59 protein-coding genes and 2 tRNA genes (2 of these 61 only partly in view) are annotated in these 54,191 nt (G+C 70.8%); 23 read left to right on the top strand and 38 right to left on the bottom strand.

The features are described from left to right. The 5 genes in view from ACFY1H_RS39270 to ACFY1H_RS39250 are tightly spaced (at most 47 nt apart) and all read right to left on the bottom strand, a layout consistent with a single transcriptional unit that may run on beyond the window. On the bottom strand, positions 1-586 hold the 5' end (the start) of the coding sequence (locus ACFY1H_RS39270; RefSeq protein WP_386955120.1) for a CaiB/BaiF CoA transferase family protein. 671 nt of this gene lie to the left of the window's left edge; the window shows 586 of its 1,257 coding nt (coding positions 1-586); its start codon is at positions 584-586; its stop codon lies beyond the left edge, outside the window. Next, positions 583-1,032, bottom strand: coding sequence for a MaoC/PaaZ C-terminal domain-containing protein (locus tag ACFY1H_RS39265; RefSeq protein ID WP_386955117.1), 450 nt, complete (start codon positions 1,030-1,032; stop codon positions 583-585). Before ACFY1H_RS39265 ends, ACFY1H_RS39270 begins: the two co-directional genes overlap by 4 nt. 47 nt (positions 1,033-1,079) lie before the next feature. Further along, positions 1,080-1,847, bottom strand: a complete 768-nt coding sequence (locus ACFY1H_RS39260; protein ID WP_386955114.1) for an SDR family NAD(P)-dependent oxidoreductase — start codon at positions 1,845-1,847, stop codon at positions 1,080-1,082. Continuing rightward, complete coding sequence (locus ACFY1H_RS39255) at positions 1,844-2,776, bottom strand: dihydrodipicolinate synthase family protein (RefSeq protein ID WP_386955110.1); 933 nt, start codon at positions 2,774-2,776, stop codon at positions 1,844-1,846. The genes ACFY1H_RS39260 and ACFY1H_RS39255 overlap by 4 nt, the downstream gene beginning before the upstream one ends. A 14-nt stretch (positions 2,777-2,790) precedes the next feature. Beyond that, positions 2,791-4,149 carry an MFS transporter gene (locus tag ACFY1H_RS39250; RefSeq protein WP_366579405.1) on the bottom strand — a complete coding sequence of 453 codons (1,359 nt, stop codon included), beginning with the start codon at positions 4,147-4,149 and terminating at the stop codon, positions 2,791-2,793. A 413-nt stretch (positions 4,150-4,562) separates the two neighbouring features. On the opposite strand from ACFY1H_RS39250, the gene ACFY1H_RS39245 reads away from it, so the two are divergent. Next, positions 4,563-5,252, top strand: a complete 690-nt coding sequence (locus tag ACFY1H_RS39245) for a GntR family transcriptional regulator (RefSeq protein ID WP_366579406.1) — start codon at positions 4,563-4,565, stop codon at positions 5,250-5,252. A gap of 68 nt (positions 5,253-5,320) precedes the next feature. Here ACFY1H_RS39245 and ACFY1H_RS39240 read toward each other — a convergent pair whose 3' ends face one another. Beyond that, positions 5,321-6,130 (bottom strand): polysaccharide lyase family 7 protein, encoded by an 810-nt coding sequence (locus tag ACFY1H_RS39240; protein WP_366579408.1) that lies wholly within the window; start codon positions 6,128-6,130, stop codon positions 5,321-5,323. 179 nt (positions 6,131-6,309) lie between these two features. Continuing rightward, positions 6,310-6,936 (bottom strand): FMN-dependent NADH-azoreductase, encoded by a 627-nt coding sequence (locus tag ACFY1H_RS39235; protein WP_386955105.1) that lies wholly within the window; start codon positions 6,934-6,936, stop codon positions 6,310-6,312. 134 nt (positions 6,937-7,070) lie between these two features. Here ACFY1H_RS39235 and ACFY1H_RS39230 point away from each other — a divergent pair, with 134 nt between their 5' ends. Further along, positions 7,071-7,679 (top strand): CGNR zinc finger domain-containing protein, encoded by a 609-nt coding sequence (locus ACFY1H_RS39230; protein ID WP_386955102.1) that lies wholly within the window; start codon positions 7,071-7,073, stop codon positions 7,677-7,679. A 29-nt stretch (positions 7,680-7,708) separates the two neighbouring features. On the opposite strand, the gene ACFY1H_RS39225 is transcribed toward ACFY1H_RS39230, so the two are convergent. Further along, positions 7,709-8,167 carry an Lrp/AsnC family transcriptional regulator gene (locus tag ACFY1H_RS39225; RefSeq protein WP_255638415.1) on the bottom strand — a complete coding sequence of 153 codons (459 nt, stop codon included), beginning with the start codon at positions 8,165-8,167 and terminating at the stop codon, positions 7,709-7,711. Between the two features lie 113 nt (positions 8,168-8,280). On the opposite strand from ACFY1H_RS39225, the gene ACFY1H_RS39220 reads away from it, so the two are divergent. Further along, positions 8,281-8,754: a DUF2000 domain-containing protein gene (locus ACFY1H_RS39220; protein ID WP_366579414.1), complete on the top strand. Its 474-nt coding sequence runs from the start codon at positions 8,281-8,283 to the stop codon at positions 8,752-8,754. Positions 8,755-8,758: 4 nt separating this feature from the next. On the opposite strand, the gene ACFY1H_RS39215 is transcribed toward ACFY1H_RS39220, so the two are convergent. Together ACFY1H_RS39215 and ACFY1H_RS39210 are read right to left on the bottom strand one after the other, a co-directional pair. Next, complete coding sequence (locus ACFY1H_RS39215) at positions 8,759-9,715, bottom strand: SDR family NAD(P)-dependent oxidoreductase (protein WP_386955098.1); 957 nt, start codon at positions 9,713-9,715, stop codon at positions 8,759-8,761. 55 nt (positions 9,716-9,770) lie between these two features. Continuing rightward, on the bottom strand, positions 9,771-10,253 hold the full coding sequence (locus tag ACFY1H_RS39210; protein ID WP_366579417.1) for a carboxymuconolactone decarboxylase family protein: 483 nt from the start codon (positions 10,251-10,253) through the stop codon (positions 9,771-9,773). A gap of 149 nt (positions 10,254-10,402) precedes the next feature. Between ACFY1H_RS39210 and ACFY1H_RS39205 the strand changes: the two genes are divergently transcribed. Beyond that, entirely contained in the window at positions 10,403-11,221 is an 819-nt protein-coding gene (locus tag ACFY1H_RS39205; protein ID WP_386955095.1) for an HAD family hydrolase, read from the top strand. Here ACFY1H_RS39205 and ACFY1H_RS39200 read toward each other — a convergent pair. Continuing rightward, on the bottom strand, positions 11,216-12,688 hold the full coding sequence (locus tag ACFY1H_RS39200) for a PLP-dependent aminotransferase family protein (protein ID WP_386955092.1): 1,473 nt from the start codon (positions 12,686-12,688) through the stop codon (positions 11,216-11,218). The two genes, ACFY1H_RS39205 and ACFY1H_RS39200, sit on opposite strands and share 6 nt — an antisense overlap. Positions 12,689-12,807: 119 nt before the next feature. Between ACFY1H_RS39200 and ACFY1H_RS39195 the strand changes: the two genes are divergently transcribed. Next, positions 12,808-14,034: an MFS transporter gene (locus ACFY1H_RS39195; protein WP_386955089.1), complete on the top strand. Its 1,227-nt coding sequence runs from the start codon at positions 12,808-12,810 to the stop codon at positions 14,032-14,034. 105 nt (positions 14,035-14,139) lie between these two features. Beyond that, complete coding sequence (locus ACFY1H_RS39190) at positions 14,140-14,721, top strand: NAD(P)H-binding protein (RefSeq protein WP_366579424.1); 582 nt, start codon at positions 14,140-14,142, stop codon at positions 14,719-14,721. A gap of 54 nt (positions 14,722-14,775) precedes the next feature. Here ACFY1H_RS39190 and ACFY1H_RS39185 read toward each other — a convergent pair whose 3' ends face one another. The 5 genes from ACFY1H_RS39185 to nthB form a co-directional block, all read right to left on the bottom strand. Then, complete coding sequence (locus tag ACFY1H_RS39185; protein ID WP_386955086.1) at positions 14,776-15,462, bottom strand: GntR family transcriptional regulator; 687 nt, start codon at positions 15,460-15,462, stop codon at positions 14,776-14,778. A 55-nt stretch (positions 15,463-15,517) separates the two neighbouring features. After that, positions 15,518-16,360: a fumarylacetoacetate hydrolase family protein gene (locus tag ACFY1H_RS39180; protein WP_386955084.1), complete on the bottom strand. Its 843-nt coding sequence runs from the start codon at positions 16,358-16,360 to the stop codon at positions 15,518-15,520. 146 nt (positions 16,361-16,506) lie between these two features. Further along, positions 16,507-16,842 carry a nitrile hydratase accessory protein gene (locus ACFY1H_RS39175; RefSeq protein ID WP_386955081.1) on the bottom strand — a complete coding sequence of 112 codons (336 nt, stop codon included), beginning with the start codon at positions 16,840-16,842 and terminating at the stop codon, positions 16,507-16,509. Further along, positions 16,839-17,435, bottom strand: a complete 597-nt coding sequence (nthA, locus tag ACFY1H_RS39170; protein ID WP_386955078.1) for a nitrile hydratase subunit alpha — start codon at positions 17,433-17,435, stop codon at positions 16,839-16,841. Before nthA ends, ACFY1H_RS39175 begins: the two co-directional genes overlap by 4 nt. Next, on the bottom strand, positions 17,432-18,097 hold the full coding sequence (nthB, locus tag ACFY1H_RS39165; RefSeq protein WP_386955076.1) for a nitrile hydratase subunit beta: 666 nt from the start codon (positions 18,095-18,097) through the stop codon (positions 17,432-17,434). The genes nthA and nthB overlap by 4 nt, the downstream gene beginning before the upstream one ends. A 79-nt stretch (positions 18,098-18,176) precedes the next feature. Between nthB and ACFY1H_RS39160 the strand changes: the two genes are divergently transcribed. Then, positions 18,177-18,614: a winged helix-turn-helix transcriptional regulator gene (locus ACFY1H_RS39160; protein WP_386955073.1), complete on the top strand. Its 438-nt coding sequence runs from the start codon at positions 18,177-18,179 to the stop codon at positions 18,612-18,614. 19 nt (positions 18,615-18,633) lie between these two features. Here ACFY1H_RS39160 and ACFY1H_RS39155 read toward each other — a convergent pair whose 3' ends face one another. After that, a complete protein-coding gene (locus ACFY1H_RS39155; RefSeq protein ID WP_255638418.1) occupies positions 18,634-18,954 on the bottom strand; it encodes a helix-turn-helix transcriptional regulator in 321 nt (106 codons plus the stop codon). A gap of 119 nt (positions 18,955-19,073) precedes the next feature. Here ACFY1H_RS39155 and ACFY1H_RS39150 point away from each other — a divergent pair, with 119 nt between their 5' ends. After that, positions 19,074-20,261, top strand: a complete 1,188-nt coding sequence (locus tag ACFY1H_RS39150) for an MFS transporter (RefSeq protein WP_386955069.1) — start codon at positions 19,074-19,076, stop codon at positions 20,259-20,261. 31 nt (positions 20,262-20,292) lie between these two features. Here ACFY1H_RS39150 and ACFY1H_RS39145 read toward each other — a convergent pair whose 3' ends face one another. Beyond that, positions 20,293-20,718 (bottom strand): helix-turn-helix domain-containing protein, encoded by a 426-nt coding sequence (locus ACFY1H_RS39145; protein WP_366579439.1) that lies wholly within the window; start codon positions 20,716-20,718, stop codon positions 20,293-20,295. 110 nt (positions 20,719-20,828) lie between these two features. Between ACFY1H_RS39145 and ACFY1H_RS39140 the strand changes: the two genes are divergently transcribed. The 4 genes from ACFY1H_RS39140 (at position 20,829) to ACFY1H_RS39125 (ending at position 22,460) form a co-directional block, all read left to right on the top strand. Further along, on the top strand, positions 20,829-21,521 hold the full coding sequence (locus ACFY1H_RS39140) for a DsbA family protein (RefSeq protein ID WP_386955065.1): 693 nt from the start codon (positions 20,829-20,831) through the stop codon (positions 21,519-21,521). Between the two features lie 23 nt (positions 21,522-21,544). Further along, complete coding sequence (locus tag ACFY1H_RS39135) at positions 21,545-22,195, top strand: FMN-dependent NADH-azoreductase (RefSeq protein ID WP_386955063.1); 651 nt, start codon at positions 21,545-21,547, stop codon at positions 22,193-22,195. Positions 22,196-22,287: 92 nt separating this feature from the next. Continuing rightward, positions 22,288-22,359: transfer RNA gene (locus ACFY1H_RS39130), tRNA-Val, on the top strand. A gap of 26 nt (positions 22,360-22,385) precedes the next feature. Then, positions 22,386-22,460: transfer RNA gene (locus ACFY1H_RS39125), tRNA-Val, on the top strand. Between the two features lie 16 nt (positions 22,461-22,476). On the opposite strand, the gene ACFY1H_RS39120 is transcribed toward ACFY1H_RS39125, so the two are convergent. Then, complete coding sequence (locus ACFY1H_RS39120) at positions 22,477-23,880, bottom strand: FAD-binding oxidoreductase (RefSeq protein ID WP_386955060.1); 1,404 nt, start codon at positions 23,878-23,880, stop codon at positions 22,477-22,479. Between the two features lie 347 nt (positions 23,881-24,227). Between ACFY1H_RS39120 and ACFY1H_RS39115 the strand changes: the two genes are divergently transcribed. Continuing rightward, on the top strand, positions 24,228-24,689 hold the full coding sequence (locus ACFY1H_RS39115) for a MarR family winged helix-turn-helix transcriptional regulator (protein WP_386955057.1): 462 nt from the start codon (positions 24,228-24,230) through the stop codon (positions 24,687-24,689). Positions 24,690-24,693: 4 nt separating this feature from the next. On the opposite strand, the gene ACFY1H_RS39110 is transcribed toward ACFY1H_RS39115, so the two are convergent. Both ACFY1H_RS39110 and ACFY1H_RS39105 read right to left on the bottom strand, forming a co-directional pair. Beyond that, entirely contained in the window at positions 24,694-25,725 is a 1,032-nt protein-coding gene (locus ACFY1H_RS39110) for a cupin domain-containing protein (RefSeq protein WP_386955054.1), read from the bottom strand. Continuing rightward, positions 25,722-26,939 (bottom strand): FAD-dependent monooxygenase, encoded by a 1,218-nt coding sequence (locus ACFY1H_RS39105; protein ID WP_386955051.1) that lies wholly within the window; start codon positions 26,937-26,939, stop codon positions 25,722-25,724. The genes ACFY1H_RS39110 and ACFY1H_RS39105 overlap by 4 nt, the downstream gene beginning before the upstream one ends. Positions 26,940-27,075: 136 nt before the next feature. Between ACFY1H_RS39105 and ACFY1H_RS39100 the strand changes: the two genes are divergently transcribed. Both ACFY1H_RS39100 and ACFY1H_RS39095 read left to right on the top strand, forming a co-directional pair. Continuing rightward, a complete protein-coding gene (locus ACFY1H_RS39100; protein WP_386955048.1) occupies positions 27,076-27,936 on the top strand; it encodes a fumarylacetoacetate hydrolase family protein in 861 nt (286 codons plus the stop codon). Between the two features lies 1 nt (position 27,937). Continuing rightward, the gene (locus tag ACFY1H_RS39095; RefSeq protein WP_386955045.1) at positions 27,938-29,101 is read left to right on the top strand and encodes a mandelate racemase/muconate lactonizing enzyme family protein; all 1,164 of its coding nucleotides are present in this window, start codon (positions 27,938-27,940) and stop codon (positions 29,099-29,101) included. On the opposite strand, the gene ACFY1H_RS39090 is transcribed toward ACFY1H_RS39095, so the two are convergent. The 5 genes from ACFY1H_RS39090 to ACFY1H_RS39070 all read right to left on the bottom strand — a co-directional run bounded on the left by ACFY1H_RS39090 (position 29,026) and on the right by ACFY1H_RS39070 (position 33,996). Then, positions 29,026-29,583 (bottom strand): DUF4232 domain-containing protein, encoded by a 558-nt coding sequence (locus ACFY1H_RS39090; RefSeq protein WP_386955042.1) that lies wholly within the window; start codon positions 29,581-29,583, stop codon positions 29,026-29,028. The two genes, ACFY1H_RS39095 and ACFY1H_RS39090, sit on opposite strands and share 76 nt — an antisense overlap. 69 nt (positions 29,584-29,652) lie before the next feature. Then, positions 29,653-30,213, bottom strand: coding sequence for a TetR/AcrR family transcriptional regulator (locus ACFY1H_RS39085; protein ID WP_386955039.1), 561 nt, complete (start codon positions 30,211-30,213; stop codon positions 29,653-29,655). Continuing rightward, positions 30,210-31,646 carry an MFS transporter gene (locus tag ACFY1H_RS39080; RefSeq protein WP_386955036.1) on the bottom strand — a complete coding sequence of 479 codons (1,437 nt, stop codon included), beginning with the start codon at positions 31,644-31,646 and terminating at the stop codon, positions 30,210-30,212. Before ACFY1H_RS39080 ends, ACFY1H_RS39085 begins: the two co-directional genes overlap by 4 nt. Before the next feature lie 644 nt (positions 31,647-32,290). Beyond that, on the bottom strand, positions 32,291-32,800 hold the full coding sequence (locus ACFY1H_RS39075) for an isochorismatase family protein (RefSeq protein WP_386955033.1): 510 nt from the start codon (positions 32,798-32,800) through the stop codon (positions 32,291-32,293). 47 nt (positions 32,801-32,847) lie between these two features. Continuing rightward, positions 32,848-33,996 carry a CaiB/BaiF CoA transferase family protein gene (locus ACFY1H_RS39070; RefSeq protein ID WP_386955030.1) on the bottom strand — a complete coding sequence of 383 codons (1,149 nt, stop codon included), beginning with the start codon at positions 33,994-33,996 and terminating at the stop codon, positions 32,848-32,850. Between the two features lie 123 nt (positions 33,997-34,119). Here ACFY1H_RS39070 and ACFY1H_RS39065 point away from each other — a divergent pair, with 123 nt between their 5' ends. Further along, positions 34,120-35,580, top strand: a complete 1,461-nt coding sequence (locus ACFY1H_RS39065; RefSeq protein ID WP_386955027.1) for an alpha/beta fold hydrolase — start codon at positions 34,120-34,122, stop codon at positions 35,578-35,580. Between the two features lie 471 nt (positions 35,581-36,051). Here the strand turns inward: ACFY1H_RS39065 and ACFY1H_RS39060 are convergent, their stop codons facing one another. Both ACFY1H_RS39060 and ACFY1H_RS39055 read right to left on the bottom strand, forming a co-directional pair. After that, complete coding sequence (locus tag ACFY1H_RS39060; RefSeq protein WP_386955024.1) at positions 36,052-36,603, bottom strand: hypothetical protein; 552 nt, start codon at positions 36,601-36,603, stop codon at positions 36,052-36,054. A gap of 101 nt (positions 36,604-36,704) precedes the next feature. Further along, positions 36,705-37,568, bottom strand: coding sequence for a hypothetical protein (locus tag ACFY1H_RS39055; RefSeq protein ID WP_386955021.1), 864 nt, complete (start codon positions 37,566-37,568; stop codon positions 36,705-36,707). A 257-nt stretch (positions 37,569-37,825) separates the two neighbouring features. On the opposite strand from ACFY1H_RS39055, the gene ACFY1H_RS39050 reads away from it, so the two are divergent. Together ACFY1H_RS39050 and ACFY1H_RS39045 are read left to right on the top strand one after the other, a co-directional pair. Beyond that, positions 37,826-38,320 (top strand): MarR family winged helix-turn-helix transcriptional regulator, encoded by a 495-nt coding sequence (locus tag ACFY1H_RS39050; RefSeq protein ID WP_386955018.1) that lies wholly within the window; start codon positions 37,826-37,828, stop codon positions 38,318-38,320. Further along, positions 38,311-39,534 carry an MFS transporter gene (locus ACFY1H_RS39045; RefSeq protein ID WP_386955187.1) on the top strand — a complete coding sequence of 408 codons (1,224 nt, stop codon included), beginning with the start codon at positions 38,311-38,313 and terminating at the stop codon, positions 39,532-39,534. Before ACFY1H_RS39050 ends, ACFY1H_RS39045 begins: the two co-directional genes overlap by 10 nt. Here ACFY1H_RS39045 and ACFY1H_RS39040 read toward each other — a convergent pair. Next, entirely contained in the window at positions 39,531-40,601 is a 1,071-nt protein-coding gene (locus ACFY1H_RS39040) for a glycoside hydrolase family 3 N-terminal domain-containing protein (RefSeq protein WP_386955015.1), read from the bottom strand. The two genes, ACFY1H_RS39045 and ACFY1H_RS39040, sit on opposite strands and share 4 nt — an antisense overlap. A 670-nt stretch (positions 40,602-41,271) precedes the next feature. On the opposite strand from ACFY1H_RS39040, the gene ACFY1H_RS39035 reads away from it, so the two are divergent. Then, positions 41,272-42,630, top strand: a complete 1,359-nt coding sequence (locus tag ACFY1H_RS39035) for a class I adenylate-forming enzyme family protein (protein ID WP_386955012.1) — start codon at positions 41,272-41,274, stop codon at positions 42,628-42,630. 64 nt (positions 42,631-42,694) lie between these two features. Here ACFY1H_RS39035 and ACFY1H_RS39030 read toward each other — a convergent pair whose 3' ends face one another. The 7 genes from ACFY1H_RS39030 to ACFY1H_RS39000 all read right to left on the bottom strand — a co-directional run bounded on the left by ACFY1H_RS39030 (position 42,695) and on the right by ACFY1H_RS39000 (position 49,213). Beyond that, complete coding sequence (locus ACFY1H_RS39030; protein WP_366579478.1) at positions 42,695-44,137, bottom strand: hypothetical protein; 1,443 nt, start codon at positions 44,135-44,137, stop codon at positions 42,695-42,697. Positions 44,138-44,344: 207 nt separating this feature from the next. Continuing rightward, entirely contained in the window at positions 44,345-45,055 is a 711-nt protein-coding gene (locus ACFY1H_RS39025; protein ID WP_366579480.1) for a zf-HC2 domain-containing protein, read from the bottom strand. Continuing rightward, positions 45,055-45,600 (bottom strand): sigma-70 family RNA polymerase sigma factor, encoded by a 546-nt coding sequence (locus ACFY1H_RS39020; RefSeq protein ID WP_366579482.1) that lies wholly within the window; start codon positions 45,598-45,600, stop codon positions 45,055-45,057. Before ACFY1H_RS39020 ends, ACFY1H_RS39025 begins: the two co-directional genes overlap by 1 nt. A 119-nt stretch (positions 45,601-45,719) precedes the next feature. Then, on the bottom strand, positions 45,720-46,703 hold the full coding sequence (locus ACFY1H_RS39015; protein WP_386955007.1) for a DUF1996 domain-containing protein: 984 nt from the start codon (positions 46,701-46,703) through the stop codon (positions 45,720-45,722). Positions 46,704-46,748: 45 nt separating this feature from the next. Next, positions 46,749-48,287 carry a chloride channel protein gene (locus ACFY1H_RS39010; protein WP_386955005.1) on the bottom strand — a complete coding sequence of 513 codons (1,539 nt, stop codon included), beginning with the start codon at positions 48,285-48,287 and terminating at the stop codon, positions 46,749-46,751. A gap of 50 nt (positions 48,288-48,337) precedes the next feature. Next, a complete protein-coding gene (locus ACFY1H_RS39005) occupies positions 48,338-48,793 on the bottom strand; it encodes a MarR family winged helix-turn-helix transcriptional regulator (protein ID WP_386955003.1) in 456 nt (151 codons plus the stop codon). Positions 48,794-48,826: 33 nt separating this feature from the next. Continuing rightward, positions 48,827-49,213, bottom strand: a complete 387-nt coding sequence (locus ACFY1H_RS39000; protein ID WP_386955000.1) for a GNAT family N-acetyltransferase — start codon at positions 49,211-49,213, stop codon at positions 48,827-48,829. A gap of 571 nt (positions 49,214-49,784) precedes the next feature. Here ACFY1H_RS39000 and ACFY1H_RS38995 point away from each other — a divergent pair. Both ACFY1H_RS38995 and ACFY1H_RS38990 read left to right on the top strand, forming a co-directional pair. Beyond that, positions 49,785-50,843, top strand: a complete 1,059-nt coding sequence (locus ACFY1H_RS38995; protein WP_386954997.1) for a reverse transcriptase family protein — start codon at positions 49,785-49,787, stop codon at positions 50,841-50,843. 2 nt (positions 50,844-50,845) lie between these two features. Next, positions 50,846-51,262: a cupin domain-containing protein gene (locus tag ACFY1H_RS38990; RefSeq protein WP_366579493.1), complete on the top strand. Its 417-nt coding sequence runs from the start codon at positions 50,846-50,848 to the stop codon at positions 51,260-51,262. Positions 51,263-51,269: 7 nt separating this feature from the next. Here ACFY1H_RS38990 and ACFY1H_RS38985 read toward each other — a convergent pair whose 3' ends face one another. Continuing rightward, entirely contained in the window at positions 51,270-51,758 is a 489-nt protein-coding gene (locus ACFY1H_RS38985; protein WP_366579495.1) for a hypothetical protein, read from the bottom strand. Between the two features lie 366 nt (positions 51,759-52,124). On the opposite strand from ACFY1H_RS38985, the gene ACFY1H_RS38980 reads away from it, so the two are divergent. Then, positions 52,125-53,774, top strand: a complete 1,650-nt coding sequence (locus tag ACFY1H_RS38980; RefSeq protein WP_386954993.1) for an amidohydrolase — start codon at positions 52,125-52,127, stop codon at positions 53,772-53,774. A gap of 137 nt (positions 53,775-53,911) precedes the next feature. Beyond that, positions 53,912-54,097 carry a hypothetical protein gene (locus ACFY1H_RS38975; protein ID WP_386954991.1) on the top strand — a complete coding sequence of 62 codons (186 nt, stop codon included), beginning with the start codon at positions 53,912-53,914 and terminating at the stop codon, positions 54,095-54,097. 2 nt (positions 54,098-54,099) lie between these two features. Here ACFY1H_RS38975 and ACFY1H_RS38970 read toward each other — a convergent pair whose 3' ends face one another. Then, positions 54,100-54,191 carry the end of a hypothetical protein gene (locus tag ACFY1H_RS38970; RefSeq protein ID WP_386954989.1) on the bottom strand. Its footprint extends 103 nt past the window's final position, so 92 of the gene's 195 nt are visible here — the last part of the coding sequence; the start codon falls outside the window, past its right edge — the gene reads right to left on this strand; it ends in the stop codon at positions 54,100-54,102.

The following is a 54,191-nucleotide window of genomic DNA, read 5'->3' as shown; positions in this document are numbered from 1 at the left end:
CCACCTGGCCGACGCCGTTCTGCTCGCGGGCGGCCAGCGCCGCCATGATCGCCTGCGCGAAGTGCATGGCCGCGATGTAGTCCACCACGTAGGTGCCGACCGGCCGCGGCGGGCCGTCGGCGTCGCCGGTGAGCGCCATGATCCCGCCGAGCGCCTGCGCGGCGAGGTCCTGGCCGCGCCGGTCGCGGTACGGGCCGTCCTGGCCGTAGCCCGAGGCCAGCGCGAGGATGATGCGCGGGTTGATCGCGGCGAGCTGCTCGTAACCGAAGCCGAGCCGTTCCATCACGCCGGGCCGGAAGTTGGCGGCCACGACGTCGGCGGTCTTCACCAGCTCGGTGAACACCCGCCGGCCCTCGGGCGATTTGAGGTCGAGGCTGAGGCTGCGCTTGTTGCGGTTGTTGGCCGCCCAGAACGAGCTGTAGCCACCGGCTTCGGCCGGCTTCATCCGCCGCCCGATCTCGCCGGCGCCCGGCCGCTCGATCTTGATGACGTCGGCGCCGAAGTCGGCGAGCACCTGCGTGCCCGACGGGCCCTGCTCCAGCTGGGTCAGGTCGAGGATGCGCACCCCGGCGTACGGTGGTTTCACTGCTGGGCTCCCGGGGCGTCGATGAACTGCAGGATGTGCACGGCGACCGCGCACACGTCGCCGTTCTGGTTGCGGATGGTGCTGTCGGCGAACGTCCTCTTGCGACTCTCGTCGACGACGGTGAGCACGTAGTCGGTGATCAGCGTGTCGCCGAAGAACGCCGGGCCGGTGAAGCGGATGCGGTCGTAGCCGGCCGAAACCGAGGGCGCCGGCGTGCGGTTCGACATCAGCGTGGACGCCGTGGAGGTGAAGCCGACGAGCAGCGAGCCGTGGGCGATGCGCCGCCCGTAGTGGGTGCTCTGCATGAACAGCTCGTCCACGTGGTTGGCGGCGAAGTCGCCGGTGATCCCGGCGTAGAGGTACACATCGGACTCGCTGATCGTCTTGCGGAACTCCACCCGGTCGCCGATCCGGAGCCCGGGTGCGAATGGGATGTCGTCGGTCACGTCGTTGCCCTTCGGTTCTGCTGGTACGGCTTTGCTCTCGGCGGGGGTCACTGCATGAAGGAGCCGCCGGTCAGGTGCAGGCACTCGCCGGTGACGAAGCCGTTGCCGGGATCGGCGAGGAACGCTACGGCACGCGCCACGTCCTCGGGCGTGCCCGCGCGCCCGATCGGGATCTGCTCGATCCGCGTGCGCTTCGCCTCACCGAGCGGCAGGCCCTCCTTGGCGGCGATCTGCGCGTCGAAGCCGTCCCACAGCTCGGTGTCCACAATGGCCGGTGCCACGCTGTTGACGCGGATGCGCCGCGAGGCCAGCCGCGCGGCGAACGTCATGGTCAGGCTCAGCACCGCCGCCTTCGAGGCCGCGTAGTGCGCCGAGGGCACGTACGGCCCGCGAGCGGTGGACGAGCTGACGTTGACGATCGCGCCGCCCTCCCCCATCGCCGCGCTCGCGGCCTGGAGTCCGAACAGGACACCCCGGGCGTTCACCGTCATGATCGCGTCCCACTGCTGTTCGGTGATCTCCAGCGGGTCGGACAGCTCGGTGTAGCCGGCGTTGTTCACGAACGTGGTCAGCGGCAAGGAGAACTCCGCGCGGCCGGCCTCGATGGCGCGCTCGACGTCGGCGCGAACCCGCACGTCGGTGGCCACGCCGAGCGCCCGGTGCCCGCGTTCGGCCAGGTCCTTGGCCGCGGTTTCGGCGGCGGCCCCGTCCAGGTCGGCCAGCACGACCGGCTGCCCGCCCTCGGCGAGCACGGCCGCGACCGCCCGGCCGATCCCGCCGGCGCCGCCGGTGACGACGGCGAACCCGGCGCTCACTTCGCGGCCCCGGTGGGCAGGCCCTTGATCACGTCGGCGATCACGGCGCGCTCCTCGGCGGTGATCGGCAGCAGCGGCGGGCGCACATGGGCCTCGTCGATCCGGCCGAGCATCGCGACCGCGACCTTCATCCGGTTGTGCTGGTCGAGCACCGGCTCGGCGTAGAACACCTCGGTGAGCGGGTGGATCCGTTCCACCACCTCGCGCGCGGCCTTGAGGTCACCGGCCTCGACATGGCGCAGCAGCTCCACCTGCAGGTCGGCGATCATCGAACCGTGCCCGCTGAGGATGCCGTCGCCGCCCAGCGCGAGCGAGGGCAGCAGCGCGCGGCTGAAGCTGGTCAGCATCGACACCCGCCGCGGCAACGCGCGAACGGCCCGCAGGTTGGCCTCGTACGCCAGGATGTCGACGCTCCAGTCCTTGATCCCCGTGATGTTCGGGACCCGCTCGCACAGCTCGGTGATCAGGGCGGCGTCCAAAGTGGTCGACGCGCCGGCGGCGTCGATGAAGAGCACCATCGGCAGCTCGACGGCCGCGCCGATCGCCGCGTAGTGCGCCACCGCGACCTCGCGGCGGTGGCGCATGCCGAGACCGAACACGCTGGACGGGAACACCAGCAGCCCGTCGGCGCCACCCTCCTGCGCCATCCGCGCCGTGTCGACGGCCCGGGCGGTGTCCGCGTCGGCGACGCCGCACAGGATGTCGACCCGGTCACCAACCTCGTCCACCGCGATCCGCAGGCTTTCCTCCTGTTCGGCCGGAGTCAGGCTGGAGACCTCGGCGGCGTGGCCGTTGATCGCGATGCCCGTGACCCCGTCGGTGTCCGCCAGGTCGCGCAGGTGCCTGCGGTAGTTGACCTCGTCGATCTCGAGGCCGGCGGTGAAGGGCATGAGCGACGCCGGGATGACGCCCGTGAACACCTTGTACATCTTCAGGTTCCCTTTCAGAGGATCGGGGCTGCTTCGCCCGTGGTCTTGCGCTGGTAGACGGACTTCGGCATGGCCAGCACACCCAGCAGGCCCAGCCCGGTGAGCACGACCAGGTAGGTCGCGATGTACCACGGCCGGCCGTCGCCGAGGGTGAGGAGCCCGACCGACACCAGCGGCGCGGTGCCACCGACGACGGCGGCGGGGATCTCGCGGCAGACGGTGATGCCCGACCAGCGGTACTCGGTCCGCAGTGCCCGCGTGACGATCACGCTCGACGCCGCCGAAGGCAGGCCCTGGCTCACCATCAGGCCGCAGATCACCACGATCGTCGTCAGCACCGGCGAGCCGGAGTTCATGCCGAAGAACACGGGGAACGCGAACACCGCACCGCCGGCACAGCCCCACAGCATCAGTTTCTTCGGTCCGAACCGGTCTACCAGTATTCCGCTGAACACCATGCCCGGCATCAGGACGACGTACCCGATCACCAGGCAGGTCAGCGCGACCTCCTTGGGCAGTTTCACCGTGGAGGTCAGGTAGGTCAGGCCGAAGGTCTGGATCGTGTACGACCACGGGATGATGAAGCAGTAGATCGCGGCCATGCACAGCAGTTCGCGCGGCTTCTCGCGGATCACGTTGCCCAGTGGCAGGCGCTTGATCACCTTGCGCTGCACGGCGCTCTGGAACGCGGCGGTCTCCTCGACCTTCGTCCGCACGTACACCGCGACCAGCACCACGACGATCGTGGCCAGGAACGGGATCCGCCACGCCCAGCCCTGGAGGACGTCATCGGGCAGCAGGCCCAGCAACGCGAACGTGACCGTCGCGATCGTGGTGCCCGCGTAGTTCGCGGCGGAGGCGAACCCGCTGGAGAACCCGCGTTTGGACTCCGGTGAGCTCTCGTTCAGCATCGTGACGGCGCCGGCGAACTCGGCCCCGACACCCAGCCCCTGGAGCACTCGCATCAGGACCAGGAGCCAGGCACCCAGCGCTCCCGCTTGCGCGGCCGTGGGCAACACGCCGATCAACGTGGTCGACAGGCCCATCACCAGCACGGTGGTCAGCATGATCGGCTTGCGGCCGACGCGGTCGCCGTAGTGCGCGAACAGCAGACCGCCCAGTGGCCGCACGGCCAGGCCGATGGCGAACGTGCCGAACGAGGCCAGTACCGAGCCGATCGGACCCGCGCCGGGGAAGAACTCGGGGCCGAAGATCAGCGACGAGGCGACGGCGTAGAGCGTGAAGTCGTACCACTCGATCACGGTGCCCGAAACGCTGGCGATGATCACGCGGCGGTGCTGCCGGCGGGAGAGCCGCGGGGTGGCGGCGCCGTCGGCCTTGAGAGCCGGGTCGGCGGGCTCAGTCTCTGTCATGGGTCGTTTCTCGCTTCCTTGCGATGGAACGCCGGGTGGGGCCGGGGACGGGGTGGGGGCGAGCGGCGGCGGAGGTCAGCCGCGAGGGGGTCGAGGGGTGCCGCGTTGGGGCGCCGTGCTCCGGTCGGTGGGACGCGGCCCGAATCGGGGTGCGGGTGGCGCGCGGCCACGGGAACCGGCAGCCGGGCGCGGACGCCCCAGGCCGGTTCGTGTCGTTGTCGCTGGTCAAACCCGGTCTCCTGATCGTCGCCGCCGGCGAGGCAGCTGCGTCGTCGGCCGTGGTGGCCGGGCTCGTGGCCCGGCTCGGTACATCCTGTCGGCATGTCGACAGTCCGTCAAGCAACAGTTTTCCGCTAGACTGCTACCGGCCGCCCGCGATCACACGTGGTGCCGGTCCGAACGGGGAGAGTGGCGTGTCCATCAACATCACGAGCAAGCCGATCAGGACCACGCTGCGCGAGTCGACCGTCGACCTGCTGCGCACGGCGATCTTCGGCGGGGACATTCCCGCGGGAACCCACCTGGCCGAGGTCAGCCTCAGCGCTTCGCTGGGGGTGAGCCGGGCAACGCTTCGCGAGGCGCTGCGGCAGCTCCAGCAGGAGGGGCTCGCCGTGCAGGACTCACGCGGCCGGGTGTCCGTGCGCGAGGTGTCACCCCAGGAGGTCGAAGACCTCTTCGAAGTCCGCCTCGGCCTGGAGACGATCGCCGCGCGGCGGCTGTGCGAGCGGCCCGACCGGTCGTCGGTCGTCACCGAGCTGACCGACCGCCTGGAGCGGCTCCGCCGGCCGGAGTCCCTCGCCGCGGACCTCGACGCCGACCTGGAGTTCCACGGCACCATGTGCCGGCTGTCCGGCAACCAGCTGCTGCTGCAGTCGTGGGAGGGCATCAGCAGCCTGGCGCGCATCACGATGCTCGCGGCGGGCCCGGACTCGGCCCGCGCCAACATGGCCTACGACCGCCACGCGCCCATCGTCGACCTCATCGCCCGCGGCGACTCCGCCGCGTGCAGCGAGTTCCTGGCCGACCACATGGCTTCCGCGCGGGACCGGCTCATCCGGAGCATCTCGACGTCGGCAGTGGACGAAGCCGAGGTTCGTTCGTAGCAAGGGAAACCACGACACGCAAAACGGCGCCGCCGGGTTCGCCCCGGCGGCGCCGTTTTCCGTGTCGGTCAGCTGTGCGAGATCGTCAGCCCGTAGAAGGCGACGCGAGCGCCCTTCGTCGTGCTGCTCGACGAGGACTGGTTGTACGAGCCGGCCTTGAAGTACTGCTTGTACGCCTTGAACGACGACGGGATGCTGTAGTGCGTCGTGCTGCCGTTCACCGTGAGGTCGATGGTGTTGCCGCCGGAGATCCCGATCGTGTAGGTCCAGGTCTTGCCCACCGCGACGTGGCCGACGGTGTGCAGGGTCTGGCCGCCGTCGGGCGAGTTCTCCGTGCCCAGCACGATGTCGCCGCTGGAGCGGTAGTACAGCTCCAGCAACGGTTTCGTCGACGAGCCGCCGGTGCCGAGGTGGACCTGGCCGACGCACACGTTCGACGTCACCGACACCACGCGCAGCGTCGCGTTGAGCTTGTGCGAGCCGCTCAGCGACCAGTTGGCAGCCGAACCGTCGCGGTTCATCTCCCGAAGCTCGGATCGGGCGTAGTTCGAATTGGGGGTGGTGACGCCCTTTTCCGGCGCCCAGAACGTCATCGCGCCGTCGCGCGTGTCGGTGTAGAAATAGCTGTCCTGGAACCCGTTGGGCCCTTGCAGCCGGGACGACGAGATGGTGGTCGGCGAGCCCGGTGAGCCGACCGGCTCCTGCAGCTGCCAGGTCGACAGGTCGAAGTTGCCGCCAGGAGCCACGGACGGGCTGCCCAGCACGGACTGTACGGTGGCCGGCGCTGCCTCCGCGGACAACGCGGTTGCAGCCACGAAAGCGGGAATCGCCAGCACGACAAGCGCGGCGCGCATGCGCATCGCAGTTTCCTTTCGCACGGTGGGGACCTCTGTGCCATTTATTCAGATATGTGAATTAATGTTGCGGAAACCCGGCGGCGAAAGGAAACGTTAAGGTTGTGATCGCATCAAGTCAAGGATTGACATGATGCCCGACGCACCTCGGCGATCCGCCCCCGCAAGGCGACGGACCGCCGGGTCCCGGTTACCGGAACACGCTAAAAGGCCTTGCCCGCGTCACGCGCGGCGATCAGGGCCGCGTCGCGGTCCTGGGCCGGGGTGCCCGTGAGGATGGTCGGCTGGAAGCGGACCTCGGTGACGTCCGTGACGCCGATGAAACGCAGCCAGTCCTTCACGTAGGTGGAGTGGAAGTCGGCGCCGAACTGGATCGGGACACCTTCGGAGTAGACGCCGCTGGTGTAGATCGTCGCGGCCTTCTTGCCGTGGACCAGACCCGAGTAACCGGCGGCCGGATCGAAACCGAAGACCATGCCGGGCTGGGTGATGATGTCCACCCACTGCTTGAAGACGTACGGCACGCCCGAGTTCCACATGGGAATGCTGAAGACGTAGGCGTCGGCCGAGGTGAACTCGTCGGCGAGCGCCTGCGCCTGCGCCCACACCTGCGCCTGCTCGCCTTCGGGTGCCCCGCCGGCGAACACGGCGAGCTTGGCGCTCGCGCCGGCCGGTCCGAACTGCGGCAGCGAGCCGTCCCAGAGGTCCAGCGTCTTCACGACCGTGCCGGGGTGGGCGTCCTGGTACGACTCCAGGAACGCCGCGGCCAGCGCACCCGAGTCCGACGCGGCACCTCGCGGACTGGCCGAGATGTGCAGAACGGTTGTCATGACAAGCCTTCCTGATGTGTTTGCCCACCGGTCCGGGGCGACGACTGTAACCGGTAAAAGAGCAGATCAACAGTTACAGCGGGCCCGGTAGCCTGTCAACGAAGGCGGAACGGACGGACAGGAAAGGAGGGCCGATGGAGCCGGAATTGCCCCTGCTCGGGTTGAGCGACCATCCGGCCCTCGCGTTCCTCAACACCGCCGCCACCGCCGAAAGCGCCGAGCTGATCCCCGACGGCGCGGGTTTCGTGCGGTGGCTTGAACTCACCGGCCTGATCGACGAACAGGACCGGGCCGCGGTGCTCAACCACTTCTCCGCCGACGAGCTCGACGCCGCGGCCCTCGAAGCCGTCGCCCTGCGCGAGCGGCTGCGCCCGGTGGTCCGGGCCTGGGCGGACGGCGACCCCACGGCACCGGACGAGCCGTTCCTGGCCGCGTTGAACGCCGTCTTCGCCACCAGCGGCCACAACCGCCAGGTCGTCGGCTCCGGCGCCGACCTCGACCTGGAGGACCGGTGGACGTGGACCACCCCGCAGTCGCTCCTCGCGCCCGCCGTGGAAGCCGCCGCCGACCTCTTCGTCCACGGCGATCGCTCCCTGGTCCGCAACTGCGAAGGCCCGGAGTGCCCCCTGTGGTTCTACGACCGCACCAAAGCCCACCGCCGCCGCTGGTGCTCCATGGCGACGTGCGGGAACCGGGCCAAAGTGCGTGACTTCCGGGCTCGGGCCACGAAGGACGTCCAGTAGGCGCGGATCACCGACGGGCGAACGGGTTTTCAGCGTTCCACCGGAGTGATGCGGGTGTTACGCAGGTGTTCGTAGACGATCGACGTGCGGACGTCGGCCACTTCGGGGCGCGCGGTGAGCTTGTCGATGACAAAGGCGTACAGGCTGGCGTTGTCGGGGACCGCGACGTGGAGGATGAAGTCCTCGGTGCCGGTGGTGACGTAGAGGCCGAGGATGTCGGGCAGCGTGGTGACCCAGTTGCGGAAGCCTTCGATGACGCGGCGCGACGGCGGGCGCACGCGGACCGCGACGAGGGCCTGCACCGAGCGGCCGATGGCGGGCAGGTTCACGTCGAGGGTCGCGCCCTGGATGATGCCGCGCTGGCGCAGCGCGCGGGTGCGGTCGAGGGCGGTGGTGGGCGAGACGCCGACGGCGGCGGCGACGTCGCGGTTGGTCTTCCGGACGTCTGACTGCAGTTCCCGCAGGATCGCCTTATCAAGTTCGTCCACGTCCGCCTCCAAGGGGCCCAGTCCGATACTTGTACAGATCGTAGGCGATTCCGCTGGTTGTTCGTCTAGCTTGCTGGAGAAACAGCAGTACGAACAGCCAGGGAGGTCCGGCTTTGACCGAGGAAAGTTCGCCGATCGGGTTCACTCCGGACGAGGTCGCGACCGTGTCGACGCGGGCGGCTCGCTTGAAGTGGGTGGTCGTGGTCGACGGAAGTCTGCCGCCGGGGCGCGCGGTGAACGCGGCGATCTGCGCGGCCGCGGCGACCGCGCCGAACATCACGGGACTGCTCGGCGAAGACGCCGTGGATGCCGACGGGCAGGCCCATCCCGGGCTGCCGTGGACGGGGTGCTCGGTGCTGGCCGCCGACGGGCCGACGCTGCGCACCATCCGTGCCAAGGCCGCGGCGTCGCCCGGGTGCTTCGTGGCGGACATGCCGGCGGTCGCGCAGCACACGCTGCTGTACGCGGATTACCTCGCCGGTGTGAAGGAAAGCACCGGCGAGGAGCTCGGCTACTACGCGGTGAGCATCGTCGGCCCGCGCAACCGCGTGGCCAAGATCGTCGGGAAGCTGCCGTTGCTCCCGTGACCCGCTAGCGCAGGGCAGCCGAGGCGTAGTCCCACAGGCGGTCCGCCGCGACGGGGTCCAGGGCCCACCGCGCGACGCCCGCCATCGAGTCGACGCCGGCGGCCGCGAGGTTCGCGCCGCCGTCGATGGCGGGTGCTTCCTGGTTGTCCTCGAAGTAGCGGCCGGCCACGCCGTTGAGCAGCGGCGACGCGGCGAGCAGCGTGGGCGTGGCGGCGCCCTGCTCGGGGGTCTTGAAGTACGCCGGGGTGATGGCGTTGCCGTCGTCGTCGAGAGCGCCGAGCAGGCGCAGGGCGTCCGGCGAGAGGTGGCGCATGAGGTTCGTGCGGATGACGCCCGGCGCGCACGCGTTGGCGTAGATGCCTTCGCCGCCCCAGCGCCGGCTGATCCCGACGGCGAGCAGCACACTCGCGGTCTTCGACTGGCCGTAGGCGACGAGCGGGTCGTAGGGCCGGTGCTCGAAGTGCGGGTCGGCGAAGGAGAAGTCCGTCAGCAGGTGCGCGCCCGAGCTGAGGACGACGACGCGGGCCCCGCCGCCGGCGCGCAACGCGTCCCACAGGCCGGTGACGAGCGCGAAGTGGCCCAGGAAGTTGATGCCCAGGTGCATTTCCCAGCCCTCGGCGGTGACCTCGCGCTCGGGCAGCGCCATCACGCCGGCGTTGGCGACCAGCGCGTCGACCGGCCCTTGCCACTGCGCGCAGAAGGCCCGCACCGAACCGAGGTCGGCGAGGTCGAGCGCCGCGACGTCGACGCGGGGGAACTCCTCGACGAGCTGCTTGGCGTGAGCCGGCGTGCGGGTGGCGATGGTGACGTGCGCGCCGGCCGCCGCGAGCGCGCGGACGGTCTCGGCGCCGAGTCCGGAAGCCCCTCCGGTGACGATCACGCGACGGCCGGTGAGGTCCACTCCGGCGAGGACCTCGGCGGCCGTGGCTCGCGCGCCGAACGGGGTGGTGATGGTGGTCATGGGGTCCTTCGCGGTACAGGTCCAGTGTGGACGGTGAGGGAAGCGGACCGGCGGGTCAGGACGCGCCGGGCGTGTAGTGACCCGGCACCATGCGGGTCGACACGCCGAAGCGGTTGAACGCGTTGATCGTCGTGATCGCCGCGATGAGGTGGGCGAGCTCGGTCTCGTCGAACTGCTGCGCCGCCTTCGCGTAGACCTCGTCGGGCACGAAGCCTTCGGTGAGCACGGTGACGGCCTCGGTCAGCTCGATCGCCGCGATCTCGCGCGCGGTGTAGAAGTGCTTCGACTCGGCCCACGCGGCCAGCTGCAGAATGCGTTCGGCCGACTCGCCGGCCGCCAGCGCGTCCTTGCTGTGCATGTCGAGGCAGAACGCGCAGTGGTTCAGCTGCGACGCGCGGATCTTGACCAGGTTCACCAGGCTCTCGTCGAGGTGCTTCTTCGCCGCGGTGTCCAGGCGCAGCATCGCCTTGAACACGTCGGGGGCGAGCTTCATCCAATCCAGGCGCGGGGTGTGCTCGGGCAGGCGTTCAGTCGTCATGGGATCCACGCTAAGCGCCGGTGCCCGCGCGCAAGTGGTCCAATTCCGGCCGCCGATCGTGGGCCAATCGCGGGTGGCGCAGTGCACAGTGGACAGCCCCGGAAACGTCCCTACAGTGGGAAGAACCGACTCCCCGGAGGATCCCCGTCATGACCGCACCGTCCTGGAAGGACACCGGACCGTGGCTCGTCGCGCTGGACATCGACGGCACCCTGATCCGCGAGGACGGTTCCCTTAGCGACGCCGTGGTCACCGAGGTCCGCCGGCTCGACGCCGCCGGGCACCACGTGGTGCTCACCACCGGCCGCTCCGCCGTGAGCACCGTCCCCGTCCTCGACCGCCTGGGCATCACGCCGCGGTTCCTGGTCTGCTCCAACGGCGCCGTCACCCTGCGCGAGTCCGGATCCGGCTTCCGGCGCCACCACGTGGAGTCGTTCGACCCGGCCGAGTCGCTGCTCGCCATCCGCACACACCTGCCGAGCGCCCGCTTCGCCGTCGAGGACGAGCTGGGCCGCTACCGCTGCACCGAACCGTTCCCCGACGGCACGACCGGCCTCGACGACGCGCAGGCCGCGGTGCCGTTCGAAGCGCTGCTGACCACGAAGGCAACCCGTGCCGTCGCGTTCGCGCCGGGGCACGACATGGCCGATTTTCTCGCCCTGGTCTCGAAAATGCGGTTGCGGAACGTGAGCTTTGCCCTCGCCTGCACCCCGTGGCTCGACCTCGCCGCCGAGGGCGTGAACAAGGCCGCGGCGGCCGAACGCGTCCGCGCCGAGCTCGCGGTCCCCCGGCACCGCGTGCTCGCCGTCGGCGACGGCCACAACGACATCGAGCTCCTCGCGTGGGCCGCCGAACGCGGGCGCGGGGTCGCGATGGGACAGTCCCCCGCCGAGCTGATCGCCGCCGCGGGCGAGCTCACCGGCACCGTGCTCGAAGACGGCCTCGCGCAGGTGCTCGCCACGCTATGACCGCGGCAGCACCGAGCACAACGCCGCCAACGCCCCCGACCACGCGCTGTCCGACGGCGTCGCGTACCCGACGACCAGCCCGTCGCGCCCGCTGTCGGCCTGCACCGACGGATGCGCGAAGTCGCCCAGCCCGTCGAGCGCCAGCCCCACCCGCGCACCCGCGGTGATCACCGAACGCTCGGTGCCCGGCGGAAGGTCGAGCACCGCGTGCAACCCCGCGGCGATCCCGGACACGCGGATTCCCGGCGCGTGCTCGGCGACGGCCGCCACCAGCTGGTCGCGCCGGCGGCGGTAGCGCAGCCGCATCGCGCGGACGTGCCGATCGTAGTCGCCGGAGGTGAGGAACTCGGCGAGCGTCAGCTGGTCGAACGAGCCCGGCGCCCAGTCGACGTGGCCCTTCGCGGCGATCACCTCGGGCGTCACCGAGCGCGGCAGCACGAGCCACCCGAGCCGCAGCCCCGGCGCCAGCGACTTGCTCGCCGTGCCGAAGTAGCAGACGCGCTCGGGATCGAGGCCCTGCAACGCACCGACGGGCTGGCGGTCGTACCGGAACTCCCCGTCGTAGTCGTCTTCGAGCACCAGCCCGCCCGTCGACCGAGCCCAGTCGACCGCGGCCGCGCGCCGGTCCGGACGCAGCGCGCCGCCGGTCGGGTACTGGTGCGCGGGGGTGAGCAGAACCGCGCCGGCGTCGAGCGAACGCAGCCCCTCGGTGCACGTGCCGTCCTCGTCCAGCGGCAACGCCGGGGTTTCCAGGCCGGTTTCGGTGAGCAGGTCGTAGTACTGCGGCACGCCGTAGGTCTCGACGGCGACCGTGCCGACCCCGCGCGCCCGCAGCACGCTGCCGATCAGCCGCAGCCCGTGCACGAATCCCGCGCAGATCACGATCCGTTCGGGCGACGCGTAAACGCCGCGGGCGCGCGCCAGGTAGTCGGCGAGCGCCGTGCGGAGTTCGACGCGGCCGCGAGGGTCGCCGTAGCCCAGGGCTTCGTGGGGCGCGGCCATGATCGCGCGCCGGGACGCCGCGAGCCACTGCGCGCGCGGGAAACTCGCCAGGTCCGGGTTGCCGGGCAGCAGGCTGAACCGCGTGTCCGACGTGCGGATCGGCGTCGGACGACGGAGCGCGACGCGGTCGGAGCCGGGCGTCGGCGTCCGGCGGGGCTCCGCCCGGCGGGCGACACGCGTGCCGGAACCCTGCCGTGCGGTGAGCCAGCCTTCGGCCACGAGCTCGGCGTACGCGTCGGCCACGGTGTTGCGCGCGATCGACAGGTCGGCGGCCAGCGTGCGTGACGAAGGCAGCTGCGCACCGGGCAGCAACCGGCCCGAGCGCACGGCTTCGCGCAACGCGTCCATCAGCGACGTCCGCAGGCCGTGGCGGCCGCGAAGGTCCAGGTGGTCGAGGTGCAGATCGGCGCCGAGGCCCTCGGCGGAGCGCCTGCCCTCGGGTGAAGTGGCCCGTGTTCCCGCCATGGAAATGGACCATACACCTGGCCCAATCGCACCCTAGCGTGGGTTTTGAGCCCAGCGCGCGGGCCACGAATCTGGTTGCTATTTACTACCACTATGGCCCGAAACCCCTTAGGAACGCCATGACCTCCGTCGACGTCCGGAAAACCCCCGGACCACCACGCCCCGGCATCAGCACCGGGTTCGCCGTCCTGCTCGCCGTCGTCTGCGGCATCGCGGTGGCGAACATCTACTACGCCCAGCCACTGCTGGAGGACATCGGCCGCGACCTCGGCGTCGGCGCGGCCGGGCTCGGCTTCGTGACGACCGTGACCCAGGTCGGTTACTTCGCCGGCCTGATCCTGCTGGTGCCACTGGGTGATCTGCTCAACCGCCGCGTGCTGATCCCCGTCGGTTCGGTGATCGCGGCGCTGGCGCTGCTCGGCGTGGCCGTGGCTCCGAACTCGGTGGTGTTCTTCATCGCCAGCGGCATCGTCGGCCTCGCGACGGTGGTGCAGCAGGTGATCATCGCCTACTCCGCCGTGCTGGCCAGCCCCGAATCACGCGGCCGCGTGCTCGGCATCGTGACCAGCGGCGTCGTGATCGGCATCCTGCTCGCGCGGACCGTGGCCGGCCTGCTCGCCGACGCGTTCGGCTGGCGCTCGGTGTTCGTCGTGTCGGCGGTGCTGATGCTCGGCGTCGCGGTCGTGCTCGGCCTGCGGCTGCCGCCGGAACTGCCGGACCGGCCGTCGGTCTCGTACCGCAAGCTGATCACGTCGATCGTCACGCTGACCGTGCGCGAGCGCGTGTTCCGCGTGCGGAGCCTGATCACGCTGTTCATGTTCGCCGGCTTCGGTGCGCTGTGGGGCTCGATGGCGCTGCCGCTTTCGGCCGAGCCGTGGAACTTGTCGACGTCGGCGGTCGGGCTGTTCGGCCTCGTCGGCGCCGCGGGCGCGTTCGGTGCCGCCCGCGCCGGCTCCCTGGCCGACCGCGGCCGGGCACAGTGGGTCACCGGCATCACGCTCGTGCTGTTCGCGGTGTCCTGGCTGCCGATCGCGTGGCTGCCGAAGTCGCTGATCCCCCTTGTCGTCGGGATCATCGTGGTCGACTTCGCCGGCCAGGCCATCCACGTGACCAACCAGCACCTCATCGTGGGCCTCGACCCGAACGCGAGCAGCCGCCTCATCGGCAGCAACATGGCCTACTACTCCGTGGGTTTCGGCGGCGGCGCCGTCGCGGCGACCACGGTGTACAGCGCGTGGGGCTGGACCGCGGTCTGCGTCCTCGGCGCCGGGTTCAGCCTGGTGGCCCTGCTGGTGTGGGGCGCCGACCGGCTGTCGGCGGCCCGCCTTGCTCCGGCAGTGGCGTAAGTGCCCGATTGGCCCACAGTTCTACGGTAGAAATGGACCACGGGCCCGTGCCAAATGACACGTAGCGTGGTTGATGCCAGACAATTCGCAGAACCAGGAGAGATGATGAAGATTTTCCTCGCCGGCGCTTCCGGTGTGCTCGGACAGCGGCTGATCCCGCGGCTGGTCGAGGCCGGGCACCAGGTCGGCGCGATGACGCGGTCGGCCGCCAAGATGGAATCGTTGATCGACCTCGGCGCCGTCGCGATCCTGTGCGACGTGTTCGACCGCGACGCGCTCGTGCAGGCCGTCCGCGACTTCAAGCCGGACGTGGTACTCAACGAGCTGACCGACTTGCCCGACGACTTCGCGAAGATCGCCGACCACACCGAGCGCAACGCCCGCATCCGCACCGAGGGCAACCGCAACCTGATCGCGGCCGCGCGCGCGGCCGGCACGCCGAAGATCCTCGCGCAGAGCGTGGCGTGGCAGCTGCCCGACGGCCCCGACGCCGTCGCGGTGAAGGACCTCGAGCAGTCGGTGCTGGCCGAAGGCGGTGTGGTGCTGAGCTACGGCCAGTTCTACGGCCCCGGCACCTACAACGAGGGTGCACTGCCCGCCGAGCCTCGCGTGAGCCTCGACCGCGCGGCCGAGCTCACGGTCGAAGCGCTCGACGCGCCGACGGGTGTGGTGAAGATCGTCGACTGACTCGGGAAATCGATCCGAGAACGCGCCGGCCGGGTCAGCCCGGCCGGCGCGTTGTCAGGCGAACGTCGAGTCCGACCCGTTCTCCTGCGCGTACGCGATCAACGCCCGCGGCGCGCGTTCGATGTGGGCCGCCAGGAGCTCCACGGCCGGCTCGGCGTCGCGGTTCAGCGCGAAGTCCTTGAGGCGGCGGTGTTCGCCGGCGACGTCACGCTGGTGGTCGTCGGTGAGCGCCCAGTACCAACGGCGGTAGAGCTCGGCGCTGTCACGCAACGACGTGGCGATCGCCTCGAGCCGCGGGCTGCCGCTGCCGGCCAGCAACGCGCGGTGGAAGTCGCGGTGGGCCAGCGTCCAGCTTTCGTTGTAGGAACCGTCTTCGAGAGTCACCGGCGTGCGGTCGAGCGCGTGGTGCGTGCCGAGCACCGACGTCTCCCAGCCGATGTCGCCGAGTTCGAACGACTGCCGCAGCGCCAGGGACTCGATCTGCACGCGGACCTTCGTGAGGTCCGCCAGATCGCCGACGGACAGCGGGCGCACGGTGAACCCGCGCTGCGGCGTGGAAACCAGCAGTCCCTGTTCCGCCAGCCGCGTCAGCGCTTCGCGCACCACGGACATGCTCACGCCGAAGCGCGTGCTCAGCTCCTGGGACTTCATGCGCTGCGCCGGCTCGAAGCGGCCGCCGAGGAGGTCGGCCCGCAGCGTCTCGAAGACTTCCCCGGTCCGGCTCGGAGCAGGTTTCGTCACCACTCGGACAGTCCAGTTCGGAATCGATATTCCACGGCCACAACGGAAGTCCGCGTCAGTCGGCGACCAGGTCGTTGCGCAGCCGGCCGATGCCCTCGATCTCACTGACCAGCGTGGTACCGGGGATCAAGTAGCGCTTGGGGTCCCGGCCCATCCCGACGCCGGCCGGCGTGCCCGTGAAGATCACGTCACCCGGCAGCAGCGGCAGGACCGACGACAGGTACGAAACCAGCGCCGGCACCGAGAAGATGAGGTCGCCGGTGCGGCCGTCCTGCAGCACCTCGTCACCGACGGAGCAGCTCAGCGCGAGGTCGTCGCGGTCGGCCGGCTCGTCGGGTGTCACGATCGCGGGACCGAGGGGGCTGAAGCCGGGGTAGGACTTGCCGAGCGAGAACTGCGGCACCGCCCCGGCGAGCTGAACGTCGCGTTCGGACAGATCCTGCCCGATCGTGAGGCCCGCGACGTGGTCCCAGCCCTGCTCCTCGGTGACGCCCTCGGCTCGCTTGCCGATCACCACCACGAGCTCCACCTCCCAGTCGACCGACGCGCTGGGCAGCCGCACCGCGTCGTACGGGCCGGTGATGCTCGTGACGAACTTCGTGAACACCGGGGGCGCGGTCGCCGAGGCCGGCATGCCCGCTTCGGACGCGTGCGCGGCGTAGTTCAGGCCGATGGCGAAGATCTGCGCCGGGCGCAGCACCGGCGGGCCGACCTCGGCGTCGGTGAACGGCACCGCGTCCTCGAAGGACTGCCCGCGCGCCCACGCGGCGAACCCGTCCCAGTTCTCGTAGACGCCGTCGGGGTCCGGGCCGAACAACCCGTCGCTGGCCTTCTCGACGTCGAGGGCGAGGTCGCCGGAGATCAGGGCGACCCGGCCGTTGATGTTTCCGTAGCGCATGGCGATTTTCCTTGTCTGCCAAGAAAGTCAGCGGGGCTGTGCGCACCGGTCACGAGCGACCCCATCGGCAGAGTAGCAAAATATCGATACTTTGCCAGTCTATCGTCGGAGCTGGTGATCCACGACACCGTCAGAAAAACCACCGGTCAGGAGTGCGGGTGGTCGTGGCCGGACGGACGCAGTGCGAGCGCCTCGGCGCGCGAGGCGACCTCGCCGCCGGGCACCGCACCGGTGTCGACGAGGACGTCTTCCAGCGCGGCGAGCCAGTGGTGGTAGTAGCTCCAGTCGCCGGCCCGGTCCGCTTCCCACGCACCGATGCGCGCGATGAGCGCCGCCTGGAAGCGCGGCCACTCGAACGCGCCGGCTTCGTACAGCGACACCGCCAGCCCGAACGCGCGGCTCTCCCACGGGGCCGCGAACAGCAGCTCGCCGTTGGCCCGCGGCGGCGCGGCAACGCCGTCGACGCTCAACGGCGCGCTCACGGGGCCGCCACTTTGGCCACGCCGACCATCGCGTCGCGCGTGACGAGCTCGACGAGTTCTTCCTCGGTCAGGTTTTCCGTGCCGGCCGGGCGTTCCGGCAGCACCAGCCAGCGCACCTCACTGCTGGAGTCCCGGACGGTGATGCGCACGTCCGCGTCGAGCTCCAATCCCATCTCCGACAGCACCTTCCGCGGCTCGCGGACCACCCGCGCACGGTAGGCCGGGTCCTTGTACCAGCTCGGCGGCAAGCCCAGCAGCGGCCACGGGTAGCAGGAGCACAGCGTGCACACGACGACGTTGTGGTCCTTCGCGGAGTTCTCGACCACCACGATGTGCTCGCCCTGCGGCCCGCCGAACCCGAGTTCCTTCGTGGCGGCCGTGCCGTCGGCCAGGAGGCGTTCGCGGTACGCCGGATCGGTCCACGCCTTCGCGACGACTTTGGCTCCGTTGAGCGGACCGATGTTCGTCTCGTACGTCGTGATGAGCCGGTCGACCACAGCCGGGTCGATCAGGCCGCGTTCGACGAGCAGTTGTTCGAGCGCCTCCGTGCGCAGCGCGGCCGACGGCCGTCCGGCGGTTTCTTCAGCAGTCACGCGATTTTCTCCAGGTACGAGGCGAACAGGTCCACGGTGACGTCAAAGGGCTCACTGTCCGCGCCCCAGAGCTCGCGCGAAGCGAAGCGCACCGTGTAGACGTACTGCGGGTTCTCCGCGACGAAGTGGGCGTTGGTGTCGGGCAGCACCGAAGCCGGCTGCACGACCTCGACGACGCCGACGTGCCCGCGCACGTACGCGGCCAGCCGGGCGTGCCCGGGCGGCGCCGTCGTTTTCGTGCGGACGCGGTCACCGGCCGCCAACTCCGGCGGAACATCGAGGACCCGCAGGGAACCCTCGGCCGTCGGCGCGTAGCCGGGCTTGTGCGGCACGGGAAGCGGGGGCTCTTCGACGTGGTCACCGGCCAGGTTGCGGGCCCGGGCGTCGACGGCTCCGGGTGCGAGCAGCGCGCTGTCGAGCAGCACGAGCTCACCGGCGTTGAGCCAGCGGCCCCAGTAGCCTTCGCCGAGGTAGGCGTCGCGGTCCTGGCGTTCGAGGCCGTGGCGGAAGGCGTCGAGGTTGGCGCCGGCCGCGCGCCAGGCCAGCGCGCCCAACGCGAAAGCCCGGGCGTTCCAGCGTTCGGGGAACACCGGCTCGTCGCGCCGCGGCGGAGGCACGGGGCCCCAGCCCTCGGTGCCGCCGAGGTCGGCGATCCCGTCCAAGACACCACCTCTCCAACTGGTAGTAAACTGCAACCAGACTAACCAGGGTGGTTTCAAACAGCAACCGGAGGTGGCCGCGGTGAGCGAGCGCACGTGGACGAGCCCGCGGTGCCCCGTCGCGCGGACGGTGGACCTCGTCGGGGACAAGTGGTCGCTGCTGATCATCCGCGACGCGTTCGACGGCATCCGCCGGTTCGGGCAGTTCCAGCGCAACCTCGGGGTGGCCAAGAACATCCTCGCCGACCGGTTGCGCAGCCTCGTCGACGCCGGCGTGCTGTCCGTCGAGCCGGCCTCGGACGGCAGCGCCTACCGCGAGTACGTGCTGACGAAGCGCGGCGAAGACCTGTTCGACCTCGTGGTCAGCCTGCGGCAATGGGGCCAGGACCACGCGTACGAACCCGGCGAGGACCACGTGCTGCTGGTGGACCGCGAGACGGAAGAGCCGATTCCGCGGCTCACCTACGTGACACCCGAGGGCACGCCGATCCACGCCGACGACACCCGCGTGCTCAAGTAAACCGTCCACTTCGGACGGATCAGTACACCTCGGCCAGACCGGCGAGCACGGCGTCGAGGAACCCCGGGAACCGCGCGTCGAGGTCTTCGCGGCGCAGGCACACGAAGTAGTTGCGGCCTTCGAGCTTCGTCCGCGTCAGCCCGGCCTCGCGCAGCACCTTCTTGTGGTGCGACAACGTCGACTTGTGCAGCGCGGCCAGCAGGCCTTCCGGCCCGCACGGGTGGAACTCGCCGTCGGCGAGCGTGACTAATACACGCATTCGCGCGTCGTCGGCGATCGCGTTGAGCACGTCGTCGAACCGGATGTCGGCGACAGCCGGTTCCTCCAGGTAGCGAGCCACAGCACCTCCTCGGCGACCTCAGTCACAACGGTACCAGATTCATCAAACCATCCTTGACGAGAGCCGTTTCGCCTTCTTATGGTTTGACGTACATCAAACCTTCCTCGAAGGGATCCCCCGTGTACCGACGCCTGCTCGTTCTCGCCCTGGGGACGTTCGCCGTGGGAACGGACGGCTTCGTGATCGCGGGCATCCTGCCCGAGATCTCGCGCTCGTTGCACACGAACGCCGCCGCGACCGGCCTCCTGGTGACGATGTTCGCCTTCACCTACGCGGTGTCGTCGCCGATCATCGCCGCCACCACCGCACACTGGCCGCGCAAACGGCTCCTGATCGCCGGGCTGCTGATCCTCGCGGTCGGCAACGTCCTCACCGCCACCCTGCCCCTCTACGGGCTGGTGCTCGCCAGCCGCGTGATCGCCGGCCTCGGCGCCGGGATGTTCACGCCCACCGCCAGCGCGACGGCGGCGTCGCTGGTGGAACCCCACCAACGCGGGCGCGCGCTCGCCGTCGTCATGGCCGGCCTCAGCTCCGCGACCGCGCTGGGCGCGCCGATCGGCACCGTGATCGGTTCGCAGACCAACTGGCAGACGACGTTGTGGTTCGTCGCCGCGCTCGCCGTGCTGGGTGCCGTGGGCGTCACCGTGCTGCTCCCCGCCGTCCCCGCCGCGCACGTCGCCGGGCTGCGCGAGCGGCTGGCGACGATGAAGGACGCGCGCATCGGCTTCACGCTGCTCACGACGTTGCTGGTGTTCACCGGCCTGTTCACCGACTACACGTTCGTCGGCGAATCGTTCGACCGCGCCACCGGCGGCAACGGCATCGCGCTCGCCATCCTGCTGTTCCTCTGGGGCGCGGGCGCCACCGTCGGCAGCATCACGGCCGGGCACCTCACCGACCGCATCTCCGGCCAGCGCATCATCGCCGTGGCGGTCGTGGTCGTGGGCATCGACTTCGCGCTGCTTCCCTTCAGCAGCCGCACCTTCGCCACGGCGGCCGTCGCGCTGTTCGTCTGGGGCGTCTGCGGCTGGGCGACGCTGGTGCCGCTGCAGCACCGGCTCATCGAGGTCTCGCCCGAGCACGCGCCGGTGAGCATCGGCCTCAACGCCTCCGCCACCTACCTCGCGACGGCCGCTTCGGGCCTCACGGGCGCGGCCGGGATCGCGGCGTTCGGCGCGTACAACCTCGGTCCGTTCGGCTTGATCTTCCTCGCACTGGGCCTGGTCGCGTCGATCGTGTCGACCCGGTTCGTCCACACCCGCCGGCCGGCTCCGGCCGCCCCGGTTCCCGCCGCGCCCGAGCACTGAGAAGTCCGAGTGACCCCGTCGCCGTCCGGGGTCACTCGGGCGGCCGCGACTCCCCCGCGTCGAATGCCGCCTGGTTCCCGCGGACCTGCGCCTGGTGCTCGGTCGACCACGCGCCGAGCGCCAGCACCGCCGACAGCAGCGACGAACCCAGCTCCGTGAGCGTGTACTCCACGCGCGGCGGCACCTCCGGGTGCGAGGTCCGGTCGACGAACCCGGCGCGCTGCAGCTGCTTCAGCGTCAAGGTCAGCATCCGCTGCGAAATCGCCGGCACGGCGGCGATCAGGTCCGAGTAGCGCAACGGGCCGCTCGCCAGCGTGCCGAGCAGCAGCACGCTCCACTTGTCCCCGACGAGGTCGAGCACCTCGCGCACGAAGTCCGCGTCGCGGTTCGCCCAGTGCGCACACGGCTCGGGCACTTGTGCGACCCTCAGCCGCACGTCGGTTCCCACGGTTCTCACCCCTCCACAGTAGCTCTTCGCCCGGCCCGGGCACGCACATCGATGTGCCTTTTGTAAGCCCCTCGGATCTGTTGCACCATCGGTGGAAAGCGGATCTCGAAGGGACCACAGTGGACGCCGAATTCTGGTCGGACGTCGTCTGCCCGTACTGCGGGCTGATGAACCACCGGCTGCACCTCGCACTCGAGCGGTTCGAGCACGGCGCCGAGGTGCGCCTGGTGCACCGTTCGTTCCAGCTGCACCCGGATCTGCCGCGCGAAGGCGTCAGCCAGCGGCAGCTGCTCGTCGAGCACGGCGTTCCGCAGGTCGAGCACGACGTCCTGCGGCCGTTGGAGCTCCTCGCGCAGGCCGAGGGCCTCACGCCGTACCACGTCCTCGACCGCACGCTCGGGCCGACGGACCTGGCGCACGAGCTGCTCGCGTTCGCCACCGAACAGGGGCGCGGCGACGAGATCTGGACCGCGATGTTCCAGGCCCACTTCGGCCACGCCCGCAAGCTGTGGACCCGCGCGGAAGTCCTGGACTTCGCCGCCGAGGCCGGCCTGGACGTCGACGCCGCCGCGGACGCGCTGGACAGCCACCGCTACCGCGCCCGCGTACTGGCCGACCAGGACATGGCCCAGCGCCTCGGCGCACGCGGCACACCGTTCCTCGTCCTCGGCGGCACCCACGCTCTCGCCGGCGCCGTCTCCACCGACGACCTCGTGTCGGCCCTGCAGACGGCCTGGGACGCCCGCCGGCCCGCCGCGCTCGGCGCGGGTGACGTGTGCACACCCGACGGCTGCACCTCCCCTTCCGCCTGACCCCTCAACTTCCGGAGAGACCCATGTCGTACCTCTTGCGCGTCAACGCTTCGGCCACCCCGGAGACGTCGTACTCCCGGCGCGTGGCCGACACCTTCACCGAGACCTGGACCGGTGAGGTCGTCACCCGCGATCTCGCCCGCAGCCCGGTCGCCCACCTCGACGCCGCCGGCATCACGGCGCGCGCCGTCGCGCCCGGCGACCGCACGGCCGAGCAGGCCACCGCCGCGGCGCTGCAGGACGAGCTCGTCGGCGAGTTCCTCGACGCGAGCGCGTACCTGTTCGCGGTGCCGATGTACAACTACTCGATCCCGTCGGTGTTCAAGGCCTGGCTGGACCAGGTCATGGTCCCCGGCCGCACGATCGGCCTCGGCCCGGGCGCCGCCCCCACGGCCGGGCGCCCCGCGGTCGTCGTCTCCGCCCGCGGCGGGGGCTACGGCCCGGGCGCTCCCCAGCACGGCAAGGACCACCTGGTGCCCGCCCTGCACACCATCCTCAGCGACACCGTCCTCTTCGGACTCGACGTGCACTTCATCACGCCGGAGCTGACCTTCGCCCCCACCGTCGACCAACTGCGCCCACTGCTGCACCTGCACGAGGAGTCCCTCGCCGAATCCCACGACCTCGCCCGCCGGCACGCCGAGAAGCTCAACGAGCTCGTTCGTCACGGTTAGTGATGTTCATGCTTCCGTTCGTAACCGTCGGCCGGAAGGGTGGCCCCGGTGGAAGGCTGCGTGGAAGGTTCGCTAAGCTGGCTTCCCGCAGCGCGCGATTAGCTCAGCGGGAGAGCGCTTCCCTGACACGGAAGAGGTCACTGGTTCAATCCCAGTATCGCGCACGTAGTCCGATGTGGACTCACCTGGAGGGCGATTAGCTCAGGGGGAGAGCGCTTCGTTCACACCGAAGAGGTCACTGGTTCGATCCCAGTATCGCCCACCACCACGATGGCCCCGGATCACTCGATCCGGGGCCATCGTGCTGTCCAGGGCACGGACGGGCCGGCCGCCGGCGCGATGTTGTGGTTGACGCGAAAGAGGTTCTGCGGGTCGTGGCGCCGTTTGAGCCGCGCGAGCCGCTCGTAGCGCGTTGAGCCGTACGCGGCGCGAACCTCGGCGGGGGTTGTGGCCTGGGACAGCAGGTTGGCGTTCCGCTCGTCCTGCGTCCACGGCGCGAGCGTCTCGACCAGGACGTCCAGCTGAACCTCCGCCGCGCCGGCCCCGACGAGGGCCCACGGCGCACCGCGACCGGCGACGGCGTTCCGCACGGCGGGCTCGTCGGCCAGCGCCCCGCCCAGCGCCCGCAGCTCCACGGAACGCAGCGAGGTGCCGGAATCCGGACCCGCAACGGCGAGGAGCGCGTCGGCCGCCTCGGCCGGGAACGACCGCAGGGCCGCCGCGCGCTGCAGCCACCCGACGGGCGCCGACGGGTCCAGGTGCAGGCGGTGACCGTCGCGGTACGCGGTCTCGGCGACGGTGTCGCGCACGGCCGGGGCGACGGCCCGCAGCGGCGCCAGCGCGGCTTGGGCCTCAACGGGTGGGCGCAGGGACGAGAAGCGCACGTGGACCACCAACTCCGCCGCCGGCGAGCGGCGCCGGAAGGCGATCGACGACGACACCTCCCGCGGCAGCGCCGTCACCCACTCCCGCCAGGCGTGCAGGACCGTCAAGGCGTGCTCTCCGGCGAAGAACAAGCCGCCGCCGTAGAAGGACCGCACGGGGAACAGCGAGAACTCCATCGACGTGACCACGCCGAAGTTCCCCTTGCCACCCCGCAGGCCCCAGAACAGCTCGGGCTCGGCGTCCGCGGTCACCTCGCGCACGGCACCGTCGGCCGTGACGAGCCGAAACGCGCGCACGTGGTCGGCGGCGTATCCGTGCGTCCGCCCCAGAATCGGGCTGTGCCCGCCACCGAGGTGGTAGCCGACGACCCCCACCGTGGGTGACGCGGCGCTCACGCCCGCCAGCCCGCTCTCGCCGGCCCGTTCGGTGACCTGGCTCCAGCGCGCGCCGCCCTGCACCCGCGCGATCCCGGCCACCGGGTCTACCTCCACGGCGTCCATTCGCGACAGTGTGACCAGCACCGCGCCGCGCGCCCGGCTCACGACCTGGTGCCCGGTGGTGAGCACGGCGATCGGCAGCGCCCGGTCGGCCGCGAACCGCACCGCCTCCCGCACATCGGCCACGGTGACCGCCCCGATGGCCACGGCGGGCCGCAGCGGCGTGGCCAGGTTGAAGGTCGCGCACTCGGCCTCGAACCCCGCGTCGCCGGGCAGCACGACGGGACCGGTGAGCCGCCTCGACAGCCCGGCGACCTCGGCCGGGGCCAGCGACTCCGACGCCGCCGTCTCGTAAGGGCTCATCGGCTTCGCCTCTCGCGCTCGACGGCCCCAGCCTCACCGGGCCCGTGAAACGCGAATCAGACTTGCGACGCAGGTCACCGTCGCGAAGGGACGATGGGGCACCTCACGGGGCCGGGGCATCCCCGTCGGGGGCCGGCGGTCGCGACGACCCAGCCCGTGATTCCCCGCAACACTCCGGAGTTCCGCACCTCCAGCGCATCGAAGTGCCGCGTCCACGGCCGCACCGCGGCTTCATCCGCGACGGCCGGCCTCAGCGCGGCGTCCGCCGGCCGAGCAGGCGGCTTGTATCCTTCACCCCGAGTTCGTCCGTATCCGGACGACCGGTCCGCGGGCGGAGGTGTTCGGCGATGGCGAAGTCCGATCCGGTCGAGTTCGACCTCTACGGGATGATCGGGCACCTGCTGCGCACCACGCAGCAGCTGCACGTCGCCATCTGGTCCGACGTGTTCCCCGGCGGCCTCACCTCGCCGCAGTTCGCGGTGCTGCACGCGCTGGCCCACGAGGGCCCGCTGACCCAGACGACGCTGCGCTCCCGCGCCCGCCTCGACCGCTCGACGGCCGCGGACGTGATCCGCCGGCTCGTCGCCCGGCGGCTGGTCAGCCAGGTGAAGGACCCCGAAGACGCCCGCCGCCGCGTCGTGCGGCTGACGAGCGCCGGGCGCGCCCTGTACGCCGAGGCGACCGAGCGCGCGGTGGAGGTCAACGACCGGATGCTCGAAGGCCTCGACACCACCGAACGCAAGCAGCTCGTCGACAGCCTTAAGTCGCTGCTGGAACACCACCGCGGCCTGCTGGACTACCAGGACTGAGCGCTCACAGCAGCTCTTCGCGATACAGGCCGAGCGCCCGCACCACCGGCTCGTTGGAGTAGGAGAACAGCACCGCGTCTTGCGACTTCGACGAGTTCACGTGCTGGTAGGTCGCCCACGACGGCACCACGAAGATGTCCTTCTCCCCCCACGTGAGCTCGTGGCCGTCGACGATCGTGGTGCCCTCGCCGCGCACGGCGTGCAGGATCGTGCCGGCCGTGTGGCGGCGGGCTTCGCCGCGGAAGCCGGGGACGAGCCGCTGGATGCGGCACGACACCGTCGGCATCACCGGACCGCCGGTCCAGGGATTCGTGTACTCCAGCACCACGCCGTCGACGTCGCTGCCGTCGGCGTTGTCCGCGATCGCCTCGAACGCGCGCGAGGTCTCGGCCCACGGGTAGTTGCCGATCGGCGAGTTCGCACTGCGCTCGGCGATCCACGCGGGGTTCAGGCGGCCGTGGATGAACTGCGCCGAGGAAAGCCCGTCGGGCACGGAAACCTTCTGCGCGGTCTCGGAGTGGAGCTCGAAGAACTGGGTGTCGAGCGAGTTGACGAGCGGGAAGTCGAGGCCGTCGAGCCACATCATCGGGCCCTCGCCCTCGTGGTAGTGGTCGTGCCAGTGCCAGCCGGGCGTCAGCAGCAGGTCGCCAGGGTGCATGTGGACGCGTTCGCCGGACACGGTCGTGTAAGCGCCGGAACCCTCGATGATGAAGCGGAACGCGTTGGCGGAGTGGCGGTGCGCCTGCGCCTGCTCGCCGGGCAGGATGATCTGGATCCCGGCGTAGAGACCGGTCACCGTCGCGGATTCCTGCCGCAGCCCCGGGTTGATCAGCATCAGCACGCGTCGCTGGGCTTCCTCGATCGACAGCGCGTCGGCGAAGTGCAGCATGTATGGGCGCAGGCCGCGGTAGTCCCAGCGGAACGGCACCGCGCGCCTGGGCGGTTCGGCCGGGAACAGGTCGCCGAGGTGGCGCCAGAGCGTGCCGACGCTCTGCGCGGCCAGCTGCTCGTAGGCCTCGCCGGTGGTCACGGTCATGAGGTCCTCCTTCGAGCCGCCGCGAGGGCGGGCTGGGTGCTGGTGGGGTCGAATCCGTAGAGCCAGTCGACGATCTCGAAGTCGTCGGCGGCGCGGGGTTTGAGCGCATGGGCGCGCAGCAACGCGCCGACGCCGTCGAGGTGCAGAAGGTCACCCCAGGTGCGGGCGGTGGTCTGCACGCGGGCGGTTCGCGGGGCGCGGATGCGCTCGTAGGCAAGGAAAGCCGTCTCGACGTCGTCGTGCGCGGCGAGGCTGTCGGCGAGCGCGACGGAGTCCTCGATCGCCTGGCACGCGCCCTGCGCGAGGTACTGCAGCATCGGATGCGCGGCGTCGCCGACGAGCGTCACGCGGCCCTGGCTCCAGCCCGTCGCGGGTGGCCGGTCGAGCATCGCCCAGCGCCGCGAGCGGTCGATCAGCGCGATGCCGCGGGCGACCTCGGGGCAGGTGCCGCGGAAAGCGTCGTCGAGCTGGCGGCTCAGATCACCGTGCTGCGCGGGGTATCGGCGGGTGTCGAAGGTGGCGACCTGGTTGCACAGCTTGCCGCTGCGCACGGGGTACTGCACGAGGTGCAGGCCGGGGCCGACCCAGATCACCATGCTGTCGGGCTCGGTGAGGCCGCCGGTGACCTCCTCGACGGGCACGGTGCCGCGGTGGGCGACGTAACCGCAGTCCTCCGGTTCGCCGTCGCCGATGAGCAGGGCGCGGGTCGGTGAGTGCAGACCGTCGGCGCCGACGAGCGCTTCGGCTTCGTAGCGGGAGCCGTCGGCGCAGTCCACGGTGGCGTCGGGTCGCACGGTGACGACGTGCTTGCCCGCCAGGAGCTCGACTTTTCCGGTGGCCAGGCAGGCGTCCAGGAGAGCCCGGTGCAGGTCCGCGCGGTGCGTCACGAAGTACCGGTGCCGGAAACGGCCTTCGAACGACGCTTCGGTCTCGAGCGAGGTGATGCGTTCGCCGGTCATCGCGTCGCGCAGCACCAGGCTGCGGGGGAAGAACGCGTCGCGCGTCACCGCTTCCAGCACGCCCAGGCGGTCGAGCACACGGGACGCGTTGGGGCCGACCTGCAGGCCGGCGCCGATCTCGGCGAACTCGGGTGCCTGCTCCAGCACCCGCACCGCGTGGCCGTCGCGGGCCAGGGCGAGCGCGGCGGCCAAGCCCCCGATGCCACCACCCAGCACCAGCAGCCCGCCGCGTCGCGAGGAACTTTTCGTCAGCATGCTGACGAATGTCGCAGACGGCTTCCGTGCCTGTCAATGGCTTGACTCCTGCCTGGCCGGGTCATACCGTCCGTGTACAGATGGAATTTTCAGCGGGCGGCTTCTCGGGCCGCCCCCGGCCACGGGACGGACACGCATGCGACTGGTGACCTACGACGGCGGGCGGGTCGGCTACCTCGCCGACGACCGGGTGGTCGATCTCGGCGATCTGGCCGGCGGGTACGGCGAGCCGGGCGCGATGCGCCGGTTGCTCGCCCGGTGGGCCGAGGTCCGTGACTCACTGCCCGCGCCCTCTGCGACGAACAGCGTGGCGCTGGCGGAAGTTTCACTGGACGCACCGGTGCCCGACCCGTCGAAAATCGTCGCGGCGCCGGTGAACTACCGCGACCACAAGTCCGAAATGGAGCTGAAGGTCGACATCAGCGACCTCGCGGTGTTCCTCAAGGCTCCGTCGTCGATCATCGCACACGGCGGTGTGGTCCGGCTGCCCTACGCCGACCGGCGCGTGGACCAGGAAGGCGAACTGGCGGCGGTGATCGGCAAGCGGGCGCGGAACGTGAGCGAAGCCGAGGCGCTCGACCACGTCGTCGCGTACACCGGCCTGCTGGACATCACCATGCGGGGCGGGGAGGACCGGTCGACGCGCAAGTCGTTCGACACGTTCACCCCGCTCGGCCCGTGGCTGGTCACCACCGACGAGGCGGACGCGGCCGACGCGATCGACCTCGACTGCACGGTCGCCGGTGTGCACCGGCAGTCTTCGAACACCCGCCACCTGATCTGGGGCGTCGCGAAGCTGGTTTCCTACATCTCGACGGTGATGACGCTGGAGGTTGGCGACGTGATCGCCACCGGCACGCCTTCGGGGGTCGGGCCGTTGAGCGCGGGCGACGAGGTTTCCGTGACGCTGTCGAGCATCGGCACGCTCACCGTGACCGTGGCCGGTTCCGACGGCACGGTTTCGCCCACCGGGACCCGTCCGTCCGGAAAGGACTGACATGCCCTCGATCACCGACGTCACCACGGCGTGGTCGCGGATTCCGCTCGGTGCCGGCCGCGGCGGTTCCGGCGCGACCAAGGTCGACCTCCTGCTCGTCACCGTCACCGACGACGAGGGCGCGACCGGCACCGGGTTCACCTACGCGCTCACCGGCGGCGCCGACGGAGTGCACGCACTGCTCACCGGCACGGTCCGCAACCACGTCGTCGGCGCCGATCTCGACCACTGGCCACAGGTGTGGCAACGCGTGCGCGACGACACGCACCGGCTCGGCCGCGGGCTCGCGCTGCCCGCACTGTCCGCAGTGGACATCGCGGTGTGGGACCTGCGTGCCCGCCGCGCAGGCCTGCCGTTGTTCCGCTTCCTCGGCGCGCACCACGACGACGTCGAGATCTACGGCAGCGGCCGGGCCACACACGCGATGTCGGTGCAGCAGCTGGTGGACGGCACGCGCGCGTACCTCGACGAGGGCTACCACGCCGTGAAGCTGCGTGTCGGCGCTCGGCGGGCGGAAGAAGACGTGGCCCGCGTGCGCGCGGTGCGCGAGGCCGTGGGCGACGGCGTGCGGATCATGATCGACGCCAACGAACGCCTCGACCTGCCGACCGCGTTGTGGACCGCGGCCCGGCTGGCGGGCCTCGGCGTTTACTGGCTGGAGGAGCCACTTTCGTCCGACGACGTCACCGGCCACGCGACGCTGGCCGCCGCCGTGCCGGTGCCCGTCGCCGTCGGCGAGCACCTGCACGGGCGGTTCGAGTTCGCGGCGTACCTGCATGCGCGCGCCGCTTCGGTGCTACAGCCGGACGTGCCGCTGACGGGTGGCGTGACCGAATGGATGCGGATCTCGGCCGTCGCGGAGGCGTTCGGCGCGACGCTGAGCCCGCACTTCCTGCCGGAACTGCACGTCCATCTGGCGGCAGCCGTGCCGAACTGCCCGTACGTGGAACACTTCCCGCTGATCGACGACGTACTGCAGGAGACCTTGGCCGTCCACAACGGACGCGTGTCCCCGCCGGATCGTCCGGGTCACGGGATGCGGTGGAATCTGTCTGCTTTTGGACGATCTGCGCGTCCGGTGAGGCGTGGTCAGAAGACGAGTACGCCCTGGGCGCTGGGCTGCAGTGTGCCGACCTTGACGGAGGTGACGTCGAACTCGGGGTAGCCGACCTTCTTGCCGTCCGTGCCGATCACGTCGACGACCGTCGCGCTCGTGCCGTGGGGCGGGGTGAGCTTGAGGGTGGTCGCGACGAACGTGTCAGGGCTGCCTTTGTCACCCGTCTCCCACTTGACGCCGGCGAACGCGTTGGTGCCCGGGCGCAGCGTGATGGACGGGCCCGCACCGGGGATGTCGACGTTCTTCGTGGGCACCTTGAGCGGCGAGTCGTCGGCGGCGAGGAACTGCAGCGCCGGCCAGCCCTGGATCGTCACGGGGTCCTTGCCGGTGTTCTCGAGGGCGAGCAGGCCGAGGCCCTGGTCCTGGATGGTGAGCTCGGCGTGGAAGGACTGGTGGGTTTCGTGCTGGACGGCGGGTTTGTCCGCGTTCACCGGCGCGGTGTGGGCCGGCGGCGGTGGTGGTGTGGTGCTCGAACAGGCCGTCAGTGTGAACACCACCGCGATACCCGCGGCGATCGTCTTACCCCGCATGTGCACTCCCCTTCGTGGACGGCTCCTCACTACCCAGGACGGCCGAGGCCGAAACAGGTTCCGGTGCGTTCACTCCATAGAGGACACGAGCCGCGTCACCAAGGCCGCGAGGCTCTCCTCGTCGAGCTCCGCGAGCTCCGGCAGCACACCCGACGTCCGCCCGATGAGCACCCCGGCGAACGCCGCCGTCAGCAACTCCGCGCGCGCCTGTGCCTGCTCGACACCTTCGGCGGCCAGCCGGCGCGCGAGCGGTGTCACGATCCGTCGATGCAGCTCTTCCCGGGAGAACTCGTTGGCCTTCACGTCGTCGTGCGGGTGGAGCGCAACTTGGTACAACGGCCCCGGCCCCTGCCGCACCGCGCGCCCGACCAGCCCGCGCAACCGCTCGGTGTCCCCGAGATCGGCCAGCTCCTCGTCGCCGGTCTCCTCCTGCAACACGGCGACGTACAGCTGCGCCTTCCCCCCGAAGTACCGCGCGATCATGGCCGGATCGACGCCCGCGCGCTCGCCGATGTCGCGGATCGTGGCCTGCGCGTACCCGCGCTCCGCGAACAACTCCGCCGCGGCCGCCAGCAGCGCGGCCCGCGTTCTCCCGGCATCCCGTCGCCGCGGGGTGGGTCGGTCCGTCATCGGCGCGCTCCTTCGGTCGTTTTTCCGGGCAGCAGCATGCCGAACGCCGCGGCCAGGACCCACACCGCCACCCCGGCGAAGGCCGCGACCGTGTAGCCGACGGCGTTCGGGAAGTGCTGCCCGTCCGGCGTGTGCGCGACGAGGATCGCGGCGCTGAGGGCGCTGCCGGTGGAGTAGCCGACGTAGCGCAGCACCTGGTTGAAGCTCATCGCACTGCCCGTCTCGTGCGGAGGCGCCCCGCGCGTGATCATGCCGGGCAGCACGGCGAACACCGTGCCGACGGCGAGCCCCGTGGCCGCCATGACGACGGTGAGCACCACGTAGTCGTGCCGCACGAAGCCGAACGCGCCGACACTCACGAGCCCGACCAGCGCAGCCCTGGGAATCAGCACGCGCCCCCACCCCCGCCGGATCACCGGCGCCGCGATCCGGCTGGCGAGCAGGCTCCCGATCGAGAACGGCAGCAACACCAGCCCCGCCACCACCACCGACCCGCCGAGCCCGCCGTCGGCCGGCGGCGTCTGGACGAACTGCACCATCAACGACGTCAGCAGATACATCCCCGTGCCCGACAGCAATGCCGCGACGTCCGCCGCCAGCACCCCCGGCAGCCGCAGCAACCGCAACTCGACGAGCGGGTGGCCACTGCGTCCCTCATGCCACACCCACGCGACGAGCGCGCCCACCGCGACGACCACCGAACCGATCGACGCCGCCGAACCCCAGCCCCACTCCTCACCCTTGCTGATCCACAGCAGCAACGCGCCAAGCCCCACGCCCAGCAAAATCGCCCCCGGCACGTCCAGCCGCTTCGCCTGGGCGTTCCCGGCGTGGGGCAAGACCCTGATCGCCGCCACCAACGCAACCGCGGCCACCACGGCCCCGAACCAGTACGCCGCCTGCAGCCCACCCAGCTCCGTGATCAGCCCGGTCACCGGATACCCGAGCCCGACCCCCGCGACCGTCGTGATCGACAGGACCGCCATCGTCGGCCTCGCCCTCGCGGGCACCAACGCTTCCCGCGCCACCACGATCGTCAGCGGCGTCAGCCCCAGCCCCGCTCCCTGCAACCCCCGCCCCACCAGCAACGCCACGAACCCGAAGGGCAACGCCGCCAGCACACACCCCACCACCACGAGCCCCAGCCCGGCCAGCATCACGCGCCGCCGCGCGGGCCCGTCCCCCAGCCGCCCCATCACGGGCGTCACCATCGCCCCGACCACCAACGTCACCGTCAACGACCACTGCGCATCCCCCAACGACACCCGGTGCACCACAGCCACCGCCGGAATCAGCGGCGCCCCCAGACTGCTGATCACCGCCACGACGAGCCCGAGGAACACCAGCGTGGGCACCAACCCCCGCGCGGCTCGCTGTGCCGCGCCGCTCTCGGCCACGTCGGTCGCCGCGCGGCCGGCCCGCGCGCCGGGCACCTCACGAACACGGCTGCCCTGCACCGACGCCGACGCCGGTTCCGGACCACGCGCCGATTCCTCAGCGCTGCTGCGCCCGGCGGCCTCTCCCTCGGCACCCGGGGCCCGCCCACCTGACACACCAAACGCCGGCCCGCCCCATCCCCGGCCGCGCACTTGCCACTCAGCCCCGGCAGGTTCCGCCGCCTCGCGCTCGGCCCGCCTTCTGTCCGGGCCGAGCGCCGAGCTGCCCAACTCCGGCGCCGCGCCCGGGCCGCGCACCTGCGAATCGGCGGCGCTCGCGGGGCGCCGTGGTGCGTCATCGGCCGCGGGCACACCGCACTCCGACACCTCGCCCGAGCCGCGTACGGGCGGCTTCTGCCGGCCGCTCACGACAAACCCGCAGCGCACACACAGGCTGCCCGCGTCCGCCAAGTCGCCGAGACCGCATCCGGATCGCCCCGGCAACCACCGCCCACCAGGCAAAAGCCCGCGCGGCATCACCTCACCGGCCCACCCCGGCAGCGCGCACGAAGCGAGCCGCCTGGGTGTTCCACGCATCTCGCCCATGTCGGACATCGCGCCACACCTCAGTCATCAGTTGATGTCATCACCCGATGACTTACCCTACCTTGCGATGACCAACCCGGCAGCTGCGATCCCCCTCAGCCGAAGTGGACCACCTCACTCGAGGTCAGCGACGCGCCCGCGGCGGCCAGCTCGGCGGCGACCGCGGCGGAGGCCTCGGCGGCGGGAACGGAGCCGTCGTAGGTGGCGTGGGCGTCGGTGACCAAGGTGACCGGGTGGCCGCGCCGGAGGGCTTCGAGGGTGGTTGCGCGGACGCAGAAGTCGCTTTGCATGCCGGCGACGACGAGGGGTGCGCCGGTGGGCACGAGCGTGGACAGAGGGGTGTCGGCGAAGGAGTCGGGGGTGGTCTTGTCCACCACGTGTTCGCCCGGGAGCACGTCGTGGACCAGGGCCCAGCCCGGCGTTCCGGGTACGTCGGGATCGTCGTCGGTGCCGTTGTTGCGCACGTGCACCACCGGCGCGCCGGCGGCACGCGCGCGGGAAAGCACTGTTTCGATCGCCGGGGCGACGGTGGCCGCGGAAGGCACCGGTTCGGGCGGGAGGAGCATGTTGTTCTGGACGTCGATCAAGATCAGCACGGGGACCATGCCGGAAGCATCGCACCCGCCCCCGACAAAAACGCCGGCAAAAACCGTCAGTCCGGCATACCCCCGGAAAAACCCAGCTCCGCCAGCAACGCCGAAGTGTGCTCCCCCACGTCCGGGATCGGGTCGAACCGCGGCTCCCGCCCCGCCACCGTCACCGGCGGAACCAATGCCCGCAACGGCCCCACCGGCGAATCCACTGTGCCCCAACGCTCGCGCTCGGCCAGCTGCGGATGCTCGGCCAGCTGCGAGATCGTCCGCAGCCGTGCGTTGGCGATCGACGCCGCATCCAGGCGGGCGAGCACCGTCGCCGAGTCCAGCGGCGCGAAGGCGTCCTCGATCACCACCCGCAGCTCGTCGCGCCGGGCCGAGCGTTCGTCGTTGGTGGCGAAGGAATCCGCGACGTCGGCCCGACCCAGCACGTCGGCGCACAGCCGCCGCCACTCGCGGTCGTTCTGCACGGCGAGGAAGATCGTCTCGCCGTCGCCGCACACGTACGGCCCATACGGGGCGATGGCCGCGTGCGAAAGTCCCGTTCGCGCCGGTTGGGTGCCGCCGTAAACCGTGTAGTACAGCGGAAACCCGACCCACTCGGTGAGCGCGTCGAACAGCGACACCTCGAACGCCTGCCCGCGACCGGTCCGTTCGCGCTGGTACAGCGCCGAAAGGATCCCGCTGTACGCGTACATCCCGCCGGCCAGATCCGCGACCGGGATGCCCGTCTTCGCGGGTTCGTCGGGCGATCCGGTGAGCGCGGGGACGCCGGTTTCGCACTGCACCAACAGGTCGTAGGCCTTCTTGTCGCGATACGGGCCGTCGGTGCCGTAGCCGGAGATGCCGCAGACGATCAGCCGTGGGTGCCGCGCCAGCAGCTCCTCCGGCCCGAGCCCGAGCCGCGAAGCCGCGCCCGGCGCAAGGTTCTGCACGAACACGTCCGCGCGCTCCAGCAACGCGTCGAGCACCCGCCGTTGCCCCGGCTGCTTGAGGTCCAGCGCGATCGACTCCTTGTTGCGGTTGAGCCACACGAAATGGCTCGACAGCCCGCGCACGGTGGCGTCGTACGACCGCGCGAAATCGCCCGAACCCGGCCGCTCGACCTTGATCACGCGCGCGCCGAGGTCGGCCAGCTGCCGCGTCGCGAACGGCGCCGCCACGGCCTGTTCGAGGGAAACCACCGTGACTTCGGACAGGGGCAGCATCGAAATCCTTTCGCCGGCGACCGTCGCGCCAGGCTACCTCCGGACCGCACATCAGCCGATCGGCCGGGTTTGTGACCCGATCGCCCGAGGCAGCCCGCCGCGCGCACCGCGATGATGATCATCATGAAGAAGCTCGTCCCCTTGCTGGCGATCGTCGTCGCGCTGCCGGCGGTCGTCGCGGCCACGCCCGCGGCACTCGCCTGGACCCCGTGCCGCACCCTGATCAAGGAGTGGGACCAGACCGACGCGCGCACCGAGTGCGCGAAGGTCTCCGTCCCGCTCGACTACGCCCACCCCGACGGCCGCCGCCTCGATCTGATGGTCAGCCGGTTGAAAGCGACGGCACCGGAGAAGCGCCAGGGCGTGATCGTGGTGAACCCCGGCGGGCCGGGCAACTCCGGACTCGACATGCCGGTCACCCTGAGCCACACGACCGTGGCGGGCATGGGCGTGGACCACGACATCGTCGGCTTCGACCCACGCGGCGTCGGCTTCAGCGACGGCAAGGAATGCGACATCGCGCCCGAAGACGGCCCGAACCCCGACCCGAGCGCGCCGCCCGCCGAGCAGTACCGGCAGGGCTACGAGCAGACAGCCAAGCAGAACGCCCGCTGCACCGCGTACGACCCGGAGTTCATCGCGAGCCTCTCCACCGACGTCGTCGCGCGCGACCTCGACCAGATCCGGATCGCCTTGGGCGAGCAGAAGATCAGCTTCTTCGGGGTTTCGTGGGGCACCGCTCTCGGCGCCGTGTACCGCAGCCGCTACGACCAGCACGTCGACCGCATGCTGCTCGACTCCGTCATGCCGCCCGACTTCAGCCTCCGCACGATGAACGACGGCCAGGTCGACGCCGCCGAAGCCAACTTCTCCCGATTCGCCGCCTGGCTCGCCGCGCGCGACGGCCAGTACCACCTGGGCACCGACGCCGCGAAGATCCGCGCGGACGTCACCGCCCTCGCCGCCGGCCTCGACGCCCACCCGCGCCAGGTCACCGCCGACGGCAAACCGCTCACCTTCGGCGGCGGCAACCTCCGCACCGTGCTGACGTACCAGCAATCCCACTGGCCTGCCATGGCCGACACCCTCACCGCCCTGCGCGACGGCACGAACCCGCCGCTCGTCGGGAACGAACCGGAGTTCACCGGCTTCGGCCTCGAGGACAGCCACTTCGCGGGCTTGCTCATGCAGGTTTCCGTGCTGTGCAACGACCAGGGCGCCGACCCGAGCGAACCCGCGATGTGGCGCGAGGAACAGCAGCGGCAGGCGTCGTCACCGCTGTTCCACGGCATGGCCGGCTACCAGCACTGGTGCGCGGGATGGCCGCTGCCTCAACAGCCCTGGCACCTCACCCGCGGCTCGAGCCCGCTCCAACTGGTGGGCCACCGCACCGAGACGACCACCCCGGCCTCCTGGGCTCGGGACATGCGCCGCACGATCGGCGGCTCCCTCCTCACCGTCGACAACGGCGCGCACGGCTCCCTCGACCTCGTGGCGTGCGGCTCGAAGGCGGTGGAGTTCTTCAGCACCGGTCGGACGGCCACGGGCACGTGCCCGGGCGAGCCGGCAGTTCCGTCCACGTAGGACAGGAGCAGGGCCGGGCCTCGCAGTCGAGGCCCGGCCCGCGCCCGCCGCCGCAGAGGTGGGGGGAGGGACCACAGCGGCGGGCTGCCTCTTACGTACCCGGCCGCGGCTCCCGTCAACCGTCCGGGTGACCGCGATCTCCGAGAGCACCGGTTTTGATCTCGGTCGACCGTCAACACGACGCCACCGGCCGGCCGCTGAACAGCGAGCGATTCCGTTCCCGCCGCCGGGATCTCGGTGCGCTGGCCCGGAGACTCGCCATCAATCACGGAAACGGCAGACAGCTCCCCGGCCGTGTTCCGAAGCCAGGTTCGCGGCAGTCGACGTTCCCAAGCCAGGCCGCCGCGGCCGGGTCAATCGTCGAAGCGGTGACGATCCCACCGACACCCTCGCCAACACGGATCACCGGAGCTGCACACAGCTCGACGGCCCCGCTCCGAAGCCAGGTTCGCCGCAGCCGGGAAACCGACGTCAATCGGCAGGGCGGTTGCGGTCCCGGCGATTCGGCCGGGTGCGCGGTTCCCGGTCCCGTCCGGGCGGATCGGGAGCCGCCGGGCGGGGCCGGGAGACCGGGGGCCCCGGCCAGGCCGGGTCGGGGATGATCTTGCCGGGGCGGGTGCGGCGGCGGGTCGGCGGGGTGGGGCGCGGGGGTGCGGCCGCGGGCCAGTTACGTGAGTCGGTGTCGCGGGTGCGGGGCTGCGGGAGCGCGAAGGGTTGCGTCGGCGTCGAGGCCGGGCCGGTGGGGCGCTGGGCGACGGCGTTGGGAACCGGGCGCTGCCGTGCCACGGGGTAGCGCGCCAGGGGGTCGGCCTCGAGCCGAGAGCGGGTGGCCGGTTCCAGGCGGTGGCGGGCGCGGCCGCGCTGGGCGGCGACAACAGGCGGTTCAGGAGACAGCAGCCGCCGGGGCGAAGGCGCCGCGGCCGGCTGCCCGGTGCCGCGCGGCAGGGCCGAGCGGCGGAGGTGCACCAGGGCGAGCGCCGCGAACACCGCGGCGACCGTCGCGAGGGGCCACCAGGCGTGCATGCGAGCTGCTCCCGTCGTGGAGGGTCCGCAGCAAGAGTGCCCGTTCCGCCCGGCGCCGAGCGGAGGACCACACGCGTGGGTGTCACCCGGATCGGGGGCGCTTACTCATACACGACGTACGCGGGTTTCGGCGTGAGCGCGAGTACCTCGGACGGGGTCATCAGCGCGGCGCCGTGGCGGGTGTCCTCCTCGTAGAACAGCTTGAAACCGGCCAGCACGTGCTCCGGTTTGGCCGCCATGAGCGTGCGCCAGGTCGCCTTCTTCGCGGCCGCGCTGCCGATGCCGTCGACGACCTTCACGACCGACACGCCCGGGTGCGGGCGCAGCGCCGCCTCGTCGCGGACGATCGAAGCCGCGACCTGGTGGTACGCCATGATCTTGTCCGGCAGCCGACGGTCGTGCGCGAGCTGCGCGAGGTAGGTCGCGACGCCGTCGAGTTCGGCGCCCGTCGTCCGCCCGAACCTCTCGCCCGGCACCACACCCGGCTCGACGGCCCACTCCGGGTCGAGCGCGACGCCGACGTCCGGCTCGGCCAGCCACCGCTCGTACGCCCGCACCTCGGGCAGGAAATCCGCCCGGCCGGGCTGGATGTCGAGCAGCAGCACACCCTTGAGCGCCCGTGCTTCGGCGAGGTAGTCGGCGATCGTGCTGTCGGACGCGCGGGTGCGGTACCTGCCGTCGGGCCCGGGTGTGCGGTGGGCGGCCGTCGCGATCAGCTCGACGACGGGCGTCACCGCCGTCCGATACGCGCCAGCCTGCCCGACGAGCTCGCGCCCGGCCGCCGCGAGATCACCGGTCATCTCGCCGAGGGCTTTCGCGTGCGGCGCGCCGCAGAAGCCGACGAGCAAGCTCGTGGCCAGCGCATTCGGCGGAGGTGGCGGAGGTGGCGGCGGCGAAGAAGACGGCTGCGGTGGCGCCCCCGCCGGCACCCGCCGCGACACCGCCCCGCACGCACTCACGGCCATCCCCGCGAACGCCGCTGTGAATACCGCCCGACGGGTGAACCTCGGCTCAAGACGCATGCATCCTCCAGGCCGGCCACGGTGGGGAATCCTTTGCCGGCGAAGGGAAATTACCCGCGTGATCGACTTCCGAACCGGCCTCGCGGCACGAGTTTTCCCTTGTGCCACATCAGATCAGCCGACTTCCCAGTCACCGGAACACTTTCCTTCGAACGGCCCAGATGTAACAGCACTTATATAAGCTCTGTTACACTCCCCACATGCCCGAGTTCACCGACCCCACCGAGCAGAGCCTCTGGCGCCCCATGCGCCTGCTCCAGAACGCCATGGACGACGACATCGGCCGCCTCTACACCGAGCGTGGCATCGAGGGCCTCAAACCGAGCTTCGTCATGGAGCTCCTGCGCCTGCACGCGCGCGGGCCGATGACGATCACCGAGCTGGCGGCGTCGGTCGAGCGGACGCACTCGGCGTTGAGCCAGAAGGTGGCCGCCATGCGCAAGGCCGGCCTGGTCACCACCACCACGGGCGACGACGCGCGCAGCAAGAAGGTGGTGCTCACCCCCAAGGCCGAGGCGATCGTCGACCGGCTCGCGGCGGAGTGGCGCGCGACCGAGGCGGCACTGGTCGACCTCGAGGCCGAGATCCCGTACCCGCTGAGCAAGGTGGTCGTGGACGTCGAGAAAGCGTTGGCGCGCAAGAGCTTCCACGACCGCATCGCCGAGAAGCTCGAAGGCGACGAGGCCTGGCAATGAGAGCGCAGCTGCTCGACGTGACGCCGTTGCGCACGTCGCCGCAGTTCCGGCGCCTGTGGATCGGGCGCACGTGCTCGGTGCTCGGCGCGCAGCTGACGCTCGTGGCCGTGCTGTTCCAGGTCTGGGAACGCACGGGCAGCACGGTGTGGACGGGCGCCGTCGGGCTCGCGCAGGCGGTCCCGATCGTCGTGTTCGGGTTGTTCGCGGGCTCGCTCGTGGACCGCGTCGACCGGCGGCGGTTCTACCTGGTGACGACGGTGGCGCAGGCCGCGTGCTCGGTGTTGCTGGTCGCGCAGAGCGCCGTGCCGGGGTTCCCCGTCGGCGGGGTGCTGGCGATCCTCGCGGTGCAGTCGTGTTTCGTCGCGGGCGCCGGGCCGGCGTCGCGCACGTTCATCCCCCGGCTGCTACCTCGCGAACAGGTCGCCGCCGGGCTCGCGCTCAACCGGATCTCCTTCCAGGGCTGCATGTTGCTGGGCCCGGCGATCGGCGGCGTGCTCATCGGCTGGGCCGGCGTGACCGGCTGCTACGCGGTCGACGCGGTGACGTTCGGCTGCGCGTTCTACGGCGCCTTCGGCCTGCCCGCGATGCAACCCGGCGACTCCGCGCGCCCCGGCCTGCGCGGCATCGCCGACGGTCTCGCGTTCCTCGTCCGCACGCCCGCCGTCCGCGGTGCGCTGCTCACGGACCTCGCCGCGATGGTCTTGTCCATGCCGATGACCCTCTTCCCGCTCGTCAACGCCGAACGCTTCGGCGGCAACCCGCGCACCCTCGGTCTGTTCCTGACCGCGATCGCCGTCGGCGGCGTCGCGGCGTCGGTGTTCTCCGGCGTCTTCACCCGCCTGCCGCGGCCGGGGGTGGTGATGCTGGCCGGGTCGGCCGCTTGGGGGCTCGCGCTGACGCTGTTCGGGCTCACCACGAATCCGTGGCTGGGCCTGGGTTTCCTGGCGCTGGCAGGTGCGGCGGACACGGTGTCGGTGGTTTCGCGGAGCACGGTGGTTCAGCTGCACACCCCCGACGAGCTGCTCGGCCGCGTCGCTGCCGCGGAGCAGATCGTCGGACAGGCGGGGCCGGATCTCGGCAACCTGCGCGCCGGGTTGGTGGCGGCGCCGACGTCGGCGTTGGCGTCACTCGTCAGCGGCGGGTTGCTGTGCGTGGCCGCGGTCGCGGCCGTCGCCGTGACGACGCCGGGCCTGCGACGGTTCGCCGTACGCTAGGACAATCCCTTGCGCAGAGCCGAAATCCGCTCCACCGACGCCGTGAAGTCCGGAATCCCGCCGAGGTTCCTGGCCAGGGCGTCGGCCGCCGCGTCACCTTGGTTGACGTCACGCCCGGAGGCGAGGATCAGGTCGACGCCCGCCTTCGCCGCCAGTACCGCGCGGTTGCCCGTGTCACCGTAGGCCTGGAGGGCGCCGGCCTCGAGGGCGTCGGTGATGGTGACGCCGCGGAACCCGTCGCGCTGGCGCAGTTCGTTCTGCACCACCGTCGGCGAGAGGCCCGCCGGGTGACTTGCGTCGAGCGCCGGATACACGGCCCACGACAGCATCACGAGCTTCGCCGCCGTCCCCGCGTACGGCGCTTCGTCCTTCGTACGCAGCTCCGGAAGTGGCACGTTCAACGTCAACGGCGCGACGTCCGTGTTGCTCCCCGCCGGCGCCGCCCCCAGCCCGGGAAAGTGCTTCGCCGTCGACGCGACGCCCGTGGCCTGCTCCGCGGCGACGAAGTCGCGGCCCAGCTTGCCCGCCGTGGTGGCGTCGCTCGAGTACGAGCGGCCGTACTCGTCGATGAAATTCCCGGCCTGCCGGTAGACGTCGAGCACCGGCGAGAGGTTGACGTTCATCCCCACGCCCGCGAGGTTCTTGCCGGCGCCCGTCCCGGCCGCCTTCGCCGCCGCCTCCGGGTTCGCCGACTGCCCCACCTGCTTCTCCGACAGCGTCGGCTCACCCGGCAGCCGCCGGACCTGCCCGCCTTCCTGGTCGGTCATCAACAGCAACGGCTCGTGCACCGGGCTCTGCGCCGCCGCGTCGCGAAGCTGCTTCACCACGCCCGCGATCTGGCCGCTCGACGAGATGTTCTCGCCGAAGAAGATCACCCCACCCGCTTCGCCCGCACGAATCCGCTGCAGCAGTTGATCCGGCGGCGTCAACCCGGCGTACGAGTAGATGACCCGCTGCCCCGCCAACTGCCTCGGCGTCAGCTCCCGAGCCCCCGCGGCCCCGGGCACGGCCCCCACCGTCACGACCGCCACCGCCACCGCGGCCACCACCTGCACGACTCGCTTCATGGCACTCCCTCCAGTGCGCCCACGGTAACCCCTGGGAGTGACCGGCGAAAACCTTCCGACCGAAGGGTGCGTGATGTCCGGAATCTGCGAATACGCGCGCACACGACCACGGTTGACTCGGCGACTTGGCCGAATTCCCAATGCCCAACCCACCGCCAGTGAACGCGTCTACACCATTCCGGCAACCCTGAATCGGCGGAATCGACCCACCGAAATCCCCCGCCCTCCCAGGGGGGCGTCCCACGTCCAGTCTATCGCCCACCCCCGATGAAAATCGTTCAGAAGCCCGGCTGAGGCGGAGTTATCCACAACTCGGCCTCGGTGTGGACAACTCCGTCGGATCGCCTGCCCGACTCGGACACGTTCGAGTGGCAGTAGGCGACCGTTCGTTAGAAACCTTGCCACCCAGGAAGTTTTCAGAGGACCACCCCGCGGATTCCAACGTGCCGTCGCCCCCACCCCCGCACCATGGGAAGCTCGGCCCGACGAAGTCCTCGTCACCCGGATCACCACTCACCTCGACACCATCTACGCCGGCCTCGCCGAAACCCCCATCTCGGCCGAGAGCAGAACCGCTTCTTCACCTCGCCGCACGGAACACCCGGCCCGACGCCACAAGCGATGCTGCTGCACCGCATGGGCCGGAGCGGATAGGGCTACCGTGCCGCAGGTGAGCTTCTTCCTGACCCGCGTCCTCACCATGCTCGACCAGGGCGGCGACACCGTGCTCTTCCACCACGAAGGGCGCGTTACCACCTACCGCGCCGCAGCCGACACGCTCCGCCGAATCCACACCGGCCTCAGCACCAAGACCGGCATCGTGGCCATCGACTCGCCCAACCGGCCCGAAGTGATCGTCGCGCAGGTCGCCGCGCAGTTGCGGGGGCTGGAAGTGCTGCTCGTCGCGGCGTCGGCGAGCAAGCCGGCCCGACAGGCCGCCCTCGAGAAAACCGGGGCGACCCTGCTCGACCTCGACGAGCTTGCCACGAAGGAACCATCCACTCCGGACACCCTCCCCGACCGGGTCACCGCGATCTTCCCCACCGGCGGCACCACCGGGGCGCCGAAGCTCATCCGCCACACCGGCATCTACGACGGCATGGCCCACATCTTCTCCCCCGACGGCACCCAAACCGTCCTCGTCACCGCCCCGCTCACGCACATGACCGGCAACGCCGCGGCGCTCGGGGCGCTGCTCAGCGGCAACAAAGTGGTCCTCCGCACGAGCTTCGACGCCGAAGAACTCCTGAACGACATCGAGACCCACCGAGTCACCAGCCTCGCCCTCACGCCGCCCAGGCTGGCCAAGGTCCTCGACAGCCCGGCGCTGGCGCGCACCGACGTCTCCAGCCTGAAATCCCTCTCACTCGGCGCCGCCCCGCTTCCGCCCAACAGGCTCGCCCAGGCGCTCGACGCCTTCGGCTCGATAGTCGGCCAGGGATACGGCCTGACCGAAGTGCCGATGATCGCGAGCATCTCCGCGAAAGAACTCACGAAAGCCCACCGACTCGGCTCCGTGGGACGAATCGTCCCGGGCATGGAAGCCCGCGCGGAAAACGGTGAGATCCTCGTGCGCGGACTGTCCATGATGGACGGCTACCACGGCGAACCACCGATCGCCGACCGCTGGCTCCCCACCGGCGACCTGGGCCACTTCGACGACGAGGGTTACCTCTACCTCCACGACCGCATCGCCGACGTGATCATCACCGGCGAGCACGGCACCAAGGTCCCCTCGACCGCCATCGAGCACACCCTGCTCACGCACCCCGCCGTCAAAGCCGCGGCCGTCTTCGCGGTGCCCGGGCAGAACGGCGAGGGGGAGCTGGTGCACGCCGTCGTCGTCACCCACGCAAAAGCAACAGAGGCAGAACTGCGCCACCACGTACGCGAAGCACTGGGCGGCGACCACTTCGTACCGTCCACCGTGGACTTCGCCGCCGAGCTCCCCCTCACCCCGGTGGGCAAAGTGGACAAACGAAAACTGGCCGAACCGTTCTGGTCCGGCCATTCCCGCCACATCGCGTAAAAGGAAGAGCCGGTGTGTGCACCCCCCGTCGGCGCACACCCCGGCTCTTCGGCTAGTGGTTACTTCACTTGTCGCCGAAGCGGATCGAGGCGACCTGCTTGTCGAAACCGATCTTGCTCAGGTCGGGCACGCTGGCCGTGATGACCATCGACTGGCCGGTGCAGTTCGGGCCCTTCCAGAGCTTCACCGGGCCACCGCTGAGCTGGATCGAGGAGACCTGCGTCGGCTGCGGGTTGGCGACGCAACCCGGGCCCGAGACCCCGAAGGAACCGTTGGGCTCGGAGAAGTTGATGCCGCTGTCGAGGATCGCGCTGCCGTTGCCGAGGGTCACGCCACCGGGAGGAGTCGTGGTGCTCGAGGACGGCGGGGTCGCGGTCGAGGAAGACGACGCCGGCGGAGCCGCCTGGCCGCTGGAGGCGGGGGCGCCGCCCTTCGGCAGGACCTTGCCACCGTTCGGCGAGATGGCGAACCAGGTGCCGCCGACGCCTTCACCGTTGATGTCGCCCGGCTTCTTGTCGCCGGAGAAGCGGTAGAGCGCCCAGCCGCCGATGGTGACCTGGCGGGAACCGTCGGCACGGGTCAGGATGCCGATCTTGGCGGCGGGAACACCGTTGACGAAGATGCGCGAACCCGGCTTCACAAGCACCGGCGGCCAGGTCTTGGCGCAGTCACCGTTGCAGTTGGACGTCGGGGGCTTCGGGCTGTCCTTGTCGAAGCGGTAGAGCGTCATGCCGGCACCGTCGTGGACGATCGGGTTCAGGCCACCGGCCGAACCGCGGGTCAGCTGGACCCACTTCATCGCGGCGTCGTCGGTACGCGGGCCCTTGTAGTCGTCGCCCTGGGTCATGTCCGCGCCGTTTTCCTTGGCGGTACCGGTCTTGTAGTCGACACCGGTCGTCGGGTCGGTGCCCTCCTGCGAGGTCTGGGCCTTGCCACCCTCCGGCGTGACGCCGAACCACGTGCCGCCCACGCCCTGGCCCTTGGCCTGGCCCGGCTGCGAGTCGCCGCTGAACTTGTACACCGGCCAGTTGCCGATCGTGACCTGCAGCGTGCCGTCCTGGCGCTTGACGAAGCCGACGTCGTTCTTGTCGATGCCGTTGAGGAACACCTTGCCGCCCGCCTTCACCGTGACCGGCGGCCAGGTCTTGGCGCAGTCACCGTTGCAGTTGGACGTCGGCGGCTTCGGGCTGTCCTTGTCGAAGCGGTAGAGCAGGAAGCCCTTTCCGTTCAGCACCACCGGGTTCAGGCCGGACGCGGAACCGGCGTCGAGCTCCACCCACTGCTCGGCGGCGTTGGTGTCGGCCGGGTCGGCGAAGTCGCCGGTGTTCTGCGGCGCACCGTTCTCCTGGGCCGTGCCGGTCAGGAAGTTGACCGACGAAGCCAGGTCGGCGCCCCCGGCACCGGCCGGAGCGGCACTCGGCGTGCCGGCGGTGGAACCGCACGCCGTCAGCGCCGCCACACCCGTCGCCACCAGGGCGGCGAGCATCGCAACTCGAGTACGCAACATTTCGGGTTTCTCCCTGTCAGAGCCGGCTGCCGGAGATGGCGAGCCTTCGATGACCGGTACACGGGTGTGGTCCCCGTGAGGGTTCACCGAAGTTTCGTGATGGCGGTCACATCTGCCTGAAACGGGAACTCCTTGCCAGAACAGCAAAAAGGCGCTGCCCGTTCATCCAGTCCACACTGGACGAACGGGCAGCGCCTTGCGACGAACCTACAGCGAGGCCGACACGTACTGGTGCCCGTCGGTGTTCTCCACGAGCACCGACGCGACGTTCGCCGGGTCGACGAGCGCCGAGCCGTCGAGGTTCACGCCGTCGCTCGCGGCCTTGTCCGACACCAGCCAGTTGCCGGCGATCTCACGGCTGCCGTCCTTGCCGACCACCACGAGCCGGCACTTCTGCCCCTCCGGGATGCCGGTGACGGACGCGTTGAGCCGCACCCAGCCGGCTGCCGGGGTGACGGCGACGTTGAGCCGCGCCCCCGAGGCGGATTCCCCCGTCACGAAGCGGGTTCCCGGTGCCACCGTGGCCGGCGCGGACACCGGCGGCGCGGCGACGGCCGTCCCTGCCCCGCTGTCGCCCGACTTTCCGACGAGCACGCCCGCGCCCAGCGCCGCCGCGGCGACGACGACCGCCGCCGACGCGGCCAGGATCCGGCCCCGGCCGCGGGCACCCGCCGACTCCGACCTGATCTGCCGCAAGGTGCGTTGCAGCAGCAGGTCCGCGTCGTCCGGCGGCCCGTCGAGCAGCGCCTCGGGCGGCAACGCGCCCAGGAACTCCTGCATCTCACGCAATGACTCCACCTCCTCCCGGCACTCCGCGCAGGTCGTCAGGTGCTGCTCGACGTCCGGCTGGTCGGTCGTGCCCGCCTCGCCGGCCACGTAGGCCTCGAGGTCGAACCGGTCGCTGTGCGAAGTGTTCATCACGCGGCCCCCACTCCCAGTCGCTGCGACCGGAACTGCTCACGCAAAGCGCGCAACCCGTAGTACGAGCGCGATTTCACGGTGCCCGGTGGTATGCCCAGTTTCTCGGCGGTCTCGCCGACCGTCCGACCGTGCAGGTACACGTGTTCCAGCACTTCGCGGTGCTCGGCGCTCAGGTCGTCCAGCGCCGCGAGCACCACCATCGAGTCCACGACCTGGTCAGAGTGGTCGCGCGCCACCGGCACGGTGGTCGGCGACTCCGCCACCTCCGTGGGCCGCGCGGCCCGCGCCCGGATCTTGTCCGTGACCAGGTTCCGCACCACGGTCAGCAGCCAGCCACGCACCGAGCCCTTGCCGTTGACCAGGCTTTCGGGGTGTCGCCAAGCGCGCACCAGTGCCTCCTGCACGACGTCTTCCGCCGCTGCTCGATCACCGAGCAGCCTTGTGGCGTACGCCAGCATCGCCTTGCCGTGCTCCTCGAACAGCGAGCGCACGAGAGCCTCGTCGGCGACCTGCTGGCGATGACGGGTCCTCAACCCGGCCATCCGCTACCACCCTCCCGAGTCCCGCAAGGTGCGGGATCTCCTCACCTCCACGAGGGGCACACGGATGGCGAGCGGGGTTCAGTTCAGCGGATACCGAACCGTGACCAAAGCCACAGTCGTCACGCTGAGCAGTGCTTACCCGAGTTCACGCAGTCGACGACGGTCGCCATCAGCGCGTCCGGCATCACGTCGATGAAGTCGGCGTGGTCGGAGACGGGATTGTTCAGCTCCTCGGGGAACGAGTCGATCGCGTACTCCGCACCGGCCGGCACGGTGTAGGAGATCTCCAGGTGCAGGCGCGGGACGGCGAACGTGCCGGCCTGGCACGCGCCGTTCGCGGCGGGGAAGACCAGGTGCGACTTGTGGTTGGCGCTGTCGGTGGTGCGGCCGTTCCAACAGCTCGGGAAGTCGAACACCCGCACGACCTGCTGGCCGGCCGGGCAGCGCGGGTACTGGCGCCCGACGTGGTCGCGGCTGCCGGAGCACGTCCACTGCACGTGGTCGGTGCCGACGCCGCCCTGGGTGTACCCGTGCGGGTTGCCGGTGTTGGCGCGCAGGAAGCGCGGCATGGGGACGACGTTGGTGACCGGGCTGCCCTGGTACTCGATCAGCACCGAGTCCGGCACGAGGAGCCGCCCGAACACGGTCTGGCGCGCGTCGCCGCGCGGCAGGCGCAGCACGGGCCAGTAGTAGGTCGACTTGTCGCCGGCCTGGCAGGTGGTGCCGGCGGCGGCGAGGGAAGTATCGGTGGAGAACGCGGTGGTGGAGTCGTTGCCGACGTAGTCGTGCAGGTGGTGCGCCCCACCGGCCACGCCGGGGCTGATCACCACGTTGTCGGAGTTGTGGCGGCCTTCCTCGTCGCGGCCGCAGTCGATGCGCCAGGTGCCGCTCGATCCGCCGGGCTGCACCACGGGCGCAGGCGGCGCGACGGGCAGCGCCGACACGTCGGCGAAGTAGACGGGCGAGACGGTGTGCTCCTCCTCGTGCGCGCCCGCCGTGAGCGTGTTGTAGCCGACCACGCTCGCCGGCACGGCGATCAGCACGAGCACGACGGTGAACACGATCCACCCGGGCGACCACCGCCGCCGCGATTGCGAACCCACGTGGATCATTTTCACACTGTCAAGATCGGCACGTTCGCGGGGCCGTCAGTCCGGGACCACGACCCGCACGGGCAGCACGCGCTCCCGGTGGTGCTCCTCGTGCAGGTCACGCCTGCGCGCGTGCAGCAACTGCGCGAGCGTGACGACGCCGAGCACCTTTTCGGGCTCTTCGCGGTCCACCACGCGGGCACGCGTGACGTGGCCGAGCGCGAGCTTGTTGGCGACCTCGCGCAACGTCTCGTCGGGGAACGCGGTGACGCGCGCGGGCGCGGCCGGCCCCGGCGTCATCACCTCGTGCACGAAGAACGTCTCCAACGGGTCGGTCGTGTACTCGCGAGTGAGGTGCAGGCGCCGCCGCGCGATCTTCTCCGTGAGCACGGAACGCTTCAGCAGCAACACGGACAACGCGTACGCCGAGACGGACGCGACCACGAGCGGCAGCAGGTAGCTCCACGCGTGGGTGAGCTCGAGCGTGAAGACGATGCCGGTGAGCGGCGAGCGCATCACGCCCCCGACCACGGCGGCCAGCCCGCACGTCGCCCAGAACCCGGCCGCGAAGTGCGGCAGCACCGCCCCCTCGGCCGCCCCTAGCGCGGCGCCGATCATGAACACCGGCGCCAGCACGCCACCGGACGTGCCGGAGCCCAGCGAGAGCGCCCAGATCAGCGTCTTGACCACGAGGATGCCGACGATCAGCTGTGTGGTGGCCTGGCCGGTGAGCAGCTGGTCGATCACGTCGTAGCCCACGCCCAGCGCGTGCGGCTCGATCAGCCCGCCCGCGCCGATGATCAGGCCACCGATCGCCGGCCACCACATCCAGTGCACGGGCACGCGCGCGAACAGGTCTTCGGCGAAGTAGACGAGCGCCGTCGCGCCGATGGCCAGCAGGCCGCCGGTGACGCCGGGGATCAGCGCCAGCCCGTCGGCGAGCGGACCCGTTTGCGGTGCCTGCACCCCGAAGACGGGCCCGGTGCCCAGCAGGTAGCCCCTCAACACGGTGCTCACCGCGACGGCCGCCGTCACCGGCACGAAGCTGCGCGGGCGCCACTCGAACAGCAGCAGCTCCACCGCCAGCAGGATCGAGGCGAGCGGCGCGTTGAACGTCGCCGCCATGCCACCCGCGGACCCCGCGACGAGCAACGTCTTGCGCTCGTCCGCACTGAGTTTCAGCAGCTGCGCCAGGATCGACCCGACGGCGCCGCCGGTCATGATGATGGGCCCCTCGGCCCCGAACGGTCCCCCGGTGCCGATACTCACCGCCGCCGACACGGGCTTGAGCACCGCCACCCGCGGCGCCACGCGGCTCTCGCCCGTGAGGATGGCCTCGATCGCCTCGGGCATGCCGTGGCCGCGGATCTTCTCGGAGCCGTACCGCGCCATCACCCCGATCACGAGCCCGCCGACCACCGGCGCGAGCACCACCAGCCACCACGGGTGGTGCACCGCCCCCGGCGCCACCAGATCCGTCGCGACGCGCTGGTAGAAGACGAGATTGGTGATCAACCCGATCAGCTTCAGCAACGCGAACGCCGCCACCGCGCTCGCCGCCCCCACGAACAGCGCGAACGCCGTGATCAGCAACATCCGCGGCCGCACACTGAAGTCCCCCAGGTGCGCCGCCCGCCCCGGCGCGCTCACAGCCGCCCCGGCCCGGCCGAAGGCACCAGCGGCGCCTTCTCCGCCGCCGCCAGCAAGTCCTCGACGCTCGCCGCCACTCGTTCTCTTTGGGCCGGTGCCAGCTGCCCCAGCACCTCCCCGAGCGCCTCATGCCTCCGCGCCAGGACGTCGTCCACCACCGCCTGCCCCGCCTTCGTGACCTCGACGGTGACCACGGTGCGCCGGTGCTCGTCCTCCCCTCGCCGCACATAACCGTGCGCCTCGAGCTTGTCCGCCAGCCGCGTCACCGACGACGCGTTCACGCCCATCGCCGCCGCCAACCGCGAACACGGCACTCGCCCCAGGCTCGCCAGCACCACCAACAACCGCACCTGCGCAAACGTCACCCCCCGCGGCGCGACGTGCGCACTGTCCCACGCCACCGCCACGAGCACCCGCGTCAGCCGCTCCAAGCGGTCGAGATCGTCTTGCATAGAGCAAAACTTGCTATAGGCAAGGCCTTGAGGTCAAGGCAGTCGGCGGGTGGCCCGCGTCACCTCACGGGACCAAACCAGGTGAACGACCTGCCCGACCCCGAAGATCTCCCGCCGCCGCCCACTGGCCCCGAACCCCGCCCTCCGATACAACGCGAGCGCCCTCTCATTGCCCACGCCCGTCCACACCTGCAATCGCCCCGCCACGCGTTCCTTCAGCGCCCCCAGCAACGCCGCCCCCACGCCGGCACCCCAGCACTCGGGCCGCACGAACACCATGGAGACGTGCCACAACCCCGGCTCCACCGGCCCGCGCCCATCCTCCGCCCGCCCCGCCTCGGCCAGCACCATGCCAACCACACCCCCACCCTCCACCGCGACGAGCACCAGCGCCTCGGGATCCGCCAGCTTCTCCCGCACCCGCTCCACCCGCCCCGCCCCAGGCGCCTTCCCGCGCGCAACATTGGCCGCACGCCAACACTCCCTGGCCCCCTCAAGCTCGGCGACACTCACCGCGACCCGAACTTCGACCATGGCCTCATCACCTCCACGTCCACCCGGCCGGCGCGGCCCTTGCCACTCCTCAACCCCCACCCGGCAACACAACTCCCCCCAGCCACCCCTCCCCCGGCCGATCCAGACCGTCGTCACCATCAAAATCGGGGTGCCCACCACCCACCACTCGGGCGCAATGGTGTGCGCAGCACGCCGAGCCACCCCTAAACTCGACCACCGGCGACGCGGGAGGTGAGCCCGGTGGAGAACCACCCCTTCCGGGGCAACCCCGGAACGCACCACATCACCAAATCACTGCGCCCCACGCGAGCGCGGCACGCTGCGCGTACAAGACCGCGCGGATGAACGGAGAAAGAGTCACCCCCGCGCCGCCGACCAACCAGAGCAACGAGAGCAACCAGAGCAACGAGACCCACCTGGCCGAGCCGACCGCACCAGCCGAGCCAACCCACCCCGACCTACCAACCCGGCCGAGATGACCACGCAGGAAGAACCAGCCACTTCGGAGTTCGCACCCCTCGAACCCCTACCGCCCGTCTGGCGGTGGCAAGTCGCGCGATGGCCCACCTTCGAAGACTGCGCCCATGCCCTCGACCTCACCCCCGGGGAACTCTCCTGGTTCTCCGACCCCCGCCACTGGAACGACCGCGCCAACCACACCCTCCGCCACTACCACCACCACTGGATCCCCACCGCCGCCGGCGGCCTCCGCCTGATCGAACGCCCGAAGCCGCGCATGGCCGAACTCCAGCGGCGCGTCCGAAGGCACGTCCTCGCCGCGCTCCCGGTCCACGACGCCGCCCACGGCTTCCACCCCGGCCGATCCATCCTCACGTGCGCGGAACCCCACGCGGGCCAGGAAAAAGTCGTCCGCATGGACCTGGAGCACTTCTTCCCCACCGTCTCCGCCCGCCGGATCCGCTCGCTGCTCGAACTCGCCGGCTACCCACCCGCCGTCGCTCAAGCCGTGGCCGGAATCGTCACCACGACCACGCCACCGGACGTGCTCAAGAGCGCGCCCCGGAGAGTCCGCGACCAGCTCGGCAAACCGCACCTGCCCCAGGGCGCACCCTCATCCCCGGCCGTCGCGAACGCCGTCACCCACCGCCTCGACCGCAGGCTCTCGGGCCTGGCCCTGAAACTCGGCGCGAACTACACCCGCTACGCCGACGACCTCGCCTTCTCCGGCGAAGCCACCCTCCCCCTGCACCGCCTGATCCCGGGCGTCCGAAGCATCGTCGCGGACGAGGGTTTCCGGCTGCGCGAGGAAAAGACGTCGATCGCCGCCAAGCACCAGCGGCAGAAGGTGGCCGGCCTCGTCGTCAACACCAAGCCCGCGGCCCCTCGCACCCACTACGACGACCTCCGCGCCACCCTCCACAACTGCGCCACGACCGGTCCCGCAGCGCAGAACCACGCCGGCCACCCCGATTTCCAGGCGCACCTGCGCGGCCGCATCGCCTGGATCTCCGCGACGAGCGTGCACCGAGGTGCCAAGCTGAAAGAGCTCTTCGACCGCATCGATTGGAGCTGACCGTGCAGAACGACAACGTGTTCGACGTCCTCGCCGCCCTCGACCGGTTACCCGACACGGCCGACACGATGCTGGTCGACGAGTACTTCGTGGACAAACCCACCGCGAGCGCGCGGATCTTCCGCATCTACCGCGAGCTGCCGCTGCACTACCACACCGAATGCGACGAGCACCTCTACGTGCTCAGCGGCCGCGGCACGTTCCACCTCGACGGCGAAGAGTTCGAGGCCCGTCCGGGTCTGCTGCTGCACTTCGAGAAGACCAAGGTCCACGGCTTCCCGCGGATCGACGAGCACCCGCTCGTCGTGCTGTCGGTAGACGTGCCGAGGCGGCGCCCCGACGACGTGGTCTTCGTGGACCCGTCACAAGGCGACGCCGGCACGTTCATGGCGCGCAACGCGCCGGAACCACCGCACTAGGCGCGCCTCACGCCAGCAGCGGGCAGAGGGTCCGCTCGAGCTCGGCCCACGAGCCGACCGGCGCGGCGCCGGGGTCGACGTCGCGCGCCTGGATGTCGCCGGCGCGCTGCGCCAGGTCGAAGCGGTTCTCGCGCCACGCGTAGGCCAGCAGGTCGTCGTACTGCGTGCGGGGCAGCCAGCCCTGCTCACGCCCGACCTCGAGCCGCATGAGGTGGAACACGAGCTCCACGCTGTCCGGGTCCAGACCACGCAACCGGCGCGCGAACCCCTGCGCCGCGTCGAAGTTGCCCTCCTGGAAAGCCGTGTAGGCCAGGAAAAGCGCCGTCGCGGCCATCACGTCGGAACGGTGCAGACCACCTTCGGCCGCGAGGTGCTCGGCGATCCGGAAGCTGCGGCCTCCCTCACCGAAACCCCCGTCGGACTCCACCGCCTCGGCCAGCGCACGCTGCTGGCGCGTGAGGTAGTCGTCCGCCACATCCACCCTGTTGGCATTCATCATCGAAACCCCTCCCCTCAGCCGAGCTTTCACCCGACTGCTCCTCTGCACAAGATGTTACGGCGGAGTGGCAGATACATCGAATGCCCCAACGCCTTCCTCCGTTAGAAGGTTGGGGAGTCACGAAGTGTGCTCAAGGGTCGGCGATTTGGCCCCTCCGGCCGACCGGATGGGGTAACTTCGGGCAAGATCAACGCGGGCGAGGGCACGATCCCGGACGAAACGTTCACTTCCGCGGATGTGGTCATTTCGCTGGCCAGTTGCAAGATCGGTCCTCTTCGGAGCGCACAATTGGTTCGCAGGGGCAACGAAAATTCCCCGTCCGACCCGGAGTCCTCCGTGGACTCGCCCGGCTACCGTGCAGTAATGACGACCACGGTGTTCCGCGGCGGCCACGTTTTCACCGCCGATGCCGCGGGCACGAGCTGCTCGGCCGTCGCGGTCTCCGGCGGCCGGATCGTCGCCGTCGGCGGCGACCGCACGGTGGAACCCTTCCTGCGCGAAGCCGACGACGTCGTCGACCTCGCCGGCGGGCTCCTGCTGCCCGGGTTCGGCGACGCCCACGTGCACCCGGTGATGGGCGGGCTCGAACGGATCCGCTGCGACCTTTCGGGCACCGAAACCGCGGATGCCTACGTCCGCATAATCGGCGAATACGCCCGCGCCCACCCCGACCGGGAATGGCTCCTCGGCGGCGGCTGGGCCATGGAGGCGTTCCCCGGCGGCCGCCCGCACCGCGCCGCGCTCGACGCCGTCGTCGGGGATCGCCCGGTGCTGCTCCCCAACCGCGACCACCACTCCAGCTGGGTCAGCACCGCCGCCCTGGCCAGAGCCGGGATCGACCGAAACACCCCCGACCCCGCCGACGGCCGCATCGAGCGTGACGCCGACGGCGAACCCACCGGGCTCCTCCACGAAGGCGCCGCGGATCTCGTCGCCCGCGTCGCCCCGGCCGACACGCAGGAAGACCTCGACGCCGCGCTCGCCGAAGCCCAGCGCTACCTGCACTCCCACGGCGTCACGAACTGGCAGGACGCGTGGGTGGCCGTGCCGGGCGACGCGCCGAACGTCCACGAGTCCTACCGGCGTGCCGACGCCGCCGGCACCCTGACCGCGAAGGTCACCGGTGCGTTGTGGTGGGACCGGTCGTGCCCGCCCGAAGGCGTCGCGGACCAGGTCGCGCGCCTCGCCGAGATCCGCGCGGCGACGGCCGCGCAGTGCCGCAATTACCGCACGCCGTCGGTGAAGGTGATGCAGGACGGCGTGGTCGAGACGTTCACCGCCGCCATGCTCGAGCCCTACCTCGATCGCCACGGCCACCCGACCGGCGACCGCGGCCTCGGTTTTCTCGACCCAGGCCTGCTCCGCGACGTCACCACCGCCCTCGACGCCGCCGGCTTCCAGGTGCACTTCCACGCCATCGGCGACCGGGCGGTCCGCGACGTCCTCGACGCGCTCGAAGCGGCCATCGCCGAGAACGGCACCTCCGAACGCCGCCACCACCTCGCCCACCTGCAGGTGGTGCACCCGGCCGACGTCCCGCGCTTCCACCGCCTCGGCGCCACGGCCAACCTGCAGGCACTGTGGGCCGCGCACGAACCGCAGATGGACGAGCTCACACTGCCCTTCCTCGGTTTTCCGCGCGCCGCCTGGCAATACCCGTTCGGCGACCTCCTGCGCACCGGCGCCGCGCTCGCCATGGGCAGCGACTGGCCGGTCAGCAGCCCCGACCCGCTGGCCGCGATCCACGTCGCCGTGAACCGCGCGCTGCCGGGCGCGACCGCTCCGCCGCTGGGCCCGGAACAAGCGTTACCACTCGCGACCGCCCTGCGCGCCTACACCGCGGGCAGCGCCGCGGTGAACCACCTCGGCGACGCCACCGGCTCACTCACCGTCGGAAAGGCCGCCGACCTGGTGGTTCTCGACCGTGACCCGTTCGACGGCCCGCGCCAGGAGATCGGCGCGACGCGGGTGGTGCGTACGTACGTGGACGGAGCCGAGGTCTACCGCGCCTAGAAGTGCGCAGCCGGGGCTGTCATTCTACCCAGGGTGAAGCTCATCCCCCAAACGGGTGACGTTCACCGTGGCCGCGTCTGAGCTGCGGTGAAACGGGTTAGCCGAACGCGACCCGACTCCCGGCAGAGGAGAGCCCGATGTCGATCCGTGTGCTGATCAGCCACGAGAGCACCGCGATTCCGTGCGAGAAGTGCGGCTACCCCACGTTGCACGTCGCTCACCTCGTGACCCCCGAGGGCCAGTGCATCGGCCGCAAGCTCGTGTGCACGCTCTGCCGGGAGAGGGAGAGCCAGGAGGCGCCCGAAAAGCTTTCCGCCGGCTGAACTCAGGCCACTTCCCCGCGCCGGCTGTCCGCCGTGTGCAGCCCCAGCATGTCCAGCAGCAGCGCGCAGTCGTCGGCGCCGCGCGAGTTCGCCG

This window comes from Amycolatopsis sp. NPDC001319 (assembly GCF_042896185.1).
In the GTDB taxonomy this organism is placed as follows: Bacteria; Actinomycetota; Actinomycetes; order Mycobacteriales; family Pseudonocardiaceae; genus Amycolatopsis.
The sequence above is the reverse complement of the archived record's forward strand: the minus strand, read 5'-3'. Positions and strand labels throughout refer to the sequence as shown.

What these genes read in the sequence shown, in the direction of transcription:
- ACFY1H_RS39055 (WP_386955021.1), bottom strand. Translation starts at nt 37,568, where the DNA reads ATGGCCGTGAGTGCGTGCGGGGCGGTGTCGCGGCGGGTGCCGGCGGGG.
- ACFY1H_RS39070 (WP_386955030.1), bottom strand. Translation starts at nt 33,996, where the DNA reads ATGCTGCCCCTGTCCGAAGTCACGGTGGTTTCCCTCGAACAGGCCGTG.
- ACFY1H_RS39005 (WP_386955003.1), bottom strand. Translation starts at nt 48,793, where the DNA reads ATGCAAGACGATCTCGACCGCTTGGAGCGGCTGACGCGGGTGCTCGTG.
- ACFY1H_RS39235 (WP_386955105.1), bottom strand. Translation starts at nt 6,936, where the DNA reads ATGACAACCGTTCTGCACATCTCGGCCAGTCCGCGAGGTGCCGCGTCG.
- ACFY1H_RS39065 (WP_386955027.1), top strand. Translation starts at nt 34,120, where the DNA reads ATGAAGAAGCTCGTCCCCTTGCTGGCGATCGTCGTCGCGCTGCCGGCG.
- ACFY1H_RS39255 (WP_386955110.1), bottom strand. Translation starts at nt 2,776, where the DNA reads ATGTACAAGGTGTTCACGGGCGTCATCCCGGCGTCGCTCATGCCCTTC.
- ACFY1H_RS39135 (WP_386955063.1), top strand. Translation starts at nt 21,545, where the DNA reads ATGTCGTACCTCTTGCGCGTCAACGCTTCGGCCACCCCGGAGACGTCG.
- ACFY1H_RS39010 (WP_386955005.1), bottom strand. Translation starts at nt 48,287, where the DNA reads ATGTTGCTGATCACGGCGTTCGCGCTGTTCGTGGGGGCGGCGAGCGCG.
- ACFY1H_RS39215 (WP_386955098.1), bottom strand. Translation starts at nt 9,715, where the DNA reads ATGACCACCATCACCACCCCGTTCGGCGCGCGAGCCACGGCCGCCGAG.
- ACFY1H_RS39020 (WP_366579482.1), bottom strand. Translation starts at nt 45,600, where the DNA reads ATGGCCGGGTTGAGGACCCGTCATCGCCAGCAGGTCGCCGACGAGGCT.
- ACFY1H_RS39100 (WP_386955048.1), top strand. Translation starts at nt 27,076, where the DNA reads ATGCGACTGGTGACCTACGACGGCGGGCGGGTCGGCTACCTCGCCGAC.
- ACFY1H_RS39250 (WP_366579405.1), bottom strand. Translation starts at nt 4,149, where the DNA reads ATGACAGAGACTGAGCCCGCCGACCCGGCTCTCAAGGCCGACGGCGCC.
- ACFY1H_RS39075 (WP_386955033.1), bottom strand. Translation starts at nt 32,800, where the DNA reads ATGGTCCCCGTGCTGATCTTGATCGACGTCCAGAACAACATGCTCCTC.
- ACFY1H_RS39085 (WP_386955039.1), bottom strand. Translation starts at nt 30,213, where the DNA reads ATGACGGACCGACCCACCCCGCGGCGACGGGATGCCGGGAGAACGCGG.
- ACFY1H_RS39110 (WP_386955054.1), bottom strand. Translation starts at nt 25,725, where the DNA reads ATGACCGTGACCACCGGCGAGGCCTACGAGCAGCTGGCCGCGCAGAGC.
- ACFY1H_RS39095 (WP_386955045.1), top strand. Translation starts at nt 27,938, where the DNA reads ATGCCCTCGATCACCGACGTCACCACGGCGTGGTCGCGGATTCCGCTC.
- ACFY1H_RS38975 (WP_386954991.1), top strand. Translation starts at nt 53,912, where the DNA reads ATGTCGATCCGTGTGCTGATCAGCCACGAGAGCACCGCGATTCCGTGC.
- ACFY1H_RS39190 (WP_366579424.1), top strand. Translation starts at nt 14,140, where the DNA reads ATGAAGATTTTCCTCGCCGGCGCTTCCGGTGTGCTCGGACAGCGGCTG.
- ACFY1H_RS39210 (WP_366579417.1), bottom strand. Translation starts at nt 10,253, where the DNA reads ATGACGACTGAACGCCTGCCCGAGCACACCCCGCGCCTGGATTGGATG.
- ACFY1H_RS39050 (WP_386955018.1), top strand. Translation starts at nt 37,826, where the DNA reads ATGCCCGAGTTCACCGACCCCACCGAGCAGAGCCTCTGGCGCCCCATG.
- ACFY1H_RS39090 (WP_386955042.1), bottom strand. Translation starts at nt 29,583, where the DNA reads ATGCGGGGTAAGACGATCGCCGCGGGTATCGCGGTGGTGTTCACACTG.
- ACFY1H_RS39040 (WP_386955015.1), bottom strand. Translation starts at nt 40,601, where the DNA reads ATGAAGCGAGTCGTGCAGGTGGTGGCCGCGGTGGCGGTGGCGGTCGTG.
- ACFY1H_RS38985 (WP_366579495.1), bottom strand. Translation starts at nt 51,758, where the DNA reads ATGAATGCCAACAGGGTGGATGTGGCGGACGACTACCTCACGCGCCAG.
- ACFY1H_RS39060 (WP_386955024.1), bottom strand. Translation starts at nt 36,603, where the DNA reads ATGCACGCCTGGTGGCCCCTCGCGACGGTCGCCGCGGTGTTCGCGGCG.
- ACFY1H_RS39030 (WP_366579478.1), bottom strand. Translation starts at nt 44,137, where the DNA reads ATGTTGCGTACTCGAGTTGCGATGCTCGCCGCCCTGGTGGCGACGGGT.
- ACFY1H_RS38995 (WP_386954997.1), top strand. Translation starts at nt 49,785, where the DNA reads ATGACCACGCAGGAAGAACCAGCCACTTCGGAGTTCGCACCCCTCGAA.
- ACFY1H_RS39105 (WP_386955051.1), bottom strand. Translation starts at nt 26,939, where the DNA reads ATGCTGACGAAAAGTTCCTCGCGACGCGGCGGGCTGCTGGTGCTGGGT.
- ACFY1H_RS39205 (WP_386955095.1), top strand. Translation starts at nt 10,403, where the DNA reads ATGACCGCACCGTCCTGGAAGGACACCGGACCGTGGCTCGTCGCGCTG.
- ACFY1H_RS39180 (WP_386955084.1), bottom strand. Translation starts at nt 16,360, where the DNA reads ATGCGCTACGGAAACATCAACGGCCGGGTCGCCCTGATCTCCGGCGAC.
- ACFY1H_RS39200 (WP_386955092.1), bottom strand. Translation starts at nt 12,688, where the DNA reads ATGGCGGGAACACGGGCCACTTCACCCGAGGGCAGGCGCTCCGCCGAG.
- ACFY1H_RS39230 (WP_386955102.1), top strand. Translation starts at nt 7,071, where the DNA reads ATGGAGCCGGAATTGCCCCTGCTCGGGTTGAGCGACCATCCGGCCCTC.
- ACFY1H_RS39195 (WP_386955089.1), top strand. Translation starts at nt 12,808, where the DNA reads ATGACCTCCGTCGACGTCCGGAAAACCCCCGGACCACCACGCCCCGGC.
- ACFY1H_RS39120 (WP_386955060.1), bottom strand. Translation starts at nt 23,880, where the DNA reads ATGAGCCCTTACGAGACGGCGGCGTCGGAGTCGCTGGCCCCGGCCGAG.
- ACFY1H_RS39025 (WP_366579480.1), bottom strand. Translation starts at nt 45,055, where the DNA reads ATGAACACTTCGCACAGCGACCGGTTCGACCTCGAGGCCTACGTGGCC.
- ACFY1H_RS39115 (WP_386955057.1), top strand. Translation starts at nt 24,228, where the DNA reads ATGGCGAAGTCCGATCCGGTCGAGTTCGACCTCTACGGGATGATCGGG.
- ACFY1H_RS38980 (WP_386954993.1), top strand. Translation starts at nt 52,125, where the DNA reads ATGACGACCACGGTGTTCCGCGGCGGCCACGTTTTCACCGCCGATGCC.